This is a genomic window from Croceicoccus naphthovorans, from assembly GCF_001028705.1.
In the GTDB taxonomy this organism is placed as follows: domain Bacteria; phylum Pseudomonadota; class Alphaproteobacteria; order Sphingomonadales; family Sphingomonadaceae; genus Croceicoccus; species Croceicoccus naphthovorans.
The window spans coordinates 2,494,108-2,550,447 of record NZ_CP011770.1 but is presented as its reverse complement, the minus strand read 5'-3'; the positions used below and the strand labels follow the sequence as shown (position 1 = coordinate 2,550,447).

At 63.0% G+C, this 56,340-nt stretch carries 51 protein-coding genes, 2 tRNA genes and 1 other RNA gene (1 of these 54 only partly in view); 32 read left to right on the top strand and 22 right to left on the bottom strand.

All coding sequences use genetic code 11. The features are described from left to right. From AB433_RS12850 to cydB, 6 genes are all read left to right on the top strand, one after another. Positions 1-261, top strand: the 3' portion of a protein-coding gene (locus AB433_RS12850; RefSeq protein ID WP_047821499.1) for a YeeE/YedE family protein. 198 nt of this gene lie to the left of the window's left edge; only the last 261 of its 459 coding nucleotides appear in the window; its start codon lies beyond the left edge, outside the window; it ends in the stop codon at positions 259-261. Further along, positions 261-668: a DUF6691 family protein gene (locus AB433_RS12845; protein ID WP_047821498.1), complete on the top strand. Its 408-nt coding sequence runs from the start codon at positions 261-263 to the stop codon at positions 666-668. The genes AB433_RS12850 and AB433_RS12845 overlap by 1 nt, the downstream gene beginning before the upstream one ends. Before the next feature lie 24 nt (positions 669-692). Next, positions 693-1,931 carry an NAD(P)/FAD-dependent oxidoreductase gene (locus tag AB433_RS12840; RefSeq protein ID WP_047821495.1) on the top strand — a complete coding sequence of 413 codons (1,239 nt, stop codon included), beginning with the start codon at positions 693-695 and terminating at the stop codon, positions 1,929-1,931. Between the two features lie 10 nt (positions 1,932-1,941). Then, entirely contained in the window at positions 1,942-3,699 is a 1,758-nt protein-coding gene (locus AB433_RS12835; RefSeq protein WP_047821494.1) for a SulP family inorganic anion transporter, read from the top strand. 92 nt (positions 3,700-3,791) lie between these two features. Further along, positions 3,792-5,261, top strand: a complete 1,470-nt coding sequence (locus AB433_RS12830) for a cytochrome ubiquinol oxidase subunit I (protein WP_047821492.1) — start codon at positions 3,792-3,794, stop codon at positions 5,259-5,261. Beyond that, positions 5,261-6,256, top strand: coding sequence for a cytochrome d ubiquinol oxidase subunit II (gene cydB / locus AB433_RS12825; protein WP_047821490.1), 996 nt, complete (start codon positions 5,261-5,263; stop codon positions 6,254-6,256). Before AB433_RS12830 ends, cydB begins: the two co-directional genes overlap by 1 nt. Before the next feature lie 25 nt (positions 6,257-6,281). On the opposite strand, the gene AB433_RS12820 is transcribed toward cydB, so the two are convergent. Beyond that, positions 6,282-7,292, bottom strand: a complete 1,011-nt coding sequence (locus tag AB433_RS12820) for a hypothetical protein (protein ID WP_156170811.1) — start codon at positions 7,290-7,292, stop codon at positions 6,282-6,284. 102 nt (positions 7,293-7,394) lie between these two features. Here AB433_RS12820 and AB433_RS20060 point away from each other — a divergent pair, with 102 nt between their 5' ends. Then, positions 7,395-7,514, top strand: a complete 120-nt coding sequence (locus AB433_RS20060) for a DUF2474 domain-containing protein (protein ID WP_082135058.1) — start codon at positions 7,395-7,397, stop codon at positions 7,512-7,514. Here the strand turns inward: AB433_RS20060 and AB433_RS12810 are convergent. From AB433_RS12810 to phhA, 3 genes are all read right to left on the bottom strand, one after another. Next, positions 7,511-8,341, bottom strand: a complete 831-nt coding sequence (locus tag AB433_RS12810) for a mechanosensitive ion channel family protein (protein ID WP_047821484.1) — start codon at positions 8,339-8,341, stop codon at positions 7,511-7,513. The two genes, AB433_RS20060 and AB433_RS12810, sit on opposite strands and share 4 nt — an antisense overlap. Positions 8,342-8,479: 138 nt before the next feature. Next, positions 8,480-9,574, bottom strand: coding sequence for a 4-hydroxyphenylpyruvate dioxygenase (gene hppD / locus AB433_RS12805; protein ID WP_047821482.1), 1,095 nt, complete (start codon positions 9,572-9,574; stop codon positions 8,480-8,482). After that, the gene (phhA, locus tag AB433_RS12800; RefSeq protein WP_047821480.1) at positions 9,571-10,440 is read right to left on the bottom strand and encodes a phenylalanine 4-monooxygenase; all 870 of its coding nucleotides are present in this window, start codon (positions 10,438-10,440) and stop codon (positions 9,571-9,573) included. Before phhA ends, hppD begins: the two co-directional genes overlap by 4 nt. 108 nt (positions 10,441-10,548) lie before the next feature. On the opposite strand from phhA, the gene AB433_RS12795 reads away from it, so the two are divergent. After that, on the top strand, positions 10,549-11,010 hold the full coding sequence (locus AB433_RS12795) for an Lrp/AsnC family transcriptional regulator (RefSeq protein WP_047821478.1): 462 nt from the start codon (positions 10,549-10,551) through the stop codon (positions 11,008-11,010). Here AB433_RS12795 and AB433_RS12790 read toward each other — a convergent pair whose 3' ends face one another. Beyond that, positions 11,011-12,627, bottom strand: coding sequence for a DUF4139 domain-containing protein (locus tag AB433_RS12790; protein ID WP_053059154.1), 1,617 nt, complete (start codon positions 12,625-12,627; stop codon positions 11,011-11,013). A 12-nt stretch (positions 12,628-12,639) separates the two neighbouring features. Continuing rightward, positions 12,640-14,166: a DUF4139 domain-containing protein gene (locus AB433_RS12785; protein ID WP_245626664.1), complete on the bottom strand. Its 1,527-nt coding sequence runs from the start codon at positions 14,164-14,166 to the stop codon at positions 12,640-12,642. A 168-nt stretch (positions 14,167-14,334) separates the two neighbouring features. On the opposite strand from AB433_RS12785, the gene AB433_RS12780 reads away from it, so the two are divergent. The 5 genes from AB433_RS12780 to AB433_RS20575 all read left to right on the top strand — a co-directional run bounded on the left by AB433_RS12780 (position 14,335) and on the right by AB433_RS20575 (position 17,778). After that, a tRNA-Pro gene (locus AB433_RS12780) sits at positions 14,335-14,411 on the top strand. A gap of 211 nt (positions 14,412-14,622) precedes the next feature. Continuing rightward, positions 14,623-14,955, top strand: a complete 333-nt coding sequence (gene yajC, locus AB433_RS12775; RefSeq protein ID WP_179944978.1) for a preprotein translocase subunit YajC — start codon at positions 14,623-14,625, stop codon at positions 14,953-14,955. A gap of 8 nt (positions 14,956-14,963) precedes the next feature. Beyond that, positions 14,964-16,565 (top strand): protein translocase subunit SecD, encoded by a 1,602-nt coding sequence (secD, locus tag AB433_RS12770; RefSeq protein WP_047821472.1) that lies wholly within the window; start codon positions 14,964-14,966, stop codon positions 16,563-16,565. Between the two features lie 10 nt (positions 16,566-16,575). Further along, positions 16,576-17,559, top strand: coding sequence for a protein translocase subunit SecF (gene secF / locus AB433_RS12765; protein WP_047821470.1), 984 nt, complete (start codon positions 16,576-16,578; stop codon positions 17,557-17,559). An 81-nt stretch (positions 17,560-17,640) separates the two neighbouring features. Further along, positions 17,641-17,778: a hypothetical protein gene (locus AB433_RS20575; RefSeq protein ID WP_156170810.1), complete on the top strand. Its 138-nt coding sequence runs from the start codon at positions 17,641-17,643 to the stop codon at positions 17,776-17,778. Here the strand turns inward: AB433_RS20575 and AB433_RS12760 are convergent. Continuing rightward, positions 17,775-18,347: a helix-turn-helix domain-containing protein gene (locus AB433_RS12760; RefSeq protein ID WP_047821468.1), complete on the bottom strand. Its 573-nt coding sequence runs from the start codon at positions 18,345-18,347 to the stop codon at positions 17,775-17,777. The two genes, AB433_RS20575 and AB433_RS12760, sit on opposite strands and share 4 nt — an antisense overlap. 104 nt (positions 18,348-18,451) lie before the next feature. On the opposite strand from AB433_RS12760, the gene AB433_RS12755 reads away from it, so the two are divergent. Together AB433_RS12755 and AB433_RS12750 are read left to right on the top strand one after the other, a co-directional pair. Next, positions 18,452-18,952, top strand: coding sequence for a DUF6456 domain-containing protein (locus AB433_RS12755; protein WP_047821466.1), 501 nt, complete (start codon positions 18,452-18,454; stop codon positions 18,950-18,952). A gap of 104 nt (positions 18,953-19,056) precedes the next feature. Then, on the top strand, positions 19,057-20,877 hold the full coding sequence (locus tag AB433_RS12750; protein ID WP_047821464.1) for a DUF885 domain-containing protein: 1,821 nt from the start codon (positions 19,057-19,059) through the stop codon (positions 20,875-20,877). Positions 20,878-20,881: 4 nt separating this feature from the next. On the opposite strand, the gene AB433_RS12745 is transcribed toward AB433_RS12750, so the two are convergent. After that, positions 20,882-22,681, bottom strand: coding sequence for an ABC-F family ATP-binding cassette domain-containing protein (locus AB433_RS12745; RefSeq protein ID WP_047821462.1), 1,800 nt, complete (start codon positions 22,679-22,681; stop codon positions 20,882-20,884). Positions 22,682-22,848: 167 nt separating this feature from the next. Here AB433_RS12745 and AB433_RS12740 point away from each other — a divergent pair, with 167 nt between their 5' ends. The 5 genes from AB433_RS12740 (at position 22,849) to AB433_RS19560 (ending at position 26,798) form a co-directional block, all read left to right on the top strand. Beyond that, positions 22,849-23,580 carry an SIMPL domain-containing protein gene (locus tag AB433_RS12740; RefSeq protein WP_047821460.1) on the top strand — a complete coding sequence of 244 codons (732 nt, stop codon included), beginning with the start codon at positions 22,849-22,851 and terminating at the stop codon, positions 23,578-23,580. A gap of 94 nt (positions 23,581-23,674) precedes the next feature. Then, positions 23,675-23,992, top strand: a complete 318-nt coding sequence (locus AB433_RS12735) for a PepSY domain-containing protein (RefSeq protein WP_047821458.1) — start codon at positions 23,675-23,677, stop codon at positions 23,990-23,992. A 94-nt stretch (positions 23,993-24,086) separates the two neighbouring features. After that, positions 24,087-24,764: a response regulator transcription factor gene (locus tag AB433_RS12730; protein WP_047821455.1), complete on the top strand. Its 678-nt coding sequence runs from the start codon at positions 24,087-24,089 to the stop codon at positions 24,762-24,764. A 151-nt stretch (positions 24,765-24,915) separates the two neighbouring features. After that, positions 24,916-26,283, top strand: coding sequence for a sensor histidine kinase (locus AB433_RS12725; RefSeq protein WP_047821453.1), 1,368 nt, complete (start codon positions 24,916-24,918; stop codon positions 26,281-26,283). Positions 26,284-26,351: 68 nt separating this feature from the next. Then, the gene (locus tag AB433_RS19560) at positions 26,352-26,798 is read left to right on the top strand and encodes a PilZ domain-containing protein (protein ID WP_053059153.1); all 447 of its coding nucleotides are present in this window, start codon (positions 26,352-26,354) and stop codon (positions 26,796-26,798) included. Here AB433_RS19560 and AB433_RS12715 read toward each other — a convergent pair whose 3' ends face one another. Continuing rightward, the gene (locus AB433_RS12715; RefSeq protein WP_047821451.1) at positions 26,799-27,122 is read right to left on the bottom strand and encodes a chorismate mutase; all 324 of its coding nucleotides are present in this window, start codon (positions 27,120-27,122) and stop codon (positions 26,799-26,801) included. Between the two features lie 120 nt (positions 27,123-27,242). Here AB433_RS12715 and AB433_RS12710 point away from each other — a divergent pair, with 120 nt between their 5' ends. Beyond that, positions 27,243-28,253 (top strand): polyprenyl synthetase family protein, encoded by a 1,011-nt coding sequence (locus tag AB433_RS12710; protein ID WP_047821449.1) that lies wholly within the window; start codon positions 27,243-27,245, stop codon positions 28,251-28,253. A gap of 18 nt (positions 28,254-28,271) precedes the next feature. Here AB433_RS12710 and AB433_RS12705 read toward each other — a convergent pair whose 3' ends face one another. Continuing rightward, on the bottom strand, positions 28,272-28,856 hold the full coding sequence (locus AB433_RS12705) for a hypothetical protein (protein WP_047824048.1): 585 nt from the start codon (positions 28,854-28,856) through the stop codon (positions 28,272-28,274). Between the two features lie 74 nt (positions 28,857-28,930). Here AB433_RS12705 and hrpB point away from each other — a divergent pair, with 74 nt between their 5' ends. Both hrpB and AB433_RS12695 read left to right on the top strand, forming a co-directional pair. After that, positions 28,931-31,369: an ATP-dependent helicase HrpB gene (hrpB, locus tag AB433_RS12700; protein WP_047821446.1), complete on the top strand. Its 2,439-nt coding sequence runs from the start codon at positions 28,931-28,933 to the stop codon at positions 31,367-31,369. A 151-nt stretch (positions 31,370-31,520) separates the two neighbouring features. Beyond that, a complete protein-coding gene (locus AB433_RS12695; RefSeq protein ID WP_047821444.1) occupies positions 31,521-31,799 on the top strand; it encodes an ETC complex I subunit in 279 nt (92 codons plus the stop codon). A 14-nt stretch (positions 31,800-31,813) separates the two neighbouring features. Here the strand turns inward: AB433_RS12695 and AB433_RS12690 are convergent, their stop codons facing one another. Continuing rightward, positions 31,814-32,362 (bottom strand): hypothetical protein, encoded by a 549-nt coding sequence (locus AB433_RS12690; protein ID WP_053059152.1) that lies wholly within the window; start codon positions 32,360-32,362, stop codon positions 31,814-31,816. A 136-nt stretch (positions 32,363-32,498) separates the two neighbouring features. Here AB433_RS12690 and ffs point away from each other — a divergent pair. From ffs to lon, 4 genes are all read left to right on the top strand, one after another. Then, an RNA gene (gene ffs, locus AB433_RS20055) (signal recognition particle sRNA small type) lies at positions 32,499-32,593 on the top strand. Positions 32,594-32,827: 234 nt separating this feature from the next. Next, positions 32,828-34,609 carry a DNA polymerase III subunit gamma/tau gene (locus AB433_RS12685; protein ID WP_047821442.1) on the top strand — a complete coding sequence of 594 codons (1,782 nt, stop codon included), beginning with the start codon at positions 32,828-32,830 and terminating at the stop codon, positions 34,607-34,609. 30 nt (positions 34,610-34,639) lie between these two features. Then, complete coding sequence (locus tag AB433_RS12680; RefSeq protein WP_047821441.1) at positions 34,640-34,984, top strand: YbaB/EbfC family nucleoid-associated protein; 345 nt, start codon at positions 34,640-34,642, stop codon at positions 34,982-34,984. Between the two features lie 150 nt (positions 34,985-35,134). Beyond that, positions 35,135-37,525 carry an endopeptidase La gene (lon, locus tag AB433_RS12675; protein ID WP_047821439.1) on the top strand — a complete coding sequence of 797 codons (2,391 nt, stop codon included), beginning with the start codon at positions 35,135-35,137 and terminating at the stop codon, positions 37,523-37,525. On the opposite strand, the gene AB433_RS20570 is transcribed toward lon, so the two are convergent. After that, the gene (locus AB433_RS20570) at positions 37,522-37,818 is read right to left on the bottom strand and encodes a hypothetical protein (protein WP_156170809.1); all 297 of its coding nucleotides are present in this window, start codon (positions 37,816-37,818) and stop codon (positions 37,522-37,524) included. The two genes, lon and AB433_RS20570, sit on opposite strands and share 4 nt — an antisense overlap. Between AB433_RS20570 and AB433_RS12670 the strand changes: the two genes are divergently transcribed. Then, positions 37,817-38,089: an HU family DNA-binding protein gene (locus AB433_RS12670; protein WP_047821436.1), complete on the top strand. Its 273-nt coding sequence runs from the start codon at positions 37,817-37,819 to the stop codon at positions 38,087-38,089. The two genes, AB433_RS20570 and AB433_RS12670, sit on opposite strands and share 2 nt — an antisense overlap. Positions 38,090-38,186: 97 nt before the next feature. On the opposite strand, the gene AB433_RS12665 is transcribed toward AB433_RS12670, so the two are convergent. Together AB433_RS12665 and rlmB are read right to left on the bottom strand one after the other, a co-directional pair. After that, on the bottom strand, positions 38,187-39,014 hold the full coding sequence (locus AB433_RS12665) for a hypothetical protein (protein ID WP_047821434.1): 828 nt from the start codon (positions 39,012-39,014) through the stop codon (positions 38,187-38,189). Positions 39,015-39,044: 30 nt separating this feature from the next. Beyond that, a complete protein-coding gene (rlmB, locus tag AB433_RS12660; protein ID WP_053059151.1) occupies positions 39,045-39,851 on the bottom strand; it encodes a 23S rRNA (guanosine(2251)-2'-O)-methyltransferase RlmB in 807 nt (268 codons plus the stop codon). A 157-nt stretch (positions 39,852-40,008) separates the two neighbouring features. On the opposite strand from rlmB, the gene AB433_RS12655 reads away from it, so the two are divergent. The 4 genes from AB433_RS12655 (at position 40,009) to AB433_RS12640 (ending at position 43,661) form a co-directional block, all read left to right on the top strand. Next, a tRNA-Tyr gene (locus tag AB433_RS12655) sits at positions 40,009-40,094 on the top strand. Positions 40,095-40,290: 196 nt separating this feature from the next. Next, positions 40,291-41,505 carry a tyrosine-type recombinase/integrase gene (locus tag AB433_RS12650; RefSeq protein ID WP_047821431.1) on the top strand — a complete coding sequence of 405 codons (1,215 nt, stop codon included), beginning with the start codon at positions 40,291-40,293 and terminating at the stop codon, positions 41,503-41,505. 118 nt (positions 41,506-41,623) lie between these two features. Then, positions 41,624-42,931 (top strand): chromate efflux transporter, encoded by a 1,308-nt coding sequence (chrA, locus tag AB433_RS12645; RefSeq protein ID WP_375782384.1) that lies wholly within the window; start codon positions 41,624-41,626, stop codon positions 42,929-42,931. A 10-nt stretch (positions 42,932-42,941) separates the two neighbouring features. After that, complete coding sequence (locus AB433_RS12640; protein ID WP_047821426.1) at positions 42,942-43,661, top strand: superoxide dismutase; 720 nt, start codon at positions 42,942-42,944, stop codon at positions 43,659-43,661. Here AB433_RS12640 and AB433_RS12635 read toward each other — a convergent pair whose 3' ends face one another. The 8 genes from AB433_RS12635 to traA form a co-directional block, all read right to left on the bottom strand. Then, positions 43,662-44,978: an MFS transporter gene (locus AB433_RS12635; RefSeq protein ID WP_047821424.1), complete on the bottom strand. Its 1,317-nt coding sequence runs from the start codon at positions 44,976-44,978 to the stop codon at positions 43,662-43,664. 31 nt (positions 44,979-45,009) lie between these two features. Then, entirely contained in the window at positions 45,010-45,636 is a 627-nt protein-coding gene (locus AB433_RS12630) for a hypothetical protein (protein WP_047821422.1), read from the bottom strand. 27 nt (positions 45,637-45,663) lie between these two features. Next, positions 45,664-46,389, bottom strand: a complete 726-nt coding sequence (locus tag AB433_RS12625; RefSeq protein WP_047821420.1) for a HupE/UreJ family protein — start codon at positions 46,387-46,389, stop codon at positions 45,664-45,666. 31 nt (positions 46,390-46,420) lie between these two features. Next, positions 46,421-49,576 carry an efflux RND transporter permease subunit gene (locus tag AB433_RS12620; protein WP_047821418.1) on the bottom strand — a complete coding sequence of 1,052 codons (3,156 nt, stop codon included), beginning with the start codon at positions 49,574-49,576 and terminating at the stop codon, positions 46,421-46,423. A gap of 14 nt (positions 49,577-49,590) precedes the next feature. Then, the gene (locus tag AB433_RS12615; protein WP_245626663.1) at positions 49,591-50,751 is read right to left on the bottom strand and encodes an efflux RND transporter periplasmic adaptor subunit; all 1,161 of its coding nucleotides are present in this window, start codon (positions 50,749-50,751) and stop codon (positions 49,591-49,593) included. 83 nt (positions 50,752-50,834) lie between these two features. Continuing rightward, complete coding sequence (locus AB433_RS12610; RefSeq protein WP_047821414.1) at positions 50,835-52,058, bottom strand: TolC family protein; 1,224 nt, start codon at positions 52,056-52,058, stop codon at positions 50,835-50,837. A gap of 542 nt (positions 52,059-52,600) precedes the next feature. Continuing rightward, positions 52,601-53,395 (bottom strand): DUF6118 family protein, encoded by a 795-nt coding sequence (locus AB433_RS12605; protein WP_047821412.1) that lies wholly within the window; start codon positions 53,393-53,395, stop codon positions 52,601-52,603. Between the two features lie 10 nt (positions 53,396-53,405). Then, positions 53,406-56,291, bottom strand: coding sequence for a Ti-type conjugative transfer relaxase TraA (gene traA, locus AB433_RS12600; protein ID WP_047821411.1), 2,886 nt, complete (start codon positions 56,289-56,291; stop codon positions 53,406-53,408). Between the last annotated feature and the right edge of the window lie 49 nt (positions 56,292-56,340).

Sequence of the window (56,340 nt, the reverse complement as noted above, 5' to 3'; positions counted from 1 at the left end):
CTGGGGCTGGTCGTGGGGGCTGGGCTGTTCCTTGGCATCGTCGGCCCGATCGAGGCGACGTTCGCGCCTGGCTGGGGCTGGCTGATCGCCGGCGGATTGATCACCGGCATCGGCACGCGGCTGGGCAGCGGCTGCACCAGCGGGCATGGCGTTTGCGGCATGTCGCGTCTTTCGCCCCGCTCACTGGCAGCAACGGCGACGTTCATCGCATTCGGCGTGATCACCGTCACGGTGGTCAACCTGTTGGGCGGAGGCTGGTGATGCGCGCGCTGATCGGCTTGATTTCGGGTGTTGTATTCGGCTTCGGCCTTGCCCTTTCGGGAATGATGGACCCGAAGCGGGTGCGCGGTTTCCTCGACTTGTTCGGCAACTGGGACCCCACGTTGGCCTTCGTGATGGGCGGGGCGCTGATCGTGATGGCCATTGCCTGGCGCATTCAGGCGCGGATGCACCGGCCGGTAACGTGCGAGAACTTCTCGCTGCCCGGCACGAAGAACATCGATGCGCGGCTGCTGGGCGGATCGGCGCTGTTCGGCATCGGCTGGGGGCTGGCGGGCCTGTGCCCCGGTCCCGCTATCGCATCGCTTGCGGCGAATTTCGTACCGGCGCTGGTGTTCGTGGTGGCGATGGTGGCGGGGATGGCGCTGTTCAAGCTGGCTGATCGGTAGCGGGACTGAAACCGGGGGAGGGGCATGCAGCACAGGCACAAGGTCGTCATCGTCGGCGGCGGGGCGGCGGGGATCGCCACGGCATCGTCGATGTTGCGGCGCGATCGTACGCTGGACATTGCGATTATCGAGCCGCGAGGCGAACATTATTACCAGCCCGGCTGGACCATGGTTGGCGGGGGCGTATTCCGCCCGCAAGTCACCTCGCGGCCGATGCTGGAGGTGATGCCCAAGGGGGTGACATGGCTCAAAACCGCGGTCACCGCTTTCGATCCCTATAACAACACCGTTCATACCGAGGTTGGCGGTCACGTTACCTATGACCTGTTGATCGTCGCGCCGGGGATCAAGCTGGATTGGGGTGCGATTGCCGGGCTGGAAGATACGCTGGGCCGCCACGGCGTGACGTCGAACTATCGCTATGACCTTGCGCCATATACGTGGGAGCTGGTGCGCGAGTTGCGGCACGGGCGGGCAATTTTCACCCAGCCGCCGATGCCGATCAAGTGCGCGGGTGCGCCGCAAAAGGCGATGTACCTGTCGTGCGATGCGTGGCGGGATCGCGGCGTGCTGAGCGATATAGAGGTGCAGTTCCACAACGCGGGCGCGGTGCTGTTCGGCGTGGCCGACTATGTCCCGGCGTTGATGGAATATGTTGAGGAATACGGCATCGGGCTGAACTTTACCTCGAACCTGATCGCGGTCGATGGCCCCGATGGTGTGGCGACGTTCAAGACCGATCAGGGCGAGGTTACCCGCGATTTCGACATGCTCCATGTCGTACCGCCGCAGGTTGCGCCTGACTTCCTGCGCGACAGTCCACTGGCGGCGGAGAGCGGTTTCGTCGAGGTCGACGACATTACCCTGCGGCACAAGCGTTATCCCAACGTCTTTGGGCTGGGCGATGCGGGATCGATGGGCAACGCCAAGACTGCCGCCGCCGCGCGCAAACAGGCGCCCATTGTGGCGGTCAACGCGCTGTCGGTCATGGCAGGTGGCGATCCGGTGGCGGGTTATGACGGCTATGGATCGTGCCCGCTTACGGTTGAGAAGGGCAAGATCGTGCTGGCCGAGTTCGGCTATGGCGGCAAGCTGCTGCCTTCGTTCCCGACGTGGTTGATCGACGGCACCCGCCCGCGCAAGCTGTCGTGGTTGCTGAAGAGCGAGGTGCTGCCGTGGATCTACTGGAACGGCATGCTGAAGGGCCACGAGTGGATGGCCCGGCCTACCAATCCGCCAGTGGCCAACCCGGCTGAGGGCTGACCGGCCAACCATGCTGACCCGTTATTTCCCGATCCTCGACTGGGGGCGCCGGTACGACGGGGATGCTTTTGGCAGCGACCTGATGGCGGCGGTCATCGTCACCATCATGCTCATCCCGCAGAGCCTCGCCTATGCCTTGCTGGCGGGCCTGCCGCCGGTGGTTGGCCTCTACGCGTCGATCCTGCCGCTGGTCGCCTATGCGGTGTTCGGCACCAGCCGGACGCTGGCGGTGGGGCCGGTCGCGGTTGTCTCGTTGATGACTGCCAGCGCGGCGGGGGCAGTGGCGGCGCAGGGAACGCCCGAATACCTGACTGCGGCGATTACGCTGGCCGCGTTGTCTGGCGTGATGCTGACGGTGCTGGGGCTGTTGCGGCTGGGGTTTCTGGCCAATCTGCTGTCGCACCCGGTCATCTCGGGCTTCATCACCGCCAGCGGTTTGCTGATCGCGACCAGCCAGCTGAAGCACATTCTTGGCGTGAAGGCGGGCGGTGACAACTGGCCTGAAATGCTGGGCAGCCTGTTCGGCTCCATAGGAGATACCAATCCCTATACGCTGGCCATCGGGGTGGTGGCGATCGGCTTCCTGTTCTGGGTGCGCAAGGGCGCGAAGCCCGCTCTGATGAAGCTGGGCCTGAAGCCGCGCGTGGCAGACATGGTGGCCAAGGCTGGGCCGGTCGCGGCGGTGGTGGCGACGATCCTGCTGGTCGTGGCGATGAACCTAGCCGACCGGGGCGTGAAACTGGTCGGTGCGGTGCCGCAGGGGTTGCCGCCGTTTGCGCTGCCCTCATTGCACCCGTCGCTGATCGCGCAATTGTGGGTTCCGGCGCTGCTGATTTCGATCATCGGGTTCGTGGAATCGGTTTCGGTCGCGCAGACCCTGGCCGCCAAGCGCCGCCAGCGGATCGCGCCGGATCAGGAACTGGTCGGGCTGGGTACGGCCAACATCGCCAGCGCCGTTTCGGGCGGCTATCCGGTGACCGGCGGATTCGCCCGGTCGGTCGTCAACTTCGACGCGGGCGCGCAGACCCCCGCGGCGGGGGCATATACGGCGGTCGGCATCGCGCTGGCCTCGTTGTTCCTGACGCCGCTGCTGTTCTTCCTGCCCATCGCCACGTTGGCGGCCACTATTATCGTTGCGGTGCTCAGTCTGGTTGACCTGAAGACGCCGCGGCAGCTCTGGACGTATTCGAAGGGCGACTTCGCGGCGCACATCGCCACAATCGTCGTCACCTTGCTCGAAGGGGTGGAGATCGGCGTGATCGTCGGCGTTCTGGTCGGCCTGTTGCTCTACCTGTGGAAAGCATCGCGCCCCCATGCGGCCATTGTCGGGCGGGTGCCGGAAACGCAGCATTTCCGCAATGTCGACCGGCACAAGGTGCTGACCGTGCCGCACGTCCTGTCGATCCGCATTGATGAGAACCTGTCCTACCTCAACGCGCGCTGGCTGGAGGAATACGTGCTGGAACGCGTGGCCGAACGCCCCGAATTGCGACACGTGATCCTGATGTGCAGCGCGGTGAACGCCATCGATGCCTCGGCTTTGGAAAGCCTCGAGGCGATCAACCACCGCCTTGCCGATGGCGGCATCCGGCTGCACTTGTCCGAAGTGAAAGGCCCGGTGATGGACCGGCTCGAACGCAGTAACCTGCTGCACGATCTGTCGGGCAAGGTCTTCCTGTCGCAGGAACGGGCGTTCAGCGAATGCGCATTGGATGACGGCAGCGAAGCGCCAGCCACCGACGCGGACTGGGCGCGCGGCATGATCTGACAGTTGCGGTTCGCGCAATCGCGAACGCGGGGCTTGCGCTTTCGTTATGCCCGGCGATGCCCTAGGGCTGCAAAAAGACGAGAGAAGACACGATGTTCGACGGTCTCGACGCCATCCTTCTGGCCCGCGCGCAATTTGCGTTCACAGTCAGCTTCCACTTCATCTTCCCGGCCTTTTCCATCGGGCTGGCAAGTTATCTGATGGTGCTTGAAGCGCTGTGGCTGAAGACCGGCAAGGCGCTCTATCTCGACCTTTTCAAGTATTGGCTGAAGATATTTGCCGTCGCCTTTGCGATGGGCGTCGTGTCGGGCATCGTCATGTCATACCAGTTCGGCACGAACTGGGCGGTGTTCTCCGACAAGGCGGGGCCGGTGATCGGGCCGCTGATGGCGTACGAGGTTCTGACGGCGTTCTTCCTTGAGGCCGGTTTCCTTGGCGTCATGCTGTTCGGGATGGAGAAGGTGGGCAAGAAAATCCACTTCGCCGCGACCTGCATGGTGGCGCTCGGCACGTTCATTTCGGCGTTCTGGATTCTGTCGGTGAACAGTTGGATGCAGACGCCGACGGGCTATGAAATCGGCGCGAACGGGCAGTTCCTGCCGGGGCCGTCGTGGTGGGCCATCGTGTTCAATCCCAGCTTTCCCTATCGCCTCGTCCACACGGTGATCGCGGCCTATCTGACGACTGCGATGGCGGTAGGTGGGGTGGGCGCGTGGCATTTGCTGAAAGACCGCACCAACGCCCACGCGCGGAAAATGTTTTCAATGGCGATGTGGATGGCCGCGCTGGTCGCGCCGGTGCAGATTTTCGCGGGCGACGTGCATGGGCTCAACACGCTGGAGCATCAGCCGGCCAAAGTCATGGCGATGGAGGGGCATTACGAAAGCCACCCCGACGGCGCGCCGCTGATCCTGTTCGGCATTCCCGACAGCGATGCGGGCAAGGTGAAATACGCGCTGCAGATTCCGAAGCTGTCGTCGCTGATCCTCAAGCATGACCTGAACGCGCCGATGGATGGTCTGGACACCGTTCCGCCAGAGGATCACCCGCCGGTCGGCGTCGTGTTCTGGGCGTTTCGGATCATGGTCGGCATCGGGTTCGCGATGTTGGGGCTGGGGCTGTGGAGCCTGTTGGCGCGCTATCGCAAGAAGCTGTATGACTGGGCGCTGCTGCACCGCGCGGCGCTGGTGATGGGGCCTTCGGGTTTCGTCGCGGTGATCGCGGGCTGGTTCACGACCGAGGTGGGGCGTCAGCCGTTCACCGTCTATGGCCTGCTGCGCACCGCGGACAGCGCCAGCCCGCTCGATGCCCCCGCCGTCGCCGCATCGCTATTGGCCTTCGTCGTGATCTATTTCGCGGTGTTCGGCATGGGCACTTGGTACATCCTGCACCTGATGGGCAAAGCGCCGCACCCGCATGAGGCTGGGGTCAAGCGCGGGATGGACGGGCCGATCCGCACCGCCGGCATCACGCCGGGGCCGACGCAGAATCCGGGCCAGGCGGAAAAGCTGCCCGACAGCGACCCGACCGATGGCGGACCCGGCCAAGAGGGGATGGGCTGATGGAACTGACGATCGTCTGGGCGTTCATCATCGCCTTCGCCGTTTTCGCCTATGTCGTGATGGACGGGTTCGATCTTGGCATCGGGGTGCTGTTCCCGACTTTCAAGGTGGGGCCGGAACGCGACATGGCGATGAATTCCATCGCGCCGGTATGGGATGGGAACGAGACCTGGCTCGTGCTGGGCGGCGGCGGGTTGTTCGCCGCGTTTCCGCTGGCCTACGCCATCGTCCTGCCCGCGACTTATCCCTTGATCATCGCGATGCTGCTGGGGCTGGTGTTCCGGGGCGTCGCGTTCGAATTTCGTTGGCGCGATCCGCGGCACCGGGCGTTCTGGGACTGGGCCTTTACCGGCGGCTCGCTGGTCGCCGCGATGGCGCAGGGCATGATCCTTGGCGCATTGTTACAGGGCATTACGGTTGTAAACCGCGCCTATGCGGGGTCGTGGTTCGATTGGCTGACGCCCTATACCCTGCTGACCGGGGTGGGGACGACGGCGGGCTATGCGCTGTTGGGAGCGACTTGGCTGGTGTGGAAGCTGGAAGGCACGGCGCAGGATCATGCGCACAAACTGGCATTTCGTGCCATGCTGGCGACCGGCGTGCTGATGGGGGCGGTGTCGCTTTATAACCTTGCCCTTCGCCCCGAGTATCGCGACCGCTGGCTGACCGCGCCGGAAATCTGGTTTACGTGGCCGATCCCGGTGCTGACCGCCATCGCGGGCCTGTTCTTGTGGCGTGCGCTGGCGAAGCGGAAAGAGGTCGCACCGTTCCTGCTAAGCCTTGCGCTGTTCGCGCTGGGCATGGCGGGGCTGGGCCTGACGATGTGGCCCGATGTCGTCCCGCCCGACGTAACGATCTTCGACGCCGCCGCGCCCGAACGCAGCCAGATTTTCATGCTGATCGGCGTGGGCATAACGATGCCGCTGATCATCGCCTATACCGGCTGGGCCTATTACGTGTTTCGCGGGAAGGTCGGGGCGGAGGGGTATCACTGAGGCCCCCTCCGCGCCCTTTTTGATACTAGCGACGGGCGACCAAATTCACCGCGCCGAATGAGCGATATCCGTCTGCCATCTGTTTTGAATAAGAGAACGCGATTTCCTTGCCCTGTGGTCCAAAGAACCAGCCTTGGAACGGCATTTCGGCGCTGGGGTTAGGGGCGTCAAAATAGCCGCCAATCCCATAAGGTTCGTCGTCGATTTGGATACCGTTCGCCGTAAAGGTGCCCAAATCCAACGTCGCTTCTGCGGCTGAACCGGCCCCTGAAGTCGAATTGTCGTCGAGCGTGCCGATCAGGTGCATCGAAATATCGACCGCGAAGGTATTCAGATTTACGCTTATCGCTTCTTCGGAGCCACTAATTCGATATGCAGCAAACGTTCCGTCATCGTATACGTAAATTATGCTGCCGATCGTGGCATAATCGGCATAAGTTACCGATGTCGCATTCGGCTGATCGTCCGGAAGCGTGGGCACTCCGAACACGCAATTGCCATTTTCAAAGTTATTTCCCTGAAACTCGTTTCGAATCGCATAGGTCAGATTGCGAGCGTATTCGAGCGCCATTCCGCCCGGTTCGGGCGCAAGTATGTTCATACTCGCAACCGGCTGATTATTGACCATAACGAGATATTGTTCTTCGACTGTGGGAAAGGGCGTTTCCGGCGTGAAAATATCTTCCGGGGTGAACAACTGCTCTATGCCGAGGCCTTTGATAAGCCAGCTTTGCTCCGAAGTATCGTAAGATAACGTTTGCACGTCGCTACCAAAGGGAACGGCTTGAATTGGGAATGCCTGTCCAGGCGTCTGAATAACCCCTTGGCAGGCAAGTGCGAATTCCCGATCTCCGCTGAGGGCGGAATAGGTGCTGTAGCTCGGCCCCGGTGTCGGGGTGGCAGTCGGCGAAGGTGTTGGCGTTCCACCGCCGCCACCGATCGGATCGCCCCCGCCGGAACTGCTGTCACCGCCTCCGCCGCATGCGGATAGCGCGAGTAATCCGGCGATCAGGCCAGTTAGCTTATGACAATTCATGGAAAAATCCCCCCTAACGACAAGGTCCGTTTGCAGGGGTATTTTCAGTTTGGCAATGTGCGGACGAACGCAAAGAGGGGCACAAGAGCTATGAAACCCAAGATGTCTGAGGTCGAGAGCCCCCTTTGGAAACGCCTGCTCTGGCTCGTCGCGATCTGGGGGGCGAGTGTTGGTGCGCTCGCCGCCGTGGCCTATGTCCTCAGGCTGTGGATCGCGCCTTAGCCCTCGGTCCGGTCGTCACGCAGCAGCGGGATCGGTTCCTTGAAGGTGTGCGTGATATAGGGGAACGGAATCTCGATATCCGCTTCTTCCAGCCCGCGCTTCACCCGCTTCAGGATATCGTCGCGGATCGCGAACATGTCGCGCGGCAGAGCGCCGCACCACCAGCGGATCATGTAGTCCACCGAACTCGCCCCGAAGGATTGGACATAGACGTCGATGGGCTTGTCCTCGGCCACGTCCTCCAGCCCTTCCAGCGACTGCTTGATAACCTGCGTCGCGTGGTCCAGATCGGTGTCGTAAGCCACGCCGACGGTCACTTCCCAGCGGCGGATCGGCTGTTCGGTCAGGATCTTGACCGGGTTCTTGAATAGCATCGAGTTGGGGCAGATCGTCAACTCACCCGTGAACTGGCGGATATGGGTTTCGCGCAAGGAAATGTGTTCAACCTTGCCCAGAATGCCTTCGACCTCGATCGAATCGCCGATCTGCATCCGATCGCGCAGCATGATCAGCACGCCGGCAAGGAAATTCTCGAAGATGTCCTGAAAGGCAAAGCCGATGGCGACGGTGCCGACGCCAAGTCCTGCGACAAGCCCCCCGGCGGACAGGCCGGGCAAGACAACCGTGGCCGCGATCAACAGGCCGGTCAGCCAGATGGTCAGCTTCACGACCGTTTCGACCAGGGCCTTCAGGCTGACGCGCATCGTGGTCTTGGCGGTCAGGCGGTCGGCAATGTTGGTGGCGAATTTCGCGACCAGCCATGTCAGGATGATGATGACAAGCGCGATGGCCATCGTCGGCAGGTGCTGGATCAGGCCTTGGGCCATGCCCTCAACCTCTTCACGCAGCAATTTCAGGATATCGAAAGCGATCGGTCTGGCCCCTTCTGGCGTTCTTGAATGACGAAAAACCGCGCGGGGTGCGCGCGGTTCCTCGTTCCTTGGTTCAGGAAGCCACTAGCGCAGTCAGGCCTGTTCTTCCACCTTCAGCGCGCCGCGACGGACCTGATCGCGTTCCATGCTTTCGAACAGGGCCTTGAAATTGCCCTCGCCAAAGCCTTCGTCGCCGCGCCGCTGGATGAATTCGAAGAACACCGGTCCGACCTGCGCCTCGGCGAATATCTGGAGCAAAAGGCGGGGTGTGCCGCCCTCTGTCGTGCCGTCCAGCAGGATACCGCGCGATTGCAGTTCGCCGACAGGTTCGCCGTGGCCGGGAAGGCGTTCTTCCAGCATTTCGTAATAGGCTTCTGGCGGGGCGGTCATGAAGGGCACCCCTGCGGTCTTCAGTTTGTCCCACGTCGCGCAAAGGTCGTCGCAGATGAAGGCAATATGCTGGATGCCTTCACCGTTGTAGGCGCGCAGGAATTCCTCGATCTGGCCGCCGCCCGACTTGCCTTCTTCGTTCAGGGGAATGCGGATCTTGCCATCTGGCGCGGTCAGTGCCTTGCTGGTCAGGCCAGTATATTCGCCCTTGATATCGAAGAAGCGGATCTCGCGGAAGTTGAACAACGTCTCGTAGTAAGTGGCCCAATAGGCCATGCGCCCGCCATAGACGTTGTGCGTCAGGTGATCGATCCGGTCGAGGCCCGCGCCCTTCGGATGCGGTTCGACGCCGGGCAGATATTCGAAATCGATGTCGTAGATCGACAGCTCGCCGTTCCCCGCGTCATAGCGGTCGGTCAGGTAGATGATCGCGTTGCCGATGCCCCGGATCGCCGGGATGTGCAGCTCCATCGGGCCGGTCTGCGTTTCGACCGGCTCTGCCCCGCGCGCCAGCAATTCGGCATAGGCCTTTTGCGCATCGCGGACGCGAAAGCCCATGCCGCAGGCGCTGGCGCCGTGTTCGCGGCTGAAATACCAAGCTGCGCTTTTCGGTTCGTAATTGGTGACAAGGTTGATGTCGCCCTGCCGCCAGAGTTCCACGTCCTTCGAACGATGCCGCGCGACCTTGGTAAAGCCCATCGCTTCGAACACCGGTTCCAGCACGCCCTTTTCGGGCGCCGAGAATTCCACGAAGTCGAAGCCGTCAAGGCCGATCGGGTTTTCGAAAAGGTCGCTCATGATTCTTTCCTTGCAAGCTGGCCCTGCCACGGTTTTTCGCCATCGCGCAGCGTTCCGGCAGGAATCGGCGCCTTGTCGCGCCAGGTTTCGTAGATCGGCCCGAAGTCCAGCGAGACCAGCTCGCTCAGCAGTTGTTTCAGGCTGTCCAGAACGAAGTAGTTCGCCTGGAAATCGTCGATCTTGTAAGCGGTGTTCATGATCCGCACGGGATCGAAATTCAGGCGCAGCACTTCGGGGTCGGTGACCGAAAATACGGTTTCTCCCGCGCTGGAAACGATGCCCGCGCCAAATGCCTTCAAGCCGTGCCTAGTGTCGATCAGTCCGAATTCGATGGTGTACCAGTAGATGCGCGCCAGCATGGGCAGCGCGTCCATCTCCATTGCCCGTTCCCCAGCCTTGCCATAAAGCGCAAGGAAATCGGCGACATGCGGGTCGAGCAACATCGGGACGTGGCCGAAGAAGTCGTGAAAAATGTCGGGCTCGACCAGATAGTCCAGCTCACTCTCTTCGCGCAGCCAGCGGGTAACCGGGAACCGGCGGTTGGCGAGGTGGTCGAAGAACACCGCATCGGGAATGAATCCCGGCACTGCCACCAGTTGCCAGCCGGTCGCGTTGCCCAGCACCAAGTTCGCATATTCGAAGCGCGGTACGCCGTAAGAGCAATCGAGCTTGCCCAGTCCTTCGAGGAATTGGGGTGAAGCGTACTTCTCGGCCAAGGCGCTCTGCCGCTGGTGCAGTCGCCGCCAGCGGTCGTGCATTTCGGGGGTGTAGGTGTCCCAGTCCTGCGGCACGACATAGTCGCGCCCCGCTGCGGTGTAATCGCCGCGCAATTCGTTGTCGCTATTGGCTGAGCCGGGCTTTTTCATCGGTTGATGGTTATCATCGTTTGCGCTCGATTATCGTGTTAATCCGTGCAAAGGATGAACCCTGCCGATCATATTATCACTAACATAAGACACTTGAGGAGTGATTTCGTGTCCCTCGACCCTTTCGACCGCAAGATCATTGCCGCCTTGCAGGACGATGCCCGCATGACCGTGGCCGACATTGCAGAGCGGGTTTCGCTGTCCGCCACGCCCGTCAGCCGCCGGTTGAAAAAGCTGGAGGAAGAGGGCGTGATCGCCGGCTATGCTCCGCTACTCGATGCGAAGAAGCTGGGCTTTCCGCTCGATGCTTACCTGACCATCAACCTACAGGCGCACAGCGACGACATCATCGACCGGTTCGAGAATGCAATTCAGGCCAATCCCTATGTCATCGCCTGCCATGCCGTGACGGGCGAGATGGATTATCTGCTTCACGTCACGGCGCGCGACATGGAACATCTTTCCCAGATAACGCTCAAGACGCTGGTCCGTATCCCGGGCGTGCGCGACGTAAAGTCGATCGTCGTGTTGGAATCGATCAAGAAATCGCGGGCCGTGCCGATCGAATAGCTATTCCGCCGGGGCCTTGGGGGCGTAGCGGACCTGCCAGCGCAGCGTCTTGCTGCCGCCCGCCGCGATCCGCTGGCGCAGCACTTGCGTGCCGTTCTGAAAGGCAACCTTGGTAGAGGATTTGCGCACTTGCCACCGCGCGGCGGGGCCAAGGCCGACCTCGATCTCGATGGTTTCGTCAGTGTCATTCGCGATGTCCGCTTCCAGCGTGTGCCACTTGCCGTCGCTCAGGTTCGCGTCTTCGATCTTTTCGCCTTTGAGCGAACACGCGGCACTGACGCGTGTTTGGGCAGAGAGCACGACCTCCACTTCTTGCCCCACGGCGCGGTCTTCGATGGTATCTTCGGACAGCAATAGAGGGCCAAAGGCGGTGGGTGCGAACACGGTCACGCCGCCAGCGGGCAGGGCGCGCCCAAGGCCGAGGTCTTCGGTATTGTCGGTGCGCAGGACGGCATCTGCCAGCCGCTCTCCGAACTCGCCCGGCTGGCAGGAAACGCGGTGGACGACATGCCCTTCGACGTTGCCCAGCGACAGGAAGGCCACCTGCTTTTGCGATTGTGCCGCGACGTCGACCGAAACCGGCACCCGATAGAGTTTCAGGTCGCCGAGGCCTTCTTCGCTGGCCTCCAGCATCTCGTCGGCAACCATGGAAACCGGGGCGGCAGCCATCTCCATCTTGCGCATCCCGGTCACGACAATCGCGTCCGCCATCGCCATCGGTGGGGGCGCGGGCGGCGGTGGGGGCGGTGGGATGTCGATGCCCGCCGACGTGCTGCCCAGCGGATAGCATGTGATCCGCAGCGGCTCTCCGCGCGGGGGTTGCGCCTCGCTGCGATAGTTCGTCTGCACTTCCAGCTTGCCCGCGACGGCCAGCAGTTCGGCGTTCTCAAACGTCTGTCCGTTGCTGTTCGCCACGGTCAGCCACGCCTTCAGGTCCAGCCTGCGCTTGCGGCCCTCCGGCTCGGCCAGCGTTGCAATGTAGTGCGCGCTCCAGTCGAAACCCCATGCAAGGTAGGTCAGGGTAACGGTATGCGTTCCGCCCGCATCGCTACGGGTATCGACGGTATAGACCGGGTTGGGCGACAAGCCAGTGGGCACCCGATCGAAGGTCAGCCGCTCGGGGATTCCGGCACAGCGCACCGCTTCGTATCCCTCCCGTGTTTGCAGCACGAGGCCGCCGTCGGCGCGGGTGCGGACGACGGCGCTTTCGCTCACTTCCGTTCCGGTCGCCGGGTTGGTGCGAGTGATGGTGACGCGGTTGCCCAACGTGCCGTCCACCAGCGAGGCGGGTGAGAGTATTTCGGCATTGCGGTTCTTCTCGATCGTGCCGCCGGGCAGGCCGGTGACGATGGCCGAAACCGCGACCATGCTTTCCGCCACGCCGTCGAAACGGATCGTGCTTTCGCCCGGGGGCAGCGTGACGGTGCGCGTTTCGGAAATGAGCGCAAAGCCGTTGAGCCAACGCACATTCATCGCCCCTTCGTTGCGGTTCGGATCGCGATAAACGGTGACGGACAAGTCCTGCGGGGCCGAAGCCTCGACCACCGTGCGCGCCTGCGCCGGCGTGATCGCCACCCCGGTCAACAGGATGGCGGCGATCAGGGGAAAGGGCCGCATCGACCCGCCCCCTCAGTAACGCGTCTCGTAAACGACGGTCAGGTCGTATTCGCCGTTCGCGGGGACCGAAACCGACCACTGGCGGCGGTTCAGATCAAGTTGCTCGCCCTTGATCCCCTCGCTAACCACGCGGAAATCGTGGCTCCACCAGCCGCGATCGAGCCCCGATTGCGTCAGGTCCACCGTTACCGGAACGGCGCGCGCATTGGTGAAGTGATAGCGCATCGTGGTGCGGTAGAATTCCTTGGCATCCTGCACCTCGACCGTGCGAACGCGCCCATCGGTGATCACGCGATATTTGGAGGATCGCTCGTATTCCTCCGACGCGATCTTGGTGCGCGACACGACGGTCGCTTGCACCGACACGTCGAAGGCATCGCCTGTGCGCAAAGACAAGCGGCTGCCCATCGGGGTGTGGCCGATGGCGTTCTCGCCGATGAACTGCGGTGTGCCGCGTGCGTCGCGTTGATAGAAGCGCACGGTGCCAGCGGGCAGCGCATCGCCCAACCCGCCCTGGCGCGAGGACGAGAAGGCGATCTCGCTCGACGCCTTGACCGGATCGCTATCGCTCTGCAACCAGCCGACGGTGCGGGCATAGACCTTGCTCGCCGGAACCGCCGACACATCGAGGAAGCTGACCTGCTTGGTCTGCGCGTTGGCGATCGTGGTGCGTTCGTCCAGCGGATAGAGATAGAAATCGCCCAGCCGTTCACGGTCCGCACTTTCGGTGCCCATCCGCTCCACATCTCCGCGCATCGGCGGGGGAGGGGGCGGCGCATAGCCGCGCCCGCGCCGGTTGTAGCCGGACTGCTCGCTCTGCGGATTGCCCGCGACCAGCATAGTCTTCACCGACTGAAAGGTAGTGCCGGTATTGTTGGTCAGCGTGACCCAGCCCTGCATGTCGACCGTGCCGCGCGCCTCGTCATAAAGCGCTACATAATCGGCGGCCCAGCCAAGCCCCGGCGTCAGATAGCGCAAGGAAACCGGGCGACGGCCCGAACGGTTCGAATCGACCGTTACCGACAGCGTGGGGCGCGCGCGAAGATTGTCTGGCACCTTGTCGAACACCGCGCGCACCGGCAGGCCATCGTCGCGCAAGACTTCGATCCGGTCGCCGATCTGCACCACCGTGCCGCCCGCGACCGACAGTACCTTGGCCCGCTCACGCGTTTCCGCACCGGTGGCGGGGTTGGTGCGGATCAGGGTGATCGTCTCGCCCACCGCCTTTTCCATCAACTTGCCAGGGGTCAGCAGGTCGAAGTCGAAGTTCTGTTCGATGATCGTCGTGCCGTCGGCCACGAAGCTGAGCGTTTCGGGCCGGATCTGGGCGGAAACGTCTGGAAACTCGATCCGGCTACGGCCCTGTGCGATCGAAAGCTGGCGAACGTCCTGCACAAGCGCCTGATTGTTGTTGTAGATCGTGACTGAAACGTCGCCTTGCTGGCTCTGCCCCGTCGGGTCGTTCTGCCCAAAGGCCGGAGCGGTGATGGCAAGCGCTGCGCCCGCCAATGCGAAGGTTCTCGCGTTTAGTCCTGCCACTCGTCATCTCCCAACATTCTGACGCAGCTATTGCACGGTTTGGCGGCAAATCTGTGAAATACCAGATGCATGTTCGATGAACGGCAGGGCGAAAAAACAGAAGGGACCGCGATTGCCTTTGCAGCGCTTGCATTGCCGACAGGGCGCGCATATAGGGCGCCCTCCGGTCGGGACGTAGCGCAGCCTGGTAGCGCATCACACTGGGGGTGTGGGGGTCGGAGGTTCGAATCCTCTCGTCCCGACCAGTCTTTTCAGCCATCATTTCGCGCAAAAGCGATTCAGCGGTTCGCTATCGATGCGGGGCCTAGCCACTCCGCTCTGCCTGGCGACTGCGACAGTCACCCCCGGATTGCCACCCTCCGACATTGCTGCTAGCGCGCGGGGCCTGAATTCCCGTGGCTTGATCCGTGGGTTTTCGGTCCTATTGAAGCCGTCACCACAGTTCGAAGGCCAATCATGTCCAGCAACCTGCTCGTTCTCGCCGCCGCTGCCCCCGCAGGCGGCCCTCCCGGATGGGTTCAGATCCTGCCGCTCCTCGCCATGGGCGTCATTTTCTGGTTCCTCGTGTTCCGCCCGCAGATGCGTCGGCACAAGGAGCACCAGGCCAAGATCGCGGGCCTGAAAAAGGGCGATCGCGTTGTGACCGCAGGCGGTCTTGTCGGCAAGATCGTGCGGTTGGACGATAGCTACGCGGACATCGATCTGGGTCAGGGCGTGAAGGTGAAGGCCGTGCGCTCCACCATCGGCGACATCATTCCCCCGGGCGACAGCGCGCCTGCCAACGACTGATCGCGACGATGCTCGATTTTCCGCGCTGGAAGCGCATCTGGCTTTGGGGTCTCACACTGGTCGGCGTGCTGCTTGCGGTGCCGTCGATCAACATGCTGGCCGGTGGCGGCAGTTGGCCGTCGCAGCTTCCCGACCCTGAAATCAACCTCGGCCTCGACCTTGCCGGGGGCAGTCACATCCTGCTGGAGGCCGAAACCGCGCAAGTGCGCGAGCTGCGGCTGGAGGCGATGGAAGAGGATGTGCGCCGCGCCCTGCGCGAAGCCGATCCTGCCATAGAGATCGGCGATATCTCGACCGCGAATGGCCGCCTCAGCTTCATGGTGCAGCAGGAAACGCAGGTCGACGCCGCGCGTGAAGTGCTGTTGCCGATGACCGAAGGCGTGGGCCTGACCGGCCAGCGTGACTGGACGATCCGCGTCGTCGACGGGCAGCGATTCGAAGTCTCGCCGACCGATGCCGGATTGAATCAGGCGGTCGAAAACGCGATGGACACCGCAACCGACGTCGTGCGCCGCCGTATTGACGAACTGGGTACGCGCGAACCGACGATCATCCGGTCGGGCGACGACCGCATCGTCGTGCAGGTGCCGGGCCTCGACGATCCGCAAAAGCTGAAGGCTCTGTTGGGCCAGACCGCGAAGCTGGAATTCAAGCTGGTCGACCAGACCGCGCTGCCGAGCGATATAGCACAGGGCATCGTCCCGCCGGGCAGCCAGATCCTGCCTTATGCAGAGGACGGTCGAGGGCAGGGCGCTATCGCCGTCAAGCGACTGGGCGGCATTCAGGGCGACCAGTTGACCAATGCGCAGCAGGGATACGACCAGAATGGTTCGCCCATCGTCAACATCACCTTCAACCAGGAAGGCGGTCGCAAGTTTGCGACGTTGACCACGCAGAACGTGGGCAAGCCATTTGCCATCGTCCTCGACGGCGAAGTGCTTTCCGCACCGAACATCAACGAGCCGATTCTTGGCGGTCAGGCCCAGATTTCGGGCGGGTTCACGGTCGATAGCGCCAATGCGCTGGCGATTTCGCTGCGGTCGGGCGCTCTGCCGATTGATCTGCAGGTCGTGGAAGAGCGCACCGTCGGGCCAGACCTTGGCGCGGACTCGATCCGCAAGGGCGTGCTGGCGCTTTTGATCGGCGGTGTGGCGGTGCTGACCTTCATGTTCGCCACTTATGGCCGTTTTGGCATGTACGCGAATGTCGCGATCCTGCTGAACGTCCTGATCATTCTTGGCATCATGGCTGCACTGGGCACGACGCTGACCTTGCCGGGCATCGCAGGCTTCGTGCTGACCATCGGTACGGCGGTCGACGCCAACGTGCTGATCAACGAACGCATACGCGAGGAACGACGACGCGGCAGGCGTGTGGTGCAGGCGGTAGAGGTCGGCTATCGCGAGGCACAGCGTGCGATCATCGACGCCAACGTCACCAACGTTATCGCGGGCGTACTGCTGTTCCTGTTTGGCTCCGGCCCGATCCGCGGCTTCGCCATCGTGCTTATCATCGGTATCGTAACGTCGGTCTTCACCGCCGTGACGCTGACCCGCATGTGGGTTGCAGGGTACTTGCGCAAGCACCGCCCCGCAGACCTGCACATTTGAGGAGGGACGCATGAGACTTCTGAAACTCGTCCCCGACGACACCAACATCCGCTTTCTGCGCTGGCGGCTGCCGTTCTACATCGTTTCGCTGGTCCTGATGGCGGCCAGCTGGGGTGCGGTGCTGACCAACGGGCTGAACCTCGGCGTCGACTTCGTCGGCGGGCAGATGATCCGCGCGACCTTCGTCGAAAGCACCGAGGCTCCGGTCGCGGACCTGCGCGACGATATAGCCGGGTTGGGCTATGGCGCGCCGATCATTCAGCGTTTTGGCCAACCGAACGAGGTGTCGATCCGCATGCGGCTGCCCGAAGGGCAGGATTCGGCGCAGGTCAAGGACCTTGCCGACCGCATGACCAACGCCATCGTTACCGAGATGGAAACGAACTATCCCGGCGTCCGCATCGATGGTGTCGATTCGGTATCGGGCAAGGTGTCGAGCGAACTGTTCGAAACCGGGATGCTGGCGCTGCTCGCCGCGATGGTGGCCATCGCGATCTATATCTGGGTGCGGTTCGAATGGCAGTTCGGTGTCGGCGCCCTGTTCGCGCTGATCCACGACGTGTCTTTGACGCTCGGCCTGTTCGCACTGACCCAGATGGAGTTCGACCTCAACATCGTTGCGGCCATTCTGGCGATCATCGGTTACTCTTTGAACGACACGATCGTCGTGTACGACCGCATTCGTGAGAACCTGAAAAAGTTCCGGAAGATGCCGATGGAAGAACTGCTCGACCTGTCGGTGAACGAGACGTTGCCGCGCACGATCATGACGTCGTTGACGACCCTGATGGTGCTGGTTGCGCTGATGTTCATCGGTCCGGCCACGACCTTCGGGTTCGCCGCTGCCATCGCGTTTGGTATCTTCGTCGGTACCTATTCGTCGATCTACATGGCCGCGCCGATCCTGATCTGGCTGCGTGTCAATTCGGACAGTTTCGTGCCCAGCGAGTCGGTTGCCGACAAGCAGGAAAAGGTCGCCCGCGGCGAGGTCTGAGCCGAGCCGCCCGCGCGTCGGGCGGTTTCGGAATTGCGCGCGGAATGTGCTATGCTTGGTCTCTCAAGAGAGGAGGCCGACATGGCACATGACAATCGCTACGAAGCAGAGTTGAAGAACCTGCTGGCCGAAATGCGCGACCATCCGGAGCGTAACCACGAAGACAAGCGCCAGCGCATCGCGGTGCTGCGCAAGATGGTCGAGGCTGAAAAGGTCTAGAGCATCCGCACCAGCATGACGGCCGTCGCGACCCACGCCGGGTCGCGCACGACCAGCTGACGCTGACCCGCACCGGTCGGCAGGATCGCGACGAATTCGTCGCTGCGGTCGATCAGTCGCCCGAATGCGAACCGCCCGCCCGGGCGGGGGACGAGCACGTCGCGATTGATCGCCAGCTGGGTCTGATCCGCTGCGATTTCGCGCAGCCAGATGCGGTCGCCATTGCGGTATTCGCCCTGCGCGGTTTCGATTTCCAGAACGCCCAATACCGGCTCACCCAACAAGACATCGGGCGGAACCGCCTCGCGCGGCTTGCTCAGTGCCTCTGGCCCGTCCGGTCCGAGCTTCGCCACGACCATAGGTTTTGCCTTGGCTTCGCTGGTCAGCAAATCCTCTGGTTCTACCCCAAGAGCAATCGCGATCCGGTTCAGCCAGTCTATCGACAGCGTCCGCATCCCGGTTTCCAGCCGCCCGATCGTCTGCGCGGTGGTCGGAGGGCTGCATGCAGCAGCGAGGTCGGCCAGTGTCAGGCCCTTGTCCTTGCGGATGGCGCGGATACGATTGATCAAGGGAGCGCTCCGAAAAATTCGAATAACCTATCTGGTGTTATTTTCCTACAGGATGGAACCAAGGGCAAGGTGGGCATTCATCTTATCCAGAGGGAGCACAGCCTATGTCCAACCCCGAAGGCGCGCACTATGTCACCCGCGAACTGACCAGCGAGGGTCCGCGCCGTACGTCCGACAAATACGCGGGAGGCGCGCCAAAGCGTGGGCGCAGCGTCACCGTGAACTTGCGCGAATCGCCGCTGGCCTGGCTCCATTCGCGCGGGCACCTTTCGGAACGGCAATTCGATGCGGGCGAACGGTTGCGCGCGGATTGGGAACGGGCGCAGCTTTCGCCGTCGATCACCATGCGCTGGGATGTCGTTCGTGTGAAGGGCAGCGCATCGGATCGCGACCTGACCCCGTCGGAACGGCAACTGGCGGCCAAGCGGCGTTTCCATGAAGCGGTGGACCGTGCCGGTCCTGGCCTTTCCGATGTCTTGTGGCGGGTCGCCTGCAATGGTGAGAGCTTGCCGGACGCGGAAAAGGCGCTGGCCTGGCCCGCGCGTAGCGGCAAGCTGGTGCTGGGTCTCGCGCTGGATCGCGTGGCGGATTATTACCGGATTTAATACGGTGAAGGGTGCGGGGTGAGGGGCGGATATCGGGCTTGCGCTGCACTCATCTGTCATGCAAGGCGGTTTCCAAAGAAACTAATTTGCAGCAAGGCCCCACAATGCTCGCCAGCCGTCGTCACTTCCTCGCCACCAGCGGTACTTCCGCGGTGGCCATTGCCCTCTCGCCATCGCTGGCCTTTGCGCAATCGGATGCGGACGCGGCGCTCTATCGCGTCATGGATACGATCGTGCGCGGTGATCTGATGCTTGCGCCGGAATCGATGACCGGGCTAGGCCTAGATACCGGGGCGCTGGCGGCGATGCGGATGCGGCTGGATGACTATGGCGCGGCGGGAGAGGCCGCGCATTTGGCGCACAATCGCAAGGCGCTCGCGGCGCTGCAGGCTTTCGATCCGGCGGGGCTCAGCGAATTGGCGGCGGTTCGCCTGCGCATTGCGACCGATATGGTGGCCAAGCGGCTGGTCCCCGCGCGGTTCGATATCGGCTCGGTCGGCGCACCTTATCGGATCACGCAGCGCAAGGGCGCCTATTTCTCGGTCCCCGACTTCCTCGGCGCGCAGCATCCGGTTGCCAGCGCCGATGATGCCGAGGCTTATCTTTCCCGCCTCGCCGCGTTTCCATTCGCTTTGGACGATGAAGCCGCTTTGCAGCGCGAGGAAGCTGCACGTGGCTATGCCGCACCGGACTGGTCGCTGGCCATCGTGGAGGATCAGCTTCGCACCCAGCTCGAACCCGCGCCCGCAGACAGCCCGATGGTCGCAAACCTGACCGACCGGACCGAAAAGGCCGGCATCGCGGGTGACTGGCGTACGCGGGCCGCACGGATCGTGGACGAGGATGTTTACCCCGCGCTCAGCCGCTATCTTTCCATGGTGCAAAAGGTTCGGGCCAAGACCCGCCCCGGCGACGGGTTGTGGCGGGTGCCGCGTGGTGACGAGATCTACGCCGAGGCGCTAAAGTACTACACGACCACCGACATGAGCGCGGACGAAATCCACGAGATCGGTCTGAGGCAGGTCGCCGAACTGTCGGCGCGGCTGGAGCCGATGCTTGCAGTCGAAGGGCTGACCGGGGCCACCATCGGGGCGAAGCTGGCGCAGTTGAACGCGCGCAAGGATCAGCTTTACGCCAACACCGATGAGGGACGCGCCGCGCTGATCGAATCGCTGGTTGCGGGCAATGCCGCGATGCAGGCGAAGCTGGGCGATGCCTTTGCGACCCTGCCTGCACAGCCGATGGAGGTGCGCCGCGTGCCGGTGGAGATTCAGGACGGCGCGCCCAATGGCTATTACTATCGCGCCTCGCTCGATGGGTCGCGCCCGGCGATTTACTGGATCAACCTGAAGGACACCGCCGACTGGCCGAAATACACGCTGCCTTCGCTGACCTATCACGAGGGCGTGCCGGGGCATCACCTGCATCTCAGCCTGATTCAGCAGGACGAGGGCCTGCCGCTTTTGCTCAAGCGCAACTTCATCTCGGCGCATTCGGAGGGCTGGGCGCTCTATGCCGAAATGGTGGCCGAGGAACTGAACGGTTATCAGGGGCTGGAAGAGGCAGGCGCGCTGCAAAGCTGGCTGTTCCGCGCTGCGCGGCTGGTGGTCGATACCGGCATTCACGCCAAGAGGTGGAGCCGCGAGAAGGCGACACAGTATTTCATCGACAATGTCGGTTTTACCCCGCGTCGTTCGCAGAGCGAGATCGAGCGTTACTGCGTCACGCCGGGGCAGGCGTGCAGCTACAAGATCGGGCAGAACGTCTGGGTCGACTTGCGCGCGCGGGCCGAACGGGAACTGGGCGAGGGGTTCGAACTGCGCCGTTTCCACGAGATCCTTCGCGAGGGGATCATGCCGTTGAACCTGCTCAGCGAGCGGATCGGCGACTGGATCGCGCGCGAGAAAGCGCGGCTGGGGCGCTAAGCCCTCAGCCCTCCAGCGTCTCGACTTCCTCGGCCAGCGCCAGCCAGCGTTCTTCCGCCGCGTCCTTTTCTGCGCGTTTGTCTTCCAGCGCCTTGGTCAGCTTTGCGAATTTGGCCGGGTCGCTGGCGTAGAGGTCGGGATCGGCCATCGCTTCCTCGTCAGCGAGGATAGCGGCTTCCAGTTCCTCGATCCGGCCCGGCAGCAGGTCGAAATCGCGCTGGTCCTTGTAGGACAGCTTGGTCTTTTTCTGCGGCGGAAGAGGGGGCGCCGAAGATGACCCACCCGCAGACGCCTTTTTCGCTTCTTTCGCCGGAGCAGGCTTCTTGCGCTTCGCTTCCCAATCGGCATAGCCGCCCGCGATGACATCGACCGTGCCGCTGCCGTCGAGGCCGAGCGTGATCGTCACCGTGCGGTCGAGAAAGTCGCGGTCGTGGCTGACGATCAGCACGGTGCCGTCGTAGTCGGCGATAACCTCTTGCAGCATGTCCAGCGTTTCGAGGTCGAGGTCGTTGGTCGGCTCGTCCAGTACCAGCAGGTTCGACGTCCGCGCGAATTCGCGGGCGAGCAGCAGCCGAGACCGTTCGCCGCCCGACAGCGTTCCGACCCGCGCATCGACGAGCGAAGGGTCGAAAAGGAAGTCTTTCAGGTAGGCCTGCACATGCTTGCGCTGACCCCGCACGTCGACCCAGTCGCCGCCCTCGGCCAGAATATCGCGCATCCGCTTTTCGTCGCTGAGCAGGCTGCGCTGCTGGTCGATCATCACGCCGCTCAGCGTCTTGGCCAGTTGCACGCTGCCGCTGTCTGGCTCGAGTTCGCCGGTCAGCATCTTCAAAAGCGTCGTCTTGCCCGCGCCGTTGGCGCCGACGATGCCGATCCGGTCCTGCCTTTGAATGCGCAGGTTGAAATCGCGGATGATCGCGCGATCCCCGAACGACTTCGACACATGCTCGGCGGTGATGACCGCCTTGGTTTTAGTGTCGTCGGCTACGACTTTCAGCTTTGCGGCGCCCTGCGGAGAAAGCATCGCCGCCCGCTGCGCACGCATGTCGTAGAGCTTTTCCAGCCGGCCCTGATTGCGCTTGCGCCGCGCAGTGACACCGCGTTGCAGCCAGTGCGCCTCCAGCTTCAGCTTCGCGTCCAGCTTTTCGGCGGCGCGGGCTTCCTCGGCATAGACCTGTTCTTCCCATGCCTCGTACCCGCCGAAGCCGACTTCCTTGCGGCGCAGCGATCCACGGTCCAGCCACAGCGTTGCCTTGGTCAGCCGGGTCAGGAACGTACGGTCGTGGCTGATCACGATGAACGCGCCGGTATAGCGGCCCAGCCAGTCTTCCAGCCAGTCGATCGCGGCAAGGTCGAGATGGTTGGTCGGCTCGTCCAGCAGCAACAAGTCGGGATCCATCGCCAATGCGCGGGCGATGGCCGCGCGGCGTCGTTCGCCGCCCGACGCGCTCTTCGCGTCACGTGTCATATCGATGCCGAGCTGATCGGCAATGGCCTCGACCTCGTACGGCTGCGGCGCATCGTCGCCCGACAGCGCATAGTCCATCAGCGTCGCGTGCGCGGCGACGTCGGGCTCCTGCTCCAGCACGACGACCTTGGTCCCCGGCTGGATGGACCGCTTGCCCTTGTCCGCCTCGATCTGGTCGGCGACGAGTTTCAGCAGCGTCGTCTTGCCCGCGCCATTGCGCCCGATCAGCGCCAGCCGATCGCGCGGGGCAATGTGCAGGTCGAGATCAGTGAAGAGCCAGCCGCCGCCTTGTTGCAGGCCGAGGCCTTCCCACGAAAGGATCGGAGCTTGTGCCATGCGCGCCGCCTAGAGCGATTTCGAGGCGGATGAAAGCCTTCTTCCGGCGCCTTGCGAAATCGCGGCTGGAAAATGGAACGGACGGCAACGCGCGCGCAAGCACGCGTTCAGGGAACAAGCGGCATTTCCCCTCCGTTGAGCCCAAACGGGTGTGAGGAGAAAGCATTATGCGCGAATTATTGACGATACCGGCAATTGCCGCCGCCGCCGTGACGATGGCCGCCAGCCCGGTCGCCGCCGCCGAAGTCGCGGTCCAGGCCAACGGGCCGGTGATCGAATTGCAGGTGACGCAGGAAATCCTGGGCGATCCCGACATGGCGATGGTCGGCGCGGGCGTGACCACGCGCGCGCAGACCGCCGTGGCCGCGATGGAGGCCAATGCACGGCAGATGGATGCGGTGCTAAAGCGCCTGTCCGCGCTGGGAGTGCCGGATCGGAGGGTGCAGACCAGTGGCATCACGCTGAACCCGCAATACAACTATCGCAATAACCAGACACCGCAGTTCATCGGATACGACGCGACGAACACGGTATCGGTCGAATTGCGCGATCTGGACCGGATCGGCCCGGTGCTGGATGCGCTGGTCGCGGCCGGTGCCAACAACCTGAGCGGCCCGTCATGGGGCATCGTCGATGACGAGCCGGCGAAGGCAAAGGCGCGCAAGGCTGCGTTCGACAAGGCTTTCGTGCAGGCGCGCAGCTATGCGCAAATGGCGGGATATTCGAATGTCCGGCTGCTCGCCGTCGAAGAGTCGATGGGCTATTCGCGGCCGATGATGGAAAGCGGCATCCGCGTGACCGCGCAGTCTATTACGCCGCCCGCCCCGCCGACCCCGACCCGCCCCGGTCAGGTTGCCACCTCGGTCAGCATGGTCGTGAAGTTCGAACTGGTGAAGTGATGTGGTGCCGGGGTGCAACACCCCGGCCCTTTCCCGTGCGCGAACACAACATTCACGCCTTGTTCAATGCATTCCGCATAGGCAGACTGACATCATGACCCGCAAGATCCGCCCCCTGATCGCCGCGCTGGCTGCGCTCTCCCTGCTGGGAACGGGTGCGCCCGCCATCGCCGGAAACGGCAAACGCGACGGACAGGGCGAGGCGCGGCGAGAGCTGCGGGCGGGCAATGTGCAGACCCTGCGCCAGATCGAAAACCGCGTCCTGCCCCAGATGAAGCAACGCGATTACGACTACCTTGGCCCCGATGAATTCGTGTCGAACACCTATCGCCTGAAGTTCATCAAGGATGGCCGGGTTGTGTTCGTCGATGTCGACGCGCGCACGGGCCGCATCATCAATACGATGAGATAGGATCGACCGTTCAGGTTGCGCGGACCTTTTCTTGCTCCCATCTGTTCATGTACATGAACAAGCCGGGCATTGTGCCCGTCATTCTGGAGAGCACATGCGTATCCTGATCGTCGAGGATGAGCCCACGCTGGGCAATCAGTTGAAGACCACGCTGGAGCAGAACGGCTATGCCGTGGACCTGTCCACCGATGGCGAGGACGGCCATTTCCTCGGTTCCAGCGAGGAATACGACGCGGTCGTGCTCGATCTGGGTTTGCCGGAAATCGATGGATTGACCGTCTTGGGCATGTGGCGGCGCGAGGGCCGTAATTTCCCCGTCTTGGTGCTGACCGCGCGTGATTCCTGGTCGGACAAGGTCGCAGGCCTCGATGCCGGGGCCGACGATTATCTGGCCAAGCCGTTCCAGACAGAGGAACTGATCGCCCGCCTGCGCGCGCTGATCCGTCGTTCCACCGGCAACGCCAGCAGCGAGCTAACCGCCGGCGATGTGCGGCTGGACACCCGTTCGGGCCGTGTCACGCTGAAAGGAGAGCCGGTCAAGCTGACCGCGCAGGAATACAAGCTGCTGTCGTACCTGATGCACCACAAGGGCAAGGTGGTCAGCCGCACCGAACTTATCGAACACATCTACGATCAGGATTTCGATCGCGATTCGAATACTATCGAGGTGTTCGTCACCCGCATCCGCAAAAAGCTGGGTGCAGACGTGATCACGACGATACGTGGCCTCGGATACAGCCTCGACGATCCCGCCGACCAGCCCCGCGGCTGAGCCGGACCGCACTGCGGAGGGGGCGGGCGCATTGCCCGAAACCCCGCCGCGTGCGCGCAAGCCAAGTAGGGGCAGCTTGACTCTGGCCCGCGCTCTGGCTCGGCCCGACCGCCTGTTGGGCGCAGGGCACACCGGATCGCTGTCGCGGCGCATGATGCTGATCGCGATCGGCTGGATCGTGTTCCTGCTGTTCATCGGCGGTTTGCTGCTGGATCGCACGCTGTCGGGCCTGATTACCCGCAATTTCGACGAGCAGCTGGAATATATGCTGACCGCGATGGTCGCTTCGGCAGAGATCGGCCCCGATGGCGAAGTGTTCTTCTCGCGTCCGCTGGGCGATCAGCGTTTCCTCGAGCCGAACTCCGGTCTCTATTGGCAGATTACGGGTGAAGGGCATGAGGATTTTCCGTCGCGCTCACTATGGGACCGCACGCTGGAAGTGCGTTCGACCGATCACATGGAGCCGCTGGTTTGGGACAACCGCCAGTTCGCGGGCGAGCCGCTGCGCATGATGCAGCGTCCTATCATCCTGCCGGGCAGCGAGACGATGTGGTGGTTCACTGTCGCTGCCAGCCGATCCGATCTCGATGCTCAAATCGCGCGGTTCCGATCCATTTTGGCCTACAGCTTTGCGGTGTTGGGTACCGGCTTGATCGTCATGGCGGCCTTGCAGACTTGGCTCGGCCTCTCGCCACTGCGCGGTATTCGCCGCGCTATCCAGCGGATCCGCGTGACGGGCGAGAACCGCGTGACAGAGCCTCTGCCGCTGGAAGTGCAGCCGATGGTGGAAGAACTGAACGCGCTGCTCTCGCACTCCGAGCGGCAGGCAGAGGAGGCGCGCGCGCATGCGGGCAATCTCGCTCATGCTCTCAAAACGCCGCTGACCGTGCTGACCAATGCGGCCACCGCCCATGCGCCCGATCTGGAACTGCTCGTCCAGCGAGAGGCGGCCGTCATGCGCCGTCAGGTCGATCACCACCTTGCCCGCGCCCGCGCGGTTGGCCGCCGGGCCACCGGCCTTGCCCGGTCCGACGTGCGCGAAGCCGCAGAGGCGGTTGAGCGTGCGGTCGGCCAGCTGCATCCCGACGTGCGCTTTGATATCGACACGGCGCGCGAATCGACGCGTGACCCCATCGTTGCGCTGGAACGGCAGGATCTCGACGAAATTCTCGGCAACTGCATCGAAAACGCCGCCAAGTACGGTGGCGGCAGCGTCTTCGTGACCGTCGATGCGGAACCCGCCGATACCGCAAGCTGCGTCGTCTGGGTTGAGGACGACGGGATGGGCATCCCTCCCGAAGATCGCAGCCGCATTTTCGACCGGGGTGCGCGGCTCGATACCGGCAAACCGGGCACCGGTCTCGGCCTCGCCATCGTGCGCGACGTCGTCGAAATCTACGGCGGCAGCGTCGCCTTGGGCGAGAGTGAGGACCTTGGCGGCCTTCTGGTAGAACTGCGCCTGCCGCGCGCGGCGACGGAAAATGGCGGGACGATTGCCGGAACCGCTACAACTCGTTAATCTTGTCGCGATAAAAATGCCCCTTGGACATCGCGGGTCGCGCATGGACAGCACGAGGGACGGACATCGTGGGATTGCCGAAGCAAAAGGTGAACGACCAGCGCCGGTCTGACCGCGTGCCCGTTCGGCTGGTAACATCGCACGATCGCGGGGACTATCCGCTGACCTTGCTGAACCTTTCGACCACCGGTCTATTGCTCAACAGTCCGCGCCCATTGCGGGTTGGCGACCGGGTTCAGATCGACCTGCCGCGCTGCGGCCAGACCGTTGCCGAAGTTCTATGGAGCGATGCCGACGAATATGGCTGTCGTTTCCTGCAGCCTATCCCGCCGTCGGTCGTGCTGGCCGCATCGGAAATGTCGCGCAATCGCCGCCCGCAAGCGGTGGAGCGGCGGCGACCGGTGCAGGAACCGCGCGGCGAAAACGACGATACCCGCGCGTTGATGTTGTTTCTCGTGTTCCTTGGACTGGTCGTCGCAATGTTCACGCTGGGCCGGACGTTTATCTTCGACTGATCAGCCTTCGCGTGCCTGCCGGTGGTGGCGGATCACTTCATCGATGATGAAGCGCAGGAATTTTTCCGAGAACTCGGGATCGAGATCGGCTTCTTCGGCCAGCTTGCGCAGCCGCGCGATCTGATTTGCCTCGCGGTCGGGATCGGCGGGGGGCAGCGCGGTCGATGCCTTGTACTCGCCCACCGCCTTTGTAATGCGGAACCGTTCGGCCAGGATATGCACCAGCGCGGCATCGATGTTGTCGATGCTCTTGCGATAGCCGGCAAGGACGGGGTCCGGGCCCGAGGCCGGGACGGGGGCGATATGGTCTTGCGCGTCGCTCATGGGCGCAGCCCCTAGCAAAGGGCCAGCGCCCTAGCAAAGGGGAACTCGCCCGCGCAATCCGCAACCGATGCCGATGCGAAACGTCTTGCGTTCAAGGGCCGTAACGCCCAAGGAGCGCGCGTGACCGCGACAGTGCACAACCTGCCCCGCAGCCAGCCCTCGCTCTCGCCCGTATTGGCGTTGACGGCCGATGGCATGAACTGCGTGAACCAGATCATCCTTGATCGGATGCAGTCCAAGATTCCGCTGATTCCGGCGCTGGCCGGGCACCTGATTGCCGGTGGCGGCAAGCGGATGCGCCCGATGCTCACGCTGGCCAGCGCGGCACTGCTGGAATACGAAGGCGCGCGCCATCACAAGCTGGCCGCCGCTGTCGAATTCATTCACACCGCGACCCTGCTGCACGATGATGTCGTCGATGGCTCGGACATGCGCCGCGGCAAGCAGGCCGCGAATATCGTGTTCGGCAATCCGGCCACCGTGCTGGTCGGCGACTTCCTGTTCAGCCGTTCGTTCGAGCTGATGGTTGAGGATGGCAGCCTTAAGGTGCTGAAAATCCTCTCGGGCGCGAGCGCGATTATCGCCGAGGGTGAGGTCGACCAATTGACCGCGCAGCGACGCGTCGAGACGAGCGAGGAAAAGTACCTTCAGATCGTCGGCGCGAAAACCGCCGCCCTGTTCGCCGCCGCCTGCCGCATCGCCGCCGTGGTGGCAGAGCGTGACCCGGAGGTGGAGCAGAAGCTCGACGATTATGGCCGCAACCTCGGCATCGCGTTCCAGCTTGTCGACGATGCCATCGACTACGATTCGGAAGTCGACGAAAGCGGCAAGGACAAGGGCGACGATTTCCGCGACGGCAAGATGACGCTTCCGGTGATCCTTGCCTATGCGCGCGGGGATGAGGAAGAGCGTACGTTCTGGAAAGACGCGATGCTGGGACGCCGCAGTTCGAACGAAGACCTTGCCCATGCGACCTCGCTGATAGAAAAGCACGGCACGGTTGCCGACACGCGCGAGCGGGCGAAACACTTCGCCAATCGCGCGATCGACGCGATCTCCGGCTTTCCCGCGAACGAGGCACGCGCCGCGATGATCGAAGCCGCTCAGTTCGCGGTGTCGCGCCGGTTTTAAAACCCGGCGCGAAAGCGCTTATTCCACCGGAATCATCAGGTGCGCATAGGGCGTACCCGCCCACATCACGTAGGGCAGGCTGGTGTCCGGCTTGGCATCGGAAGGATATCCTTCCAGCGCCTTCATCGACCCCACGATCATCACGTGCGGACCGGTTTCGATCCAGCTGCCATCGGGCTCCGTCGCATAGGGATCGGTGTTGCTGGCATCGAAACCGCCTTGGAGCATGTACATGAAGCCCGGCGTTTCGGCGGGCGGCTCTTCCTTGCCCATCCACGCGGCGGCCCATTTCAGCGCATTGGCATCCATGCACATCGGGTCGGGGCCGGGCGTTGCGGGATTGTCGGGAATGCATGTCCAGCCGTTCGTCCCTTCGCGCAGCGTTTCCATGGTGCCATCAGCACCGGGCGCAAGGATGGTGGCGCCTTCGCCCACGGCGCGGGGCCCGGCGGACATGGCGCTGGCGATGGGATCGCTGTGGTCGACGGTCGTCTCGGTCGCGGTTTCGGGTGTGGGCGCTGCGGCCTCTTCGTTCTGAGAGCAAGCGCCAAGCGCGAGACCGGACGCGGCGGCAAGGTACAGGCCGATGCGGAAAGATTGCATGGCATCCTCCATTATCGCGGGCGACCCGGATGCGGACCCTAGCACTTCGCGGCCGGAATGCATAACGCCTGCACATGACCGACGCGTTCGACACATTGCCGATCCACGCCGTGTTGCCCGACCTGTTGGCGGCGTTGCGCACTGGCACGGGCGCGGTGCTGATCGCGCCGCCGGGTGCGGGTAAGACGACGGCGGTTGCGCCCGCGCTGATCGCGGAGGACTGGTGTACGGGTCAGGTCCTGTTGCTTAGCCCGCGCCGTGTTGCCGCGCGGGCCGCTGCCGAACGGATGGCGCAGATGCTGGGCGAGAGAGCGGGCGAGACCATCGGCTATGCCACCCGCATGGACACGCGCGTCGGCGCAAGAACGCGGGTCGTGGTGATGACCGAGGCGATTTTCGTGAACCGCATCGTCGCCGAACCGGATCTGCCGGGCGTGTCCGCCGTGCTGTTTGACGAGGCGCATGAGAGGCACCTCGATTCGGACCTCGGGCTGGCGCTGGCCATAGAAAGCGCAGGGGCCTTGCGCGAAGACCTGCGCCTGCTGGTGATGAGCGCCACCATCGACGGATCGCGCTTTGCCAAACTGCTCGGCCCCGAAACGCCGGTGATCGAAAGCGAGGGCAAGGCGCACCCCCTGCGCATCGAATGGCTGGGCGCGCGAGCGGAACAGCGCATCGACGAGCAGGTGGCGAGCGCGGTGCTGACAGCGTGGCGGGAGGAGGGGGGCGATATCCTCGCCTTCCTGCCCGGCGTGGGCGAGATCGAGCGGGTGCGCGAACGGCTGGTTCAGCGATTGCCGAATACGCCGGTCCTGCCCCTGCACGGACAGGTCGATCCGGCTGCCCAACGTCTGGCGATCCGCCGTGATGCGGAGGGGCGGCGCAGGATCGTGCTGGCGACCAGCATTGCGGAAACCTCGCTTACTTTGGACGGCGTTTCGGTTGTGGTCGATGCGGGCCTTTCGCGCCGGGCGGAGTTCGATATTGCGGCAGGCACCAGCCACCTCGTCACCCACCGCGCCAGTCGCGCCGCCGCCGATCAGCGTGCGGGTCGTGCCGCGCGGCAAGGGCCGGGCGCGGCCTATCGCTTGTGGGAAGAGGGCGGCCACGCCGGACGGCGCGCCTATGATCCGCCGGAAATCACCACTGCCGACCTTGCGCCGATGGTGCTGTCGCTGACCCGCTGGGGCGAGAGTGATCCGACGCGGCTGCCGTGGCTCGACCCGCCGCCAGCCCCAGCGCTTTCCGGCGCGAAGGACCGGCTGGAGGCATTGGGCGCGCTCGATGCCGATGGGCGAATTACGGCCTTGGGCGAAAAGTTGGCTGATCTGCCGATGGACCCGGTGCACGCCGCGCTGGTGCTCTTCGGGGCCGAGGCAGGGCAGGCCAATGCCGCCGCACGGATTGCGTTGTTGTTGCAGGAACGTGGGCTGGGCGGACGCAGCGAAGACTTGCTCCATCGCCTGTTGCGGCTGGATGGCGAACGAGGTGGCAGGGCGGATTCGGCACGGCGGCTGGCCAAGGGCTGGGCCGATCGCGCTTGCAGGCTGGTCGGCAAGGTTGCGGTCTCTGACGACAGCCCTGCGCTGTTTCTGGCCCGCGCGATGCCCGGCAACGTCGCACGGCGGCGCGATGCGAGCGAGGAGAACTGGGTCTCGGCATCGGGTCGGGGCCTTATTCTCGACCCGGCATCGCCACTGGCGCGAGAGGAATGGCTGGCCATCGGCGATGCGCAGGGGCAGGCCAAGGGCGCGCGGATCACGGCGGCGGCCCCGCTGACACAGGCCGAGGTCGAGCGCGCCTTTGCCGACCGGATCGAACGGCGGCAAGTCTTGCGCTGGAACACGGTCGAGAAGCGGGTGGAGGCGCGGTTGGAGCGGCGGCTGGGTGCGATTGCCATGGCCAGCGGACCGGACCCGCAGCCCGATCCGGACGCGATGGCGGAGTTGTTGCTGGCAAAGGCGTTGGAGGACCTGCCCGCGATTCTGCCCCATGTGCTGATGGCCCGCGCGCATCATGCCGGAATCGCTGCGCTCGATCTTGCGAACTTGCAGGAAAGCGCGCGCGATTGGCTTTTACCGCTGCTGCATGGGCGGCGTGATCTGGCGGTTCCGAAAGGCGCGCTGACCGATGCGCTGCTTGTGATGGTTGACTGGGATGCGCGACAGAGGCTGGACCGGGTCGCGCCCAAGGAGTTCACCAGCCCCGCAGGCACCCAACACGCCATCGATTACGCGGGTGAGGGCGCCCCGGCGGTGGAATTGCGGGTGCAGGCGCTGTTTGGCCTGGATAGCCACCCGATGATCGGCACCGAACCGCTCCTGCTGCGCCTGACCAGCCCGGCGGGCCGCCCGATCCAGTCGACCCGCGATCTGCCCGGTTTCTGGCGCGGCAGTTGGCAGGATGTCGCAAAGGACATGAAAGGCCGTTACCCCAAACACCGCTGGCCCGACCGCCCGTGGGAAGAGGCCCCCAGCCTGAAGACCAAGAACGCCTTTGTGAAAGGGCGTTGATCCGTACTCAGAACCCTTGAGATGGGATTGCGAATCGCCTAACGGTTCGGCGTAAGTCGAACCGTTAGGCCGAATGGCCGCCGCGCTTTATTGGCGCGAAGCCAAGCGGGCCGCATGGCCCGCGCCCGGCGTCTGAGGGACAAGAACAAACGTGCCAGCTCGCATCTATCAGCGCCCGAAGAACGCCATGCAGTCCGGGCGTGCCCGCACCGATGACTGGGTGCTCGATTTCGCACCCGCAGAGGCGAAGAAGCCCGATCCATTGATGGGCTGGGCCGGGTCCGGCGATACTCAGCAGCAGGTGCAGCTGAACTTTCCCGATTGCGACGCGGCCAAGGCCTATGCCGACAAGTACGGGATTGAGGCGAGCATTATCGCCACGCCGCCCCGCCGCCTGAAAATTCAGGCTTACGCCGACAATTTCCGCTGACTATCTTGGTTTGATCAGGCGAAGCTCGCGGGCTGGTCGATCCGGCCCAGCGGACCTGAACGCCACAAAATTTCGCCTGCCTGATACTGCATGCGGCAATCGGTCGCGTCGTGGCCGATGTCTTCCACAAGTAGCGGCGTGAACGTCAGACCGGGGCCTTCAAAACGAAGGTCGTCACATTCGCCATCGTTGGCGAATTCGCTGGCGTCGTCGCCCCACAGGATCTCACCCATGCCCGTCAGCCGCACGAACAGAGGGTCCAGCGCGATCTTGTTGGCGCGGAACGCCGCGCGGCAATCGGTCGCGTCTTTATAAAGATCGTCGGCCAGCATCGGGGTCTGGCTCATGCCTTCGCCGTCGAAACGCAGGTCGTCGCATTCGCCGTCGAGCGCGTAAGAGCCGCTGTCGTCGCCAAAATCTAGGCCGGTTGCGGTGATTGTGGAGGCCGCCACCGCGGCAAAGTCGGTCTTTTCGGCCTGTGCGGCCAATGCGGGATTCGGTGCGATCAACGCGGCCATCGCCGCGGCGGCACCGAGAACGGCAGGAATAGAGCGCTTCGTCATCGTTCTGTTCACCTTTCTTCCCTTATAAAAAGCTTTACCAGAGCGATGTTTCCCGGGCGAACGCGGTAACCATAGTCGGAAACCACTGTCCCAGCACGGGACTTGCCAGAGCGCGCGCCACGCGCCATATGCGCCACCGGGAGTCGGGTGGACGTTCGCGTCCGCCAACCTGGTCAGGTCCGGAAGGAAGCAGCCACAACGGATGGCAGCGGGTCGCCCGGCTCCTTAATTCTCTGAAATCGTTTGGTAAGTTGCGGTTTGTCGCGGCGTGGCGCGTGCTTTGCCGAATCATAGAGCGGTCCCGATACGTCTCCCTTCCTGCCATCAATCCCGGCCGAGGAGCGCGGCATAAACGCGCGCAATATGCCGCGTTAACGGTCATCCGACCCACCCCAATTAAATTTTCGCGGATTCATTGGGGCCAGCGGTTCGACAGCGCGCCTTGGCGTGCCTAGATTGGCCTCGATGTCCGATTCACCCGACATTTTCGGTTCCGAAGAACCAGAGGGCGATACGCCCCCGCCGACAGCCGCCGAGCTTGAAGCCGCCGGGCAAAACGCCTTGTTTGGCGAACCTGCCGCTGCGCCGCCGGTGGAGGCCGCGCCCGCCGCGCCGCCCGTGCAGGCGAATCAGCCCTATCGCGTGCTGGCGCGTAAGTATCGTCCGCAGACGTTCGGGCAGCTGATCGGGCAGGATGCGATGGTGCAAACGCTGGCCAACGCGATCCGCCGCGACCGGCTGGCCCACGCTTTCCTGATGACCGGCGTGCGCGGGGTTGGCAAGACCAGCACCGCGCGCCTGATCGCCAAGGCGCTGAACTGCATCGGCCCCGACGGCAACGGCGGGCCGACGATCGACCCTTGCGGGGTGTGCGAACCCTGCGTGGCGATTGCCGAGGGTCGCCATATCGACGTGATCGAGATGGACGCGGCGAGCCACACCGGCGTCGACGACGTGCGCGAGATTATCGAGGCCGTGCGCTACGCCGCCGTTTCGGCGCGCTATAAAATCTATATCATCGACGAAGTGCACATGCTGTCGCGCAACGCGTTCAACGCGCTGCTCAAGACGCTGGAGGAACCTCCGGCGCACGTGAAGTTCCTCTTCGCGACGACCGAGGTGGACAAGCTGCCGGTGACGGTCCTCTCGCGGTGTCAGCGCTTCGACTTGCGCCGCATTACCGCGCCGATGCTGAAAGATCACTTCGCCAAGGTTTGCGAGGCGGAGGGCGTGACTGCCGAGGACGAGGCGCTGGAGATGGTCGCCTCTGCCGCGGAAGGCTCGGTGCGCGACGGGCTTTCGATCCTGGACCAGGCCATCGCCCATGCCGACATGGCGAGCGAGGGCGAGGGCACGCACGTTACCGCCGATCAGGTGCGCGACATGCTGGGCCTTGCGGACAAGGGCGTGCAGCGGCGCTTGCTGGCGGCGATGCTATCCGGCGATGGGCCCGAATTGCTCGACGTGCTGGGGCGGCAATATGCGCTGGGTGTGGAGCCGGTTGCCGTGATGCGCGGGCAGATGGACCTGATCCACCGGATCGCCCTGTGCCAGTTGGGCAAGGGCGAAGCCGACGGGCCGAGTGCCGAGGAGCGCGAGGCAATTGCCGACTGGGCGGGCAAGTTGGGCGCGGGGCAGGTGCACCGGCTCTGGCAATTGTTGCTAAAGGGCCATGACGAGGTGCGGACCGCGCCCGAACCGCTGGCGGCGGCGCAGATGGCGTTGCTGCGCGCGATGCATGCCGCCGACATGCCAGATCCGGGTGCGCTGGTGCGCAAGCTGGACGAGATTGCCGCGCGACCACCGGCTCCGGCTGGCGAGGCTGCACCGGTGCAAAGTGATGCGCCAGCCGCGCAAATCACGGCACCGGCTCCGAAATGGATCGATCTCGTCGCGCAGGTTGAGGCGGCGGGATTCCTGCGTGTTGGCCAGATCATGGCGGACTGGGTGCGGGTGATCGACCTGAAGCACGGGCAATTGCGCTATGCCAACGCGCCGGGATTTGACGAGGACATCGGGGCGGATCTGCGTGATGCGCTGTACCGTACGACAGGCGAACGCTGGACCGTCGAACGCGGCGGCGCGGACGAACACGCTCCGCCGACGATTGCGGAAGAACGCAAGGCTATGGCCGAGGCCGAGGCCGACATCGTGCGCAATTCCCCGATGGTGAAGGCTGCGGTAGAGGCGTTTCCCGATGCCAAGCTGCTCGAACACGGGCGCGATGGAGAAATGCGGCGGGCCTGATTGGCTCCGCGCGAAATAAGGACGAAACCGATGAAGTCGATGGAAGAAATGATTCAGGCCGCGCAAGCCGCGGCGCAGACGATCCAGAAGCAGATGAACGACGCGCAGACTACACTCGATTCTATCGAGGTAGAGGGCCAGTCAGGCGGCGGCATGGTGAAAATTCGCTGCACTGCCAAGGGCCGCATTCTTGGCGTGTCGATCGACGACAGCCTGATGGTCCTATCCGAGAAGCAGATGCTGGAGGACCTGATTACCGCCGCGTTCAACGATGCACGTCAGCGGGCCGACCAGAAGGCGGGCGAGGAAATGGCCAAGGTTCAGCAGAATTCCGGACTTCCCCCCGGTTTCGACCTTTCCAAGCTGGGCCTTTGATCGCACTCGTGGCACGATGGTTGCCGGGGCGCGTTCGCCTTCCCATATCGGGCCAGAACGAATGTGCAGCCTGTGGCGGACGGGGGTCCGCCAGCGCACCGGCGATCCTGATATGCCGTGCGGGTGGGCCTTAGACTTGGACGTGGATTGATGAACGAATTTCCCCTTCTTCCCTTGCGCGACATCGTCGTGTTTCCCGGCATGGTTGTGCCGCTTTTCGTGGGGCGCGACAAATCCGTCGCCGCGCTGGAGGCGGCAATGGCTGGCGACAAGGACATCATGCTTGTGTCGCAGCTCGATCCGGGTTGCGACGATCCGGGCACCGATGACCTCTACGACATCGGCGTCGTGGCCAGCGTGCTGCAACTGCTGAAATTGCCCGACGGCACCGTGCGCGTGCTGGTCGAAGGGCAGCAGCGCGCCCGCATGGTGGAGATCGACGAAAAGGGCGAGATGCTGACCGCCCGGGTCGAGATTCTGGACGAGATGACCGCCAGCGGGACCGAGGTTTCAGCCCTGATGCGGCAGGTTCTGGAACAGTTCAACGACTATGCCAAGCTGAACAAGAAGCTGTCCGCCGATGCGGGTGAGCAGCTGGGCGAAATCGACGATGCCTCGCGCCTTGCCGATGCGGTGGCGGCGAACATTGCGGCCAAGGTTTCGGACAAGCAGGCGATGCTGACCGAGCGCGACCCGGTCAAGCGACTGGAAATGGCGCTGTCCTTTATGGAGGGCGAGCTTGGCGTGCTGCAGGTAGAGCGTCGCATCCGTGGCCGCGTGAAGCGGCAGATGGAAAAGACGCAGCGCGAGTATTACCTCAACGAACAGCTGAAAGCGATCCAGACCGAACTGGGCGGTGGCGAAGACGGCAGTGACGAGATCGCCGAACTGGCCGCCAAGATCGAGGGTACAAAGCTTTCGAAAGAGGCCAGGGCCAAGGCCGATGCCGAGCTGAAGAAGCTGAAGTCGATGCAGCCGATGTCGGCAGAGGCGACCGTCATCCGCAATTACCTCGACGTGCTGCTCGGCCTGCCGTGGGGCAAGAAAAGCCGGCTGAAGCGCGACATCGCTCAGGCGCAGGAAGTGCTCGATGCCGATCACTACGCTTTGGATAAGGTCAAGGATCGCATCGTCGAATACCTTGCCGTGCAGGCGCGCACGAAGAAGCTCAAAGGCCCGATCCTGTGCCTGGTCGGACCGCCGGGCGTCGGCAAGACTTCGCTGGGCCAGTCGATCGCCAAGGCTTGCGGGCGCGAATTCGTACGCCAGTCGCTGGGCGGCGTGCGGGACGAGGCCGAGATACGCGGTCACCGCCGGACCTATATCGGTTCGCTGCCGGGCAAGATCGTGTCGAACCTGAAGAAAGCGGGGACGAGCAATCCGCTGTTCCTGCTCGACGAGATCGACAAGCTGGGTCAAGACTTCCGCGGCGATCCGGCTTCGGCCCTTCTCGAAGTGCTGGACCCAGAACAGAACGCGAAGTTTCAGGATCACTACCTTGAGATCGACTACGATCTTTCGGACATCATGTTCGTCTGCACCGCGAACAGCCTGAACCTGCCGCAGCCGCTGCTCGACCGTATGGAGATCATCCGTCTGGAGGGTTACACCGAGGACGAGAAGGTCGAGATCGCGCAGCGCCACCTGATCGAAAAGCAGGTCGAACTGCACGGGTTGAAGAAGGGCGAGTTCGAACTGACCGAAGAAGGTCTGCGCGACCTGATCCGCTATTACACGCGCGAAGCGGGCGTCCGTACGCTGGAGCGTGAGATTGCGCGGCTGGCGCGCAAGTCGCTGCGCAAGATTCTTGAGGGCGAGGTCACGACCGTTACGATCACGCCTGAAAACCTCGGCGACTTCGCGGGCGTGCGCAAGTTCAAGCATGGCATGAGCGACGAAGAGAACCAGGTCGGCGCCGTGACCGGCCTTGCCTGGACCGAAGTCGGCGGGGAACTGCTTACTATCGAAAGCGTGACCGTGCCCGGTAAGGGGCAGGTCAAGACGACCGGCAAGCTGGGCGAAGTCATGAACGAGTCGGTGCAGGCCGCGTTCTCGTTCGTGAAGGCACGCGCCCCGGCCTATGGCATCAAGCCGTCGATCTTCCATCGCAAGGACATCCACATCCATCTACCCGAAGGTGCGGTGCCGAAGGATGGGCCGAGCGCGGGCATCGGCATGGTGACCTCGATCGTCTCGACCCTGTCGGGCGTGCCGGTTCGCGCCGATGTGGCGATGACGGGCGAAGTCACGCTGCGCGGTCGCGTCCTGCCGATCGGCGGGCTCAAGGAAAAGCTCCTCGCGGCGCTGCGGGGCGGGATCAAGACCGTCCTGATCCCCGAAGAGAACCGCAAGGACCTGGTCGAAATTCCCGACAACGTGAAGGAAGGGCTGGACATCATTCCGGTCAGCCACGTTGACGAGGTTCTGGCGCGGGCCCTGACCGAGGAACTCGACCCGATCGAGTGGAGCGAAGCGGACGATTTGGCCAGCCAGCCTGCGCCCATGCCGCATTCGTCGACTTCTTCGGCGACTGCGCATTAATGGCGGGGGCGGGGCGTTTCGGCGCCTCGCCCGCCCAATTTTTCAATGATGCATTGCAGCATTGATTTTGCAGCTGCGAAGTCTTCTGCGGTCAATCGCGCAATGTGGCTCGATTCATCGGAAAAACCGCCAAAATCACCCGTTTTGAAGCGGTTTTGCCTTTGACAGCGCGGCAAAAAATCGCTCCATTCCCGCGCATTCGCCCACGGCGATACCGGGCCGGTGTATCCCGCCGGACCGGCCCTTCTTCGAATTTGTTTTTTCTGAACCTTAAAAGGGGGTTGTATACTCATGAACAAGAACGAGCTGATCGGCACCGTCGCTGACACCAGTGGCCTTTCGCGCAACGATGCGACGAAGGCGGTTGAAGGCGTGTTCGACGCCATCACCGCTTCGCTGGCCAAGGGTGACGAAGTTCGCCTGGTCGGTTTCGGCACCTTCTCGGTCGCCAAGCGCAAGGCTTCGACCGGTCGCAACCCGCGCACCGGTGAGCCGATGACGATCAAGGCTTCGACCCAGCCGAAGTTCAAGGCGGGCAAGGGCCTGAAGGACGCCGTCAACTAAGACGCGCCTCCCTCGTCCCTCACGAGGGGCCGAATCAAGAAAAAGCCGCGCGGGAAATTGCCTCCCGCGCGGCTTTTTCTATTGTCCTGCTTTCGCGTCAGTCCAGCGCGATCAACGCCATGGGCGGAACCTTGGTCGAGGTATCGACGGTCCATTTCAGACGCTGCATGCCGCCAACATCGGACGGGCCCTCGTCGGTATTGTTGGCCAGAATCCGCCCATCGGTGACGATGGTGAAGGTGCCATCAGGCAGGATGGGTTCGGGCTTGTCGCCCTTGTCCTTCATCGCGCCCATGGCGGCCAGCATTCCCATACCCGGACCCATTGAAGGCATGGTTTCGCTTCCGAACCCTTCGGCCTCTACCCGAACGCTGCCATCGGCGCGGGGCACGGCGACGAGGAATGGTGAGACCGTAAGCTTCTCGACCACCGGGAACATGAAGGGATGGCTCAGGCTGCCGGTGGCCGAGTAGCTTACGGTGAACACGCCATCCCCGGTCTGTTCGACCTTTTCCCAACCGTCCTGACGGCGCATCACTTCGACCAGCTTGGCAACGCTTTCGGGATCGCCCGGATCGACGTTGCCCATCATGCGGACGAACTGTTTCTTCTTCTCCGCGTCCTTAGCCTGCTCAGCCTCCCACTCGGCCCGCTGCTCGGCCACTTCTTCCGCCGTGCAGGCGGTCGCCTCGAAATCGTCGTCATAGCATTCGGCTTCGAACGCCTCGTTCGCGCCCATGCTGGCAAGCTGGGTCAGGCCCATCATCGAGATTTCGCCGTCATAGGTGAACGCGAACTCGCCACCTTTTTTCAGCACGAGTTCCGAAGTGAACTTGCCCGGCGTCAGCAAACAGCCCGATACCAGTAGCGATCCCGCCGCGACGATCGTGGCCGCCGCAGTGCGCAGCGTGAACGGTTGGCCCATGATTTCCCTCCTGTCGATTGCCCCGCCGCCTTAATCGCCCCGTGTTGCACAAGCGTAAAGGGCGATGGCCGCGGCATTCGACACGTTCAGGCTCTCGACCGCGGTCTCGATGGGAAGGCGCGCGATCTGGTCGCAGTGCTGACCCACCTGATAGCGCAGGCCATCGCCCTCTGCGCCCAGTACGAAGGCGACAGGGCCGGTCGGCAGCGCCTCTGCCAAAGTCACCTCGCCATCGCCATCCAGCCCGATGCGCCAGTATCCGGCCTCTGCCATCTCCTCCAGCGCGCGCGACAGGTTTACCACGCGCACCCAAGGCAGCGTTTCCAGCGCGCCTGAAGCGGACTTCGCCAGAACCCCCGATTCGGGCGGCGCATGGCGATCTTGCGTGACGAGGCAGGCGGCACCGAATGCGGCGGCACTGCGCATGATCGCGCCGACATTGTGCGGATCGGTAACGTGGTCGAGCACGACGATCGGTGCCTCCCGATCTCCTGTCGCGACATCGGCCAGGTGGACGTCGGGCAGCGGTTCGCATTCTATCACCAGATTTTGGTGCGGTGCGTCGCGAGTCACCAGCCGGGCCAGATCCTGCCCGTCGGCATATTCGACGCGCAGATCCTCGGGCAATTCAACCTCGCCCTCGGCCACCATGGCATCCAGCGTCTCTCGCACGGCCCAAAGCCGCTTTACCTCGCGATCCGGGTTGTCCAGCGCCGCGACGACGGCATGCCGCCCCCACAGCCGCACGGCCCCTTTCGTGCCGCGCCCGCTGCCGCGTCCGCCCTGCATCCGGCCCGCGCGTCCGCGCAGCACTCGTTCCTTACCCTTTTTCGCCATCAATCTGTCGCCTGTCTGTGCCTTTGGCGCGCTCTAGCCAGTCGCCCCATTGACAGGCAAGCGCTGCTTCGCCAAAGGGGCGCCTCTCGGCCGGACGGGAAGCTTTTCCTGTCATGCGTATCGAGGCTTTTTGGGCCTCTTTCGACGGCACCGGTGTGGACAGGTGGCCGAGTGGTTAAAGGCAGCAGACTGTAAATCTGCCCGCGCAAGCGTACGTTGGTTCGAATCCAGCCCTGTCCACCACCGCCCTTTCTCAGAACATCCCCGAAAAGCCCTAGAAATCGCAGAAAACCAAGGGTATTCTGCTCTACATCGTCCGCACCCGATCGCTTCTGTTTGCTTGCAGCCGGGGCGTAGTGTGGGAGAGGTGTGGGAGTAAGGTGACTTTCTCCCACACTTGGTTTCTCCCACATTGGCGGCAAAGATGTGGGAGTAACCAATGGGCAAACTCACGGCGGTTGCGGTCAAGGCCGCTTTGGCGAATCCGGGCACCTATCAGGATGGCGACGGATTAGTTCTCAGAGTCGACAAAAGAGGAGGAGCATATTGGCTCCTGCGAATCCAGCGTGATGGCAAGCGTCAGGATATCGGACTGGGTAGTCCGAAGCTGGTGACGCTGGCCGAAGCACGCGCGAAAGCTGCCGATCTCCGCAAGGCGGTAAAGGTCGAGAAACGGGATGTGCTGACCGAACGCAAGGACGAGGAAGCGGCCAAGGTCACCTTCCGTGAAGCCGCCACCCAATATCATTCAGAGAACGAGGCTGGCTGGAAAAGCGATGTCTATGGTCGCCAGTGGCTTGCCAGTTTGGAGAACTACGCCTTCCCGAAATTGGGCGACATGACGACTGGCGGAATCACCGCTGCGGATATCATCTCGGTTCTCACGCCGATCTGGCAGGAAATTCCCGAAACAGCCCGCCAGGTCCGCAACCGGATTTGCGCGGTGCTTGATTACTCCCATGCAAAGGGTTGGCGCTCCACGGAGGCTCCATCGGGCAATAGCAGCCTGAAAGCGGGGCGAGGGCTGCCGCGACAGGTCAAGAAACCGGCAAACCGCAAGGCGATGCCATACGTGGCGGTTCCACCATTCCTAACCGCCTTGCGCCGCAAGCCATCCTATTCGCGTCTCGCGCTCGACCTTCTCATTCTGACGGGCGTCCGTTCGCAGGAAGTGCGGCTCGCGAAGTGGGATGAATTCAATCTGGACCAGCGCCTTTGGACCATCCCCGCCGAACACATGAAGCGCAGCAGGGCGCACATCGTGCCGCTGTCAGAGGCGGCTCTTGCGGTGCTCGTGAAAGCCGATGCAATGCGGCTTGAAGGTGCCGAAGTGGTTTTTCCCGGCATGACCGGCAAGGCGATGTCCAACATGACCCTGCTCAAGGTTATGCGTGACATGCAGGAGCCTTTCCACGTTCATGGCTTCCGTTCCAGCTTCACCGACTGGGCCGCTAACGAAGGCTTTCCGAATGCAGTTGTCGAAGCGGCATTGGCGCACAAGACGCCTGACGCAGTGCAGGCCGCCTATCGACGCACCACCTATCTCGGCACGCCTGAGAATCCCGGCGCGCGGGTGAAACTGATGGAGGCATGGGGGAACTATTGCTCCGGCCAAGCCGTGCCGCACGATTCCACTATCCCGGATTCCGATTGAGTTGTAAGGGTTTCGGACCGGGACCAAGCAACCTCCCGGTCAGGCGGCAATTGCCCAAGTGTTGCCTCGTCGTCCGTCTTCCGGCGGATGGTCGTTTGCGAGGTGACCAATGAGCGTGATGCCTACCACGAATGCCAGCTTCTCTCACCTACTGCGTGTATTCCTGCGCATCGGTCTGCTTAGCTTCGGCGGGCCTGCCGGTCAGATTGCGTTGATGCACCGCGAGCTTGTCGAGGACAGGCATTGGGTGAGTGAGGAGGATTATCTCCACGCACTCAATTTCTGCCACCTGCTGCCGGGGCCTGAGGCGCAGCAGCTGGCGACTTGGATCGGATGGCGCTTGCATGGCTGGCGCGGCGGACTGGCGGCAGGCCTGCTGTTCGTCATTCCCGGCGCGCTGGTAATCCTTGTGTTGTCGGCGCTCTACGCTGTTGCCGCGAACCTAGACTGGTTCGAGGCGCTGTTCCTGGGCGTGAAGGCGGCTGTGCTGGCGATTGTTGTGCAGGCGCTGCTCCGGATCGCCGGACGCGCGCTCAATACACGATTCAAGCAGGGGCTTGCCGTGGGCGCCTTCGTCGCGTTGTTCCTGCTCGACCTGCCGTTCCCTCTGATCGTGCTGGGGGCTGGCGCAATCGGAATGGCCGTTGCGGCGATACGCCCAGAATGGCTGGCACTGAAACAGGGCGGTTCCGTGCTACCGTCTGGCCCGCGCCCTTGGCGCAGCACTGCGCAGGCATTGGTGATCTGGGGCGTGATCTGGGCCGCGCCTATGGTTCTGGTCGCAGCGACGCTGGGCACAGGCCACGTGCTGTGGGACATTGGCGCGTTCTTTTCGCAGCTTGCCGTTGTGACATTTGGCGGTGCCTATGCCGTTCTCGCCTATATGGCGCAGGAAGCAGTGCAGGGCTTCGGCTGGCTGCAACCGGGCGAGATGGCGGACGGACTTGGCCTTGCCGAGACGACGCCGGGGCCACTTATTATGGTGACTCAGTTTGTGGGCTACCTTGCTGCTTATCGCGCGCCGGAGCCGTTCACGCCCTTTGTCGCAGGTCTGTTCGGTGCGGGGCTGACGACCTGGGTGACCTTCGCGCCGTGCTTCCTGTGGATCTTCGCGCTCGCACCGTGGATTGATCGGCTGGGCAGTGCGGTTCGGCTCAAGGGCGGGCTGGCAGCCGTGACGGCAGCGGTGGTGGGTGTGATCGCCAATCTTACAGCTTGGTTCGCCCTTCATGTCCTGTTCGCCACCGTAGGCGAAACGCAAGCGGGGCTGCTGCGCCTCTACACGCCTGATTGGCTCAGCTTCGACTGGCGCGCGACATTGCTTGCCGCGCTTGCGTGCGTGCTGGTGTTCGGCGCAAAATGGTCAGTGGTAAGAGTCTTGGGAGTCGCGGCGCTCGGCGGGCTGGTACTTGGGCTGGCAATCTAGGGAGAAGGACATGAGCAAGGTCACACGCCGTGAGGCAATCGGGACGGCGGCGGTGGGAGTCGCAGGTGTTGCCCTTGCGGGCGGAGCATCGTCCACGGCAACCGCTCAGGAGACCGCGCGAAGCCTTGCCTTCGCGGGCAATCACACACCTAAACCACTGCGCTTCAACCCCGCAAGCCTGACGGGATTGTCCGAACGCCTCATCACCTCACACTGGGAGAACAATTACCAAGGCTCGGTGCGGGGCCTGAACACTATCGAAACCCGGCTTGCCGCCGCGATGGCTGATCCCGATTTTCCGACCGTGGCCTTTGCCGGATTGAAGCGTGAGGAACTGCACCGAACGGGGTCGGTAGTGCTGCACGAAATCTACTTCGATGGGCTGGGCGGAAACGGTGAGGCAGGCGGATCGGTCCGCGATGCGCTCTCCACTGCGTATGGCGGCTTCGATGCTTGGGAAGCCGAGTTCCGCCGCACTGCCATGTCTCTTGCTGGCGGATCAGGCTGGTGCGTGCTCACCTGGAATGCGCACACCCAGTCGCTGCACAATTACTGGGCCTGGGATCACATGCATGGTGCAGTGACGGGCGCTCCGCTGATCGCGCTCGATATGTATGAGCACTCCTATCACATGGACTACGGGACAGCTGCCGCGCGCTATATCGATGCCTTCATGGCCAATCTCGACTGGGAAGTGATCGACACGCGCTATCGCGCGGCTATTGCCTAGCTAGGCGCGGCCCGGCCAGTGGCCGTGCAGTTCGTCGATGACATAAGCATGGGCGTGTTGGCCGCTGCCGTGCTCAGCGAGATGCGGATGGTCGGCGGGTAGTTCCGGATGCTCGTGCTGTAGTTCGGCAGGATCGTATTTGGGCCAGCGCCAGAGCGCCAGCAAAACTCCGACGATCGCCAAAACCGCCAGAGCGACGAAGGCGGTAGCCATTCCGAAACGAGCACCCACTTGCCCGGCGACCGGGTAGGCGATCAGCCAGCAGACATGGCTCAGGGCAAATTGTGCAGCAAAGAGGGCAGGCCTGTCCGGTTCGCTCGATGATCGGCGCAGCAGTCTGCCGCCCGGCGTGACGCAGAGCGAGTAGCCGACGCCCATCACCAGCCATCCTGCCAGAAGGGCCGTCCAGTTCAGCGTTGCGGCTCCGAACACAGCGAGCGCGATGGCGAGGATGGCCGCGCCGGTCAGCATCACCGTGCGATCGCTCAGACGCTTCAGGACGCGCGGCAGTGCCAGCGCGGCGAGCATCGAGCCGCCGCCGTAGGCTGCCAGCGCCAGCGCCACATCCTCCTGGCTACGGCCCATGCCCTTCACGATCACCACCGTGTTGACGATCACCATCGCGCTTCCCGCTGCCGCTGCCAGCGTCACCGCCAGCAAGCCGACCAACCGGGGTGTCTTGAGATAGATGCGCGCGCCGCGCGTGGTCTTGCGCCAGACGCTCTCGACTACCTTAGTTGCCGCCTTGCGATGCGGCAGTGCCGAGGTGACGACAAGCAGCGCTGAGATCACAAAACCGACCGACGTGCCAGCAAACAGCCAGTGGAAGCTGATAACGGTCAGCAGAGCGGCTGCCAGCATCGGGCTGAGCAGGCTTTCGAGGTCATAGGCGAGCCGCGAGAGCGATAGGGCGTTGGTGTATTCCTCCTCTTCCGGGAGAATGTCCGGGATGGTCGCCTGGAAGGTCGGGGTGAACGCCGCCGAAGCCGATTGGAGCAGGAATATCAGCAGATAGACCTGCCAGACGGCATCCACGAATGGCAGAACCAGTGCCACGCCAGCGCGGACCGCGTCCATCGCCACTAGCAATGTCTTGCGTGGCAGTCGGTCAGCATAAGCCCCCACGACCGGGGCGATGCCGATATAGGCGATCATCTTGATCGCCAGTGCCGTACCCAGCACCGCGCCCGCATCGGCCCCGGCGATCTCGTAGGCCAGCAGCCCCAGTGCAACCGTCGCCAGCCCGGTCCCGACTAGGGCAATCACCTGCGCTGCGAACAGGTGGCGGTAGGTGCGATGCTTGAGGACTGAGAGCATTGGGGCCTCGCGATGTGCCGGATCGTTTCGTTCAGACGACGCGCTTGATTTCGGTATAAGCACCGTCGGTCGTCAGAGTAACCGTCACCGTTCCAGCTGAGCGATTGCGCCAGAACCATCCGTGGCTTCCGTCGAAGGCGGCGACCAGCGTGCCGGACTCGCCAGTGGACTCCCGGCCTTTGCCGTAGCCGTGGTAATCAATTCCGGGCGCGTCGGCGTGCGTATCATAATTGACGTGGCCACCTGACACCGACCACTCGTATCGCAGGCTCTCCCCATCGGCCATCACTGCCTTGATCTCGGCTCCTTCGCCAGGAGCCAGGGTCAGTTCCATCACGTCGGACCGGGTTGCCGCTGCCTGTGCGAGTTCGGCTGCCGATGCGGCTTCTTGCGTAGCTGCCATCTCGCCGGTGTCGGACTGCTGAGCGTCGGCCAGGAGCGCGTCGGCTGCTGCTTCCTCGGCAAGCTGGGCCTTGATTTCGCCCATCTCGGTGAAACCGAGAACCCTTCCGGCACCAGTGGGATCGATAGCGTATTCGGACGGAAGGATGACGGTGACGAGCAGGGTTCCAGCGGTGACCAGCGCGATACCAGTGGCTTTCAGTAACTGTGCATTGGTGGGCAGGTCGTCGATATTCGGGCGTTGCGAATTGAACATCGTTTGATCTCCAGAAATTGAATTGGGTCAGGCAACCGCGAAACCGGCAAGCTGGTATCCGACCAGCACGAAACCGGCGGCCATCAGCAGAGTGTTTACGGCGAAGGCATGACGAATGAAGCTGGGCTGACGACGCCAGAAGCCCATCAGAATGAGGATCGCGCCCAGCGCCAGCAACTGGCCGATCTCGACCCCCACGTTGAAGGCAATGAGGTTGGGTATCAGGCCGTCTTCGGCAATCTCGAACTCGATGATCTTGGTGGCGAGGCCAAAGCCATGAAAGAAGCCGAACACCAGCGTTGCCACCTTGGTATTGGGTTGGAAGCCGAACCAGCGCTGGAATGCACCGAGATTGTCGAGCGCCTTGTAAACGACAGAAAGGCCGATGATAGCGTCGATCAGATAGGCGTTGGCGGTAATGCCGGTCAGCACGCCGAACAGCAGCGTGGTCGAGTGCCCGATCGCGAACAGCGTCACGTAGATGCCGACATCCTTCAGGCGATAGAGGAAGAAAATCACGCCAAAGAGGAACAGCAGGTGATCGTAGCCGGTCACCATGTGTTTGGCGCCGAGGTAAATGAAGGGCAGGATCAGGACGCCGTTGCTTTCCTGGATGTAGCCCTTGTCGCCCTCTGCGACATTGTGGGCCCAGGCTTCGGCACCCGAGCATAGGAAGGCGACGAGCAGCAAGGCCACGGCGAGGACATGCCTCGCACGCGGGGTCTGCAGCCACTCGCTCAAGGAGGATTGCATAGGTCGATTCTCCAGATTGGGGATGGATTGTTTAGCTGGCTGCAAGCGGGGCATCTTCGCCTCCCTTGTTGTCCGCATCTCCTTCCTCTCTGCCGCGCACCATTCGGTACAGCGCCGGAAGGACGAGCAGCGTTAAAACGGTGGAGGAGATGATCCCGCCGATCACGACGGTTGCCAGCGGGCGCTGGACTTCGGAGCCGAGACCGACGTTAAGGGCCATCGGCACGAAGCCAAGGCTCGCAACCAATGCGGTCATCAAAACCGGGCGAAGGCGCGCAATCGCGCCTTCCCTGATCGCGTCTTCCAGCGGTCGCCCTTCATCCAGCAATTGCTTGATGAAGGTGAGCATGACCACGCCGTTCAGCACCGCCACGCCCGAAAGTGCGATGAAGCCGACGCCCGCTGAAATCGAGAACGGAATGCCTCGCAGCAGCAGTGCAGCGACACCTCCGGTCAAGGCCAGAGGCACGCCGGAGAAAACGACGAGCGCATCCTTGCCCGAGCGGAACAGTGTCACCAGCAGGCCGAAGATCAGCAGCAGCGCGAGCGGCACCACGATCTGGAGGCGGGTTGCCGCCGATTGCAGCTGCTCGAATGTGCCGCCGTATTCGATCCAGTAGCCATCGGGCAGTTCCACCTCGTTGCCGATACGCTGCTGCGCCTCGGCGATGAATGAACCGAGATCGCGCTCACGCACGTTGGTGGTTACCACCGCGCGGCGCTTCCCGTTCTCTCGGCTAATCTGGTTCGGGCCCTGGACGCGCTCGATTGTCGCCACTTCGGACAGCGGCACTTCGCCGCCACCGGCCAGCGGGATGGGCAGGCGTTCGAGCACCTGCGGGTCTTGCCGTAACTCCTCGGACAAGCGGACCACGATATCGAAACGCCGGTCGCCTTCGAAGATCTGACCAGCCTCCGCGCCGCCGATGGCCGTCGAGACGACGGTCTGCACATCGTCGACATTGAGGCCAAGCTGGGTCAGGCGGATGCGGTCAGGCACCACCTGGATGAACGGCAGGCCGGTCACCTGTTCAGTCTGCGCGTCTACCGAACCCTCGATGGTAGTGACTACGCCTTCGATCTCTGCCGCCGTGGCAGCAAGCTGGTCGAGATCGTCGCCATAGACCTTGATCGCGACATCCGACCGGACGCCAGCGATCAATTCGTTGAAGCGCATCTGGATCGGCTGGATGAATTCATAGCGCGATCCGGGCACCTGTTGCACGGCCTCGTTCATCTCGGCGACCAGCTGGGCTTTGGGCTTGCGCGGATCGGGCCAATCCTCGCGTGGCTTCATGATGATGAACGTGTCGGCCACCGATGGCGGAACAGGGTCGGTCGCGACATCGGCGGTGCCGATCTTGGCAAAGACCTGTTCCACCTCGGGGAAAGTCTTGATCTTGTCCTCCAGCGCACTCTGCATCTGCACCGCTTGCGTCAGGCTGGTGCCCGGGATGCGCAGGGCATGAAGAGCAATGTCGCCTTCATCGAGATTGGGAATGAATTCAGAACCCAGCCGCGTTGCGCCAAATCCGCTCAGGACCACCAGCGCCAAAGCGCCAGCAATCACCGCCTTGCGCTGGCGGATCGCGAAGTCGAGCAGCGGACGATAACGCGCATTGGCTACGCGCATGACCCGGTTTTCCTTTTCCTCGACACGGCCCGTGACGAAGGTCGCCACGGCTGCCGGAACGAAGGTGAGCGAAAGCAGCAGGGCTGCGGTCAGCGCCATCACGACCACCAGCGCCATCGGATGGAAGGTTTTTCCTTCCACGCCCTCAAGTGCAAAAATCGGAACATAGACGATGGTGATGATGAGGATGCCGAACAGGCTCGGTTTGATGACTTCAGCCGACGCCTTGGCAGCCAGCTTGAAACGCTCGTCCCTGTTCAGCACTCTTCCCAGCGAATGCTGCGCCTCGCCGAACCGCCGCAGACAGTTCTCGACGATAATCACCGCACCATCGACGATGAGGCCGAAATCGAGCGCACCCAGGCTCATGAGATTGCCCGAAGTGTTGCTCGACACCATCCCGGTGATTGTGAGCAGGAAGGAAAGCGGAATAACGGCAGCGGTTATCAACGCCGCCCGGATGTTGCCGAGCAGCACGAAGAGCACCACGATAACCAGCAGCGCACCTTCTGCGAGGTTCTTCTCGACGGTCTGGACCGTTGCTTCGACGAGCTTGGAGCGATCGTAGACGGTGTTCGCGACTACCCCGCCGGGAAGCGAGTTGTTGACCTCCTCCAGCCGTTCGGCGACCGCCACGCTCACGTCGCGCGCGTTTTCTCCAACCAGCATGTAGATCGTGCCGAGCACGACCTCGCGCCCGTCCTTGGTTGCCGCGCCGTTGCGGATTTCCGAGCCGATGCTGACGTCGGCCACATCGGCGATGCGAATGGGCACCCCGCCGCGCGAGTCCACGATAATGCCCGAAAGATCGCGCTCGTCCTCTGCCTGGCCCGGCACGCGGATCAGGTATTGCGAGCCCGAACGCTCGACATAACCTGCGCCGACATTGCCGTTGTTGGCTTCCAGCGCTTCGATCACGTCTTCGACCGTCAGGCCGAAACCGGCGAGGCGCGAGGGGTGCGGGGCTACGACATATTCCTTGCGATAGCCGCCGACCGAGTTGACCTCGGTCACGCCAGGTACGGTGCGCAATTGCGGGCGCACCACCCAGTCGTGCAGCGTGCGCAAGTCCTGCGCGGTGTAGGGCGACCCGTCCGCCTTGACTGCACCGGGCTCGCTCTCAATCGTGTACATGAAGATTTCGCCGAGCCCGGTGGCAATCGGCCCAAGCTCGGGTTCGACGCTTGCGGGCAGGGTGGAACGCACACCCTGTAGCCGTTCATTCACGAGCTGGCGGGCAAAATAGATATCGGTCCCGTCCTCGAACACGACCGTCACCTGGCTCAGGCCGTAGCGGGAAACCGAGCGCGTATATTCGAGACCCGGCAAGCCGGCGATCGCCGTTTCGACGGGAAAGGTGATCCGTTGCTCGGCCTCTAGCGGCGAGAATCCCGGAGCAGACGTATTGATCTGCACCTGGACGTTGGTGATGTCCGGTACGGCGTCGATCTTGAGCCGACCGAAATTGTAGATGCCGATCGCGCCCAGCAGGGCGACGATGATCAGCACCGCGATACGCTGCCTGATCGACAGCTCGATGATTTTCTCAAGCATTGTCGCAGCGCCCCTTAATGATCATGGCTCGCGCCCGACTTCTCGATGTCGGCCTTGATGACGTAGCTGTTTTCCGAGGCGTAGACCGTGCCGGGAGCGATGCCGCTGATGACCTCGGTCCACTCCGGTCCTTCCTGGCCGAGCTCGAGCATCCGCACCTCGTAAGTCTCCCCGATCTTGGCGAAGACCACGCGGAAATCGCGGAACTGCTGTATCGCGTCGGTACGCACCGCCATGGGGACCGTTCGCTGGTTGGTGGTCACGAGGCCGCGAACGGCCATTCCAGGCCGCCAGAAGCCGTCTCGGTTGGGAAGCGATGCTCGCGCCGTGACGGCCTGGCTAGTGACTTCGGCCAGTGGCAGGAAGTCACGAATGACAGAGCCCTGGGCGCGGTTCCCTTCGAGGCCGCGGATCAGGATGGATTGACCGGGCCTTACCCGCTCGATGTCGCGCGGGAAGATCGGGAATGTTGCAACAGTGCGGGAAGGGTCGGAGATCACGAACAGCGGATCGCTGTCGGCAATTGAACCGACATTGGCGTTGCGCTCGCTTATGATGCCCGAGATCGGCGCATAGATATCATAGGTCTGGAGCGAATAGCTGCTTTCAACCCGAGCAAGTAGTGCGCCGCGTGCGACCCTGTCGCCGATGTTGCGATAGACCGCCATGACCGGACCGGGATATTTGGCGCCGACTTCGGCGCTGCCAGCGGGATCGAGCTCCACGCGCCCGATGATCTCGACTGCGTCGTCAACCTGTTGTGGTCCGACCGTATCGGTTTCGATCCCTGCAGCGTTGGCCGCCTCGTCGGAGATCGTGACGCGGCCTTCGTAGGATTCGAAGGCCCAACGGTGGGTCCTGTCTCCTTCGTTGGCAACCACGACCACATCGAAGCTGTGCGGCTCGACAAGTACCGAGCTCCCACGCAGATAATCTACCTGCGGCGTGAAGGTGAACGTCGTTTCTTCGCCGTCGAGTCGGGTAATCATGACGCGCGCCGTTACCTCTGAGGGATCGACCGGCTCGCCGTCGCGATAAGCGTATAGTCGGTATTCAGGGGGCACGCCGTCCTCGAACACCGTCATTTCGATGGCGAAGTCGCCTTCGCGCAACATGCGGCCATTGTGCGGCCCACGTTCGTATTCGCCCGCGGCCGTTTCCTCGCCTTCGGCCACGGCTTCGCTTTCAGATGACTGGCCACAGGCCGCCAGCGGTGCCGCGAACAACGCGGCAATGATGAGATATGTACGGCGCATTGTCAGTTACCCCCAACAAGTTCGGCAAACCGGCCAGTCAGGCGATCGAGATCGACCTTGGCGCGGTGATATTCGGCAAGTGCATCGACCATCCGTTCGCGCGCATCGTGCAACGCGCTCTCGGCGGTCGAGACATCGAGAAAAGTGAAGCCGCCACGATTGTAGCCCGCACGCACTTCGCGCAGGGTCTGCTCGGCTCCCGAGACCACCCGGGTGCGAATGGCTTCTGCTTCGCGGCGCGCTTCTTCCACACGTTCGATGGCGAAGCCGATCTCGCGTCGGCGCTGGAAGCGCTCGACTGCGAGGTCGGCGTCGATCTGTCGCCTCTCGGCGGCTGCCCGGTCCCTGTTGGCCTGGTTCAACGCGCGGTTAGGCAAGGGGAGCGATATACCAGCGATCAGCGCAACATCGCCCGACCCGAAGACTCTTGGCCCACCGTAGACAGTCGGATCTGTCCGTGAATTCGCGTCCTGCAAGCGCATGTTCGCTTCCGCGCGCTGAATGCGCGCTTCGTAAAGCGCGAGATCGATCGACGACAGTTCGTCATACTCCAATGCGACAATCTGGGGTCCCAGGAAGCCGTTTGTGACCACTGATAACTCGTCAGGGTTCCCACCCGTCAGCAGCGCCAGCCTGATTGTTGCGGCCTCAAGGGCATGTTCGGCGAGTTCCAGATCGACTTGCGCTTCGGCCAGTTGTGTTCTTGCACGCGTACCGGCAAACAGCGGGTCTCGGGCATCGTCGACGCGGCGCTGCACCTCGCCCTGGAGCCTTTCGGCGATCTCAACCCGGCTTCTGGCAAGTTCGAGGTCCAGTGCAGCTGCCTGCACTTCGACGTAGAGTTCCTGCACCTGCATGGCGAGATCGAGCCGACGAATCAGCGCCTCGGCTTGCGCGACGCCAATATCGCCTTCGGCGAGTTCAATCCGCGCCGCGCGTTTGCCGCCGCGTTCGATGCGCTCGTTATAAGTGGCATCCACCTGGAACTGGTTGAAGCTCCCGGTGCCGATATTCTCGACAGTGCCATCGATGGTAGGGGCTGGCCGGGTATCGGCAGCCGCGCGAGCCGCTTCCAATACCTCGATACGGGCCGCCGAAGCCTCACCTTGCGGCGAGTTCGCCACAGACTGGCGGATCGCTTCTTCCAAGGTCAGGGGCTCGGCTTGCGCCACTCCCGCTGACAGAAGCGTGACCGCCAGAAGGGCGGCACGCGACATCGCTTTCATTGTAGTACTCCTGAGAATTCACGCTCGATCGCAAACCGGTAAATGCCGGAATGACCCGGCCACCCCCAATTCCGGGGTGTCAGGCTGCTCGGGGTGGTCTCAGGAGGGATTCCGGGCGTGAAAGCGCGTCAGCTGCGAAGCTGCGAGCGAACCGCAACTCGGAAGACACGAAAGGGAAAGCCGGCTGCGTATCGTCCGGGACTAATAGTGCGGTGGCGAGGGAAAGGGAGGGGGTATGATCGTGAGTCAGGCCCTTCTCCGGGGCAGGAGTCCCGAAACCATTATCGTCTTGGGTCGCCCGCTCGCTTGTCTGCTCGTGCGCATGATCTGCATGGTGCGTATGCACTGAAGATGCAGACGAAATCTGATCGTGCCCGGCAAGATGTCCACCCCATGCTGCATTTGGCACGACAAGCGCGCAAACGAGCAACAGGAGGGCGAAACGGGCGAACATGCGGGCTGATTATCGGAGACAATCGGGAAGCGCAATCTCTGTGAACGCGTTGTCTCCATCAAATTTGAAAGCATGTTTGTCCTAACGGCTATTCCTCTTTCTGCAGTGAGCTTGGTCGGGAGGGTTCTATTTGAACAGTACAGGAGACAGCTGTGCTGGCCTCGCTCGCCCTTTCCCGGCATCGATCCAGTGCCTCATGGTTTTCGCTCAGAATCCGTTGCGCTGCCGCCAATTCCTCCCACGCTTCGGGGTTCTGTGACCGGATCAACCGGATGCCCGCTTCTACGATGGTAGGCTCGCCAACGGCTTTGCGGGCCATCCGCTCGGGCCATTGCCAGCTTTCAGGCATGGCGCGAGCGATGGTGCCGGGCAGGATTGACCATAGCAGGATACCGGCAGCCAGTCCCATGCCTGCGAAGCGCAAGGCTTGCCGCTTCTGCTCGTCCTCGGTGCGGACGCGCCCCACAATTGCGGCGAGCCGACCCGTTGCGAGGTCCAGGTCTTTGCGTCCGTGCCGGAACAGGTCGCTGCTGTCGCGCAGCAGATCGAGCGAGGCGCGCTTGATTTGAACTGCGATGTCTTCCGGCGTCATCTCGATGGCGGGCTTGTTGCCGATTGCGGTCAGCATCTTGGAGACCTGTGTAATTTGATCGGCCATCTGGCCGAGTGTGGCGGTGTAGTCCGGGATGACGATGTCGGCTCGCTCCCTGGCCATGTTTTGCACTGTGTGGCGCACCATCGCCATTTCGCCTTCAAGACGGGCGAAGGCTTCCGTTGCCGGATCGGACTCTTCTGCCGCACCTGTTTCCGGTTTTGGCTCCGGGGCGGTCGGTGCCACGACTTCGAGGTCCAGCTGCACTTCTTCGATGTGGTCGTCTTCCATGTCGTTTCTCCTAAATACCCATGTCGAAAGTGCGGGTGCGTTCGCGGCTGAGGGTCGCTGTGAGTTCGTTTGCGATGCTGCGTTCGGGCGTTGGATTGATGCCGAGTTCGCGGGTCTTGCCGCGCAGAAGGCCTTCAACCTGCGGATCGCGCTCAAGCCCCTTCGCCAGCTCGGTCAGCTTGCTCGACACGCGGGCAGCGCCAGCGCGGTCTCCTTGCTGCTCAAGCTGCTTGCGTGACGTGCTCAACCCCTGCCAGTCGCTGACAAAGCGTTCGGTTCGCAGCGCTGGATCGGTGCGCACGGCAGCCTCGTGCTGCATGGCGCGCATAGCCTCCTGGCTTCGCCCGCCAGCGGCCTCAGCGATCAGCTCAGGATGCCGCTCCAGCGCTTTGGCGAGATCATTGGCGGCATGGGGGCTGATCATATCGAGCGCCTTGCCCGCCTTCTCCAGCGCGTCCCTCTGGTGCGGCAGGACGGGCAAGCCCTGGGCCTGCATCGTACCAAGATCGCCAAGCGCACGGGCATAGCGTTCCACCGCGCGGCGCTGGTCGTTCTGCGTGTTGGTTTGGGCCGGAAGCGCTTCGAGCTGTCGGGCCTGCGGACGGAAGTTTCTGAAGATCGATTTGGCCCTTTCGGGCACTTGCCGAACCATCTCCATGACCCGCTCGCGGAAGTTGATGCCTCGCAGTTCGGCGAAGGTCTGCTCGGGCTTGTAATCGCCCGCCATGTCCTTTCCGCGTTCCCGGCTCAGCGTGCGGACAAGTTTCGACTGATCGGCAAAATCATCGCGGCCATAGTGTAGCGCCAGACCCTCGCGGTGGCGCGACATGGCAACATAGGCTGAATGGCTATCCATACCCGGCGTTGCGAGCACATGCGTGCGGTCCACCGTCATGCCCTGCGCCTTGTGGATCGTGGCGGCATAGCCATGATCGACGTGGGCATAGTCCTTGGTGTCGAAAGCAACGTCGCGGCCATCGTCGGTGCGCACGGCCATGCCATGCGTGCTGGCCATTGCGACCGTGCCCAACGTCCCGTTTTTGACGCCAAGCCCGCGCTCGTTGCGCAGAAAGATGATGCGGTCGCCCGATGCAAAGTGGCGCTCGCCGCGTGCCGCCTTGATCGTGGCATCGGCACCCAGAGCGCCAGCCACGCGCATCTTCCTGCGCGCCATGTCATTCAACTGGCGCACCTCGTCATTGGTGTGGGTAAGGATGATCCGGCTGTCGCCGGGGCTGGCCTGCCGTTCCTGATTCCAGAGCTTGATCAGCTCTGTCCGCGCGGCCTCGCGCATCTCGGCGGCATGGACCATGCCGCGTTCTTCGTAGGTCTGGATTGCTTCGCCGGTGCGTCCCGTGGCGAGATGCCTGGTGGCGTCCTGCTGCCATGCCGATAGCTGGCGGCGGACCTCGCTGATTTCGACGCCGCCGTGGCGCTCATGGATTGCGCGGAACGCCGCGCCAGCCTCGATGGCCTGAAGCTGCTGCTGGTCACCGACCAGGACAACCTTCGCACCAGCCTTGGCGGCATGGGACAGCACGCGCTCCATCTGGCGCGTTCCGACCATGCCCGCTTCGTCGATGACGAGAACGTCACGGGACGTGAGCTGCTCACGTCCTTTGCCCCACTGATGCTCAAGGCTGGCAATGGTGCGCGATGCGATGCCGGAGCCGTTCTCCAACCCCTCGGCGGCGATGCCGGAAAGGGCTGCGCCGCGCACTGTGTAGCCTGCGCTTTCCCAGGCCTCGCGCGCCACGCCCAGCATGGCGCTCTTGCCGGTCCCTGCATAGCCAACGACCACGGCAAGACCACCCTTCTTGGTCACGTACTCGAAGGCGGATTTCTGCTCGCCTGAAAGGACCAGGCCGCGCTTCGCCGCACTGGCGAAAGCGGTATTCCGATGCATATCATTGACGCCATGCTTGGCTCGCTGCGCCATTGCGTCGGCGGCACAATGCAGCCGCTGTTCGGTCTCGATCGTCGCGCGCGAAGTGAAGCGATCTTGTCCGTGTCTGTCCTTTCCCAGCGCAATCAGGTCGTGGGAGCTGCGCACCGCATTGTAGGCGGCATCGAACTGCTCCTTGCCTTCGCTATGCCGGTGAACAAATGCAGCAAGGTCGCGCCTGGTGAACGTCGCCTGCTGGTGCGTAATCGCATCAAGTGCCAGCGCGGGATTGGCGATGATCCGCTCGCCATTACGCTGGGCAATCGCCCGGTGTTCCTCGATCCGCTCCGCCTCAAGTCCGCGCCCGCCAATGCGCGATGCAGCGGGACCGATCTTGTCCTGCGGTTCGAGCGCAATGCCCTGCGCTTCCAGGCTGCGATGATCGATGCGCGCATCGATGTCGCGCTCGGCAAGCGCGCGATTGACGTGATCGGCCCAGCGCTCGCGCCATTGTTCGATCAGCGCGGTCTTGTTCCAGTCGCGGATCTTTGCGCCAAAACCGTCTTTGGTCACTTCGCGCATGGTCAACATGACATGGGCGTGCGGCTTGGCCTTGCTATCCTCTCCGATATCCCAATGCACATTGAGATCAGCGATCATGCCTTTCTCGACGAACTCGGCCTTCACGAATTCTCGCGCCAGCCTGATGTTGTCCTTCTTCGACAGCTCGCGGGGCAGGGCGAATTCGACCTCGCGGGCGAGCTGGGCATCCTTGCGCTTCTCTCCGGCCTCGACAGCGTTCCACAAAGTAGCGCGGTCGGCGAAGGCTTCGGGCGCGCATTTGGGCAGCATCACTTCGGAGTGAAGGACACCTGCCTTGTTGGTGAAATCATGGGTTCTGTCGATGCGTTCGTCGTGCAGTTGCTCACCTGCACGATAGGCAGCAGCCGCCACGGCGCTGCGTCCGCTCGACCTTCCGATGACCTTTGCGCTGAAGTGAAAGATTGCCATGTCGGCAATCCAGTTACACTCCAAAGCCTGCGTCGGCACGACGTATAAG

What these genes read in the sequence shown, in the direction of transcription:
- AB433_RS12845 (WP_047821498.1), top strand. Translation starts at nt 261, where the DNA reads ATGCGCGCGCTGATCGGCTTGATTTCGGGTGTTGTATTCGGCTTCGGC.
- AB433_RS12840 (WP_047821495.1), top strand. Translation starts at nt 693, where the DNA reads ATGCAGCACAGGCACAAGGTCGTCATCGTCGGCGGCGGGGCGGCGGGG.
- AB433_RS12835 (WP_047821494.1), top strand. Translation starts at nt 1,942, where the DNA reads ATGCTGACCCGTTATTTCCCGATCCTCGACTGGGGGCGCCGGTACGAC.
- AB433_RS12830 (WP_047821492.1), top strand. Translation starts at nt 3,792, where the DNA reads ATGTTCGACGGTCTCGACGCCATCCTTCTGGCCCGCGCGCAATTTGCG.
- cydB (WP_047821490.1), top strand. Translation starts at nt 5,261, where the DNA reads ATGGAACTGACGATCGTCTGGGCGTTCATCATCGCCTTCGCCGTTTTC.
- AB433_RS12820 (WP_156170811.1), bottom strand. Translation starts at nt 7,292, where the DNA reads ATGAATTGTCATAAGCTAACTGGCCTGATCGCCGGATTACTCGCGCTA.
- AB433_RS20060 (WP_082135058.1), top strand. Translation starts at nt 7,395, where the DNA reads ATGTCTGAGGTCGAGAGCCCCCTTTGGAAACGCCTGCTCTGGCTCGTC.
- AB433_RS12810 (WP_047821484.1), bottom strand. Translation starts at nt 8,341, where the DNA reads ATGGCCCAAGGCCTGATCCAGCACCTGCCGACGATGGCCATCGCGCTT.
- hppD (WP_047821482.1), bottom strand. Translation starts at nt 9,574, where the DNA reads ATGAGCGACCTTTTCGAAAACCCGATCGGCCTTGACGGCTTCGACTTC.
- phhA (WP_047821480.1), bottom strand. Translation starts at nt 10,440, where the DNA reads ATGAAAAAGCCCGGCTCAGCCAATAGCGACAACGAATTGCGCGGCGAT.
- AB433_RS12790 (WP_053059154.1), bottom strand. Translation starts at nt 12,627, where the DNA reads ATGCGGCCCTTTCCCCTGATCGCCGCCATCCTGTTGACCGGGGTGGCG.
- yajC (WP_179944978.1), top strand. Translation starts at nt 14,623, where the DNA reads ATGTCCAGCAACCTGCTCGTTCTCGCCGCCGCTGCCCCCGCAGGCGGC.
- secD (WP_047821472.1), top strand. Translation starts at nt 14,964, where the DNA reads ATGCTCGATTTTCCGCGCTGGAAGCGCATCTGGCTTTGGGGTCTCACA.
- secF (WP_047821470.1), top strand. Translation starts at nt 16,576, where the DNA reads ATGAGACTTCTGAAACTCGTCCCCGACGACACCAACATCCGCTTTCTG.
- AB433_RS20575 (WP_156170810.1), top strand. Translation starts at nt 17,641, where the DNA reads ATGGCACATGACAATCGCTACGAAGCAGAGTTGAAGAACCTGCTGGCC.
- AB433_RS12755 (WP_047821466.1), top strand. Translation starts at nt 18,452, where the DNA reads ATGTCCAACCCCGAAGGCGCGCACTATGTCACCCGCGAACTGACCAGC.
- AB433_RS12750 (WP_047821464.1), top strand. Translation starts at nt 19,057, where the DNA reads ATGCTCGCCAGCCGTCGTCACTTCCTCGCCACCAGCGGTACTTCCGCG.
- AB433_RS12745 (WP_047821462.1), bottom strand. Translation starts at nt 22,681, where the DNA reads ATGGCACAAGCTCCGATCCTTTCGTGGGAAGGCCTCGGCCTGCAACAA.
- AB433_RS12740 (WP_047821460.1), top strand. Translation starts at nt 22,849, where the DNA reads ATGCGCGAATTATTGACGATACCGGCAATTGCCGCCGCCGCCGTGACG.
- AB433_RS12735 (WP_047821458.1), top strand. Translation starts at nt 23,675, where the DNA reads ATGACCCGCAAGATCCGCCCCCTGATCGCCGCGCTGGCTGCGCTCTCC.
- AB433_RS12730 (WP_047821455.1), top strand. Translation starts at nt 24,087, where the DNA reads ATGCGTATCCTGATCGTCGAGGATGAGCCCACGCTGGGCAATCAGTTG.
- AB433_RS12725 (WP_047821453.1), top strand. Translation starts at nt 24,916, where the DNA reads ATGATGCTGATCGCGATCGGCTGGATCGTGTTCCTGCTGTTCATCGGC.
- AB433_RS12715 (WP_047821451.1), bottom strand. Translation starts at nt 27,122, where the DNA reads ATGAGCGACGCGCAAGACCATATCGCCCCCGTCCCGGCCTCGGGCCCG.
- AB433_RS12705 (WP_047824048.1), bottom strand. Translation starts at nt 28,856, where the DNA reads ATGCAATCTTTCCGCATCGGCCTGTACCTTGCCGCCGCGTCCGGTCTC.
- hrpB (WP_047821446.1), top strand. Translation starts at nt 28,931, where the DNA reads ATGACCGACGCGTTCGACACATTGCCGATCCACGCCGTGTTGCCCGAC.
- AB433_RS12690 (WP_053059152.1), bottom strand. Translation starts at nt 32,362, where the DNA reads ATGACGAAGCGCTCTATTCCTGCCGTTCTCGGTGCCGCCGCGGCGATG.
- AB433_RS12685 (WP_047821442.1), top strand. Translation starts at nt 32,828, where the DNA reads ATGTCCGATTCACCCGACATTTTCGGTTCCGAAGAACCAGAGGGCGAT.
- AB433_RS12680 (WP_047821441.1), top strand. Translation starts at nt 34,640, where the DNA reads ATGAAGTCGATGGAAGAAATGATTCAGGCCGCGCAAGCCGCGGCGCAG.
- lon (WP_047821439.1), top strand. Translation starts at nt 35,135, where the DNA reads ATGAACGAATTTCCCCTTCTTCCCTTGCGCGACATCGTCGTGTTTCCC.
- AB433_RS12670 (WP_047821436.1), top strand. Translation starts at nt 37,817, where the DNA reads ATGAACAAGAACGAGCTGATCGGCACCGTCGCTGACACCAGTGGCCTT.
- AB433_RS20570 (WP_156170809.1), bottom strand. Translation starts at nt 37,818, where the DNA reads ATGAGTATACAACCCCCTTTTAAGGTTCAGAAAAAACAAATTCGAAGA.
- AB433_RS12665 (WP_047821434.1), bottom strand. Translation starts at nt 39,014, where the DNA reads ATGGGCCAACCGTTCACGCTGCGCACTGCGGCGGCCACGATCGTCGCG.
- rlmB (WP_053059151.1), bottom strand. Translation starts at nt 39,851, where the DNA reads ATGGCGAAAAAGGGTAAGGAACGAGTGCTGCGCGGACGCGCGGGCCGG.
- AB433_RS12650 (WP_047821431.1), top strand. Translation starts at nt 40,291, where the DNA reads ATGGGCAAACTCACGGCGGTTGCGGTCAAGGCCGCTTTGGCGAATCCG.
- chrA (WP_375782384.1), top strand. Translation starts at nt 41,624, where the DNA reads ATGCCTACCACGAATGCCAGCTTCTCTCACCTACTGCGTGTATTCCTG.
- AB433_RS12640 (WP_047821426.1), top strand. Translation starts at nt 42,942, where the DNA reads ATGAGCAAGGTCACACGCCGTGAGGCAATCGGGACGGCGGCGGTGGGA.
- AB433_RS12635 (WP_047821424.1), bottom strand. Translation starts at nt 44,978, where the DNA reads ATGCTCTCAGTCCTCAAGCATCGCACCTACCGCCACCTGTTCGCAGCG.
- AB433_RS12630 (WP_047821422.1), bottom strand. Translation starts at nt 45,636, where the DNA reads ATGTTCAATTCGCAACGCCCGAATATCGACGACCTGCCCACCAATGCA.
- AB433_RS12625 (WP_047821420.1), bottom strand. Translation starts at nt 46,389, where the DNA reads ATGCAATCCTCCTTGAGCGAGTGGCTGCAGACCCCGCGTGCGAGGCAT.
- AB433_RS12620 (WP_047821418.1), bottom strand. Translation starts at nt 49,576, where the DNA reads ATGCTTGAGAAAATCATCGAGCTGTCGATCAGGCAGCGTATCGCGGTG.
- AB433_RS12610 (WP_047821414.1), bottom strand. Translation starts at nt 52,058, where the DNA reads ATGAAAGCGATGTCGCGTGCCGCCCTTCTGGCGGTCACGCTTCTGTCA.
- AB433_RS12605 (WP_047821412.1), bottom strand. Translation starts at nt 53,395, where the DNA reads ATGGAAGACGACCACATCGAAGAAGTGCAGCTGGACCTCGAAGTCGTG.
- traA (WP_047821411.1), bottom strand. Translation starts at nt 56,291, where the DNA reads ATGGCAATCTTTCACTTCAGCGCAAAGGTCATCGGAAGGTCGAGCGGA.